Here is a 56,270-nt window from a genome sequence, read left to right on the forward strand (position 1 = left end):
ATTTACGATCTTGATAATTTGTTGACCGGGGTTTAACGCCTTCGATACTTCCGCGCCGACAGCACGTTCGCGCACTTTGGCGATGAATGTTTTTACAACGCTGAAATGCACATCGGCTTCGAGCAGCGCAAGGCGCACTTCACGCATGGCGGCATCCACGTCCGCTTCGGAGAGTTTGCCGCGGCGGCGGAGTTGGTCAAAGACTTGGTTGAGTCGTCCAGTGAGGGTTTCAAACATGGGATTATTTTATGTCATTGCGAGGAGGGTGCTCTTCCCGACGAAGCAATCCCAGATTTGATTGCGAGATTGCTTCGGACGAAGAACAAGAGCGCCCTCGCAACGACATGTTAGTAGATTCCTTTTCAGTGTAGGAGGAGCATTTTAGCGCGTAGCAGGTTGAGGGTCAAGAAAGAAGCGGGGATTAATCGCTATTTCCACGCAGGCCGCGAGTGATCAATATCCACTGCCCTAAAAATCCAATTGCAAGGATCAAATATGCGGCAAGGTAGGTTGAATCTATAAAAAGTGTGAGGGTGTTACTGTTTTCAACAGACCACGCATAGAGGCCTGCTTTATCAGCCCAGGCATAGAGCAGGTCTGATACGCCAAAAACCATCAGACCAAACCAGGGACGCATCAGCGCGCCGCCTCTAAAAACAAACACGAGTGCAAGCCCTGCCAGGCCGACAGTGAGATCGGCCAGGGGATAATATAGGTCAATATAAGATGGGATGCTGAACGAATTAAGCAGGATGAGTATGATAACCGGAATAAGCAACACTACCAGCCATAAGCCAATGGCGTAGGTGCGAATACTGTCTTTTCGCGCAGGGCTGATGAGCAAGTATTGATGATATAGGGCGAAGGTGAAAAACACGAAACCAATGACCCAGCCAATATCGGCAATGCTGGGATTGGGAACTTCCTCAAAAATGAAGGCATATATCTGCCAGGCCACTTCGCCAAAAAACCATGACCAACCAGCAAGCATGATGTTCTTCCATATTTTGCGCGGAGAGTCATCCTCATGGTAATGTAGGAATATGGCGGTAGCGATGCCGGCACCTGCAAGTGCCGCAATGGATGTGATGGAGTTGAGTACAAGATTATTGAATGGCCCTTCGAGCGGGGCGTATTGATAAAAAATAACGTAGCCGGCCAACAATAGCAGAGAGATTGTATAAGAGAAAGTAAGCACAGGGAATGGCCCTGTTTTTTTGGAATCGTAGGGTGTGTTATTCATAAAAATATCCTCCCGGCAAAAGACCGTAAGTTCGTATCATTCCCTGTTCGTATTGGGTCAGCTTTCTGACGATTTCCCGCAAAGTAGATGCAAGCAAACGCGGGCCGATCACTACAGAACAATGCCCAAACATTTCGTTCAAATACAGTCTGTAATTTTGCGCGGCGGATTGTGGTGAGGTGAAGACCTCCCTATCTACTAACTTACGGGATGATATTGCAATATCGAGGTTTTGTTCTGAGGCAAAAACGGTCATCAGGCGCATTAGTGATTCCACCAGGGCCCGCCCGGTCAGTGCCTCAAACCGCTCAAGCATGGGCCCGGAAACATCTGCAAAGAGACGCCGCAGGCCATATTCCTGCCAGGCATCCACAGAAGAGTCCGGGGAGAAGGTGGAGACGGAGCACTGCGATCCGTTCAATTCATGCGCGGTCTTAGTAATTCTCGGTTCGTCAAGAACGGAGCCTTGCGAAACATAAACAGAGTGCGGGGTACCACGATTGCCTGGGAAGAATACAACGCCGGCGGCATGTTGCCAATTCACATGAACGAGGGAAGGTTCTTTTTCTCTGGTCTTAAGTTCAAAATATTCGGTTAATTGTTTTGGTTTGGAAAACACTTCGGTTTTTGCGCCCTGCGCCTGTAATAATAATCTGGACAAAAACACTCCAAAAGGAGTGAGCGAGATGAATTTTGAATACACATCTCCCCGAGAATTCATTTTTTCGTACCACTGCTCCTGTGTAAGTGCCCGTTCATTCCCCGAATTGACCAACGAATAGGTTAGGGCTTTCCCGCGTTTGAAAAACAGATAAAGATGTTCATCAGAAGAATACGCCAGCCTGATCAGCCCCGTCCGCTGGCGTTCGCGGCAAGAGTCGATCAACGTTTGAATTCCTGTTACTGGTATTTTTAGTTCGTCGGGATAGACTATATTGTAAATTGTTGCCATGTTCGCCATATGATAGCACTTCCTGAATATAGCGACAACATACAGTTTCTTTACAATGATACCGAAACTACTTATACTGGCCTGTGTTCTTGCTTTCATCCTGTTCAAATGTCACGGAGGAGTTATGACAACTGAGAAGCCAATGGTAAATGATAGAAAAGAGATTTTCGGATGGGCAATGTACGATTGGGCGAACTCGGCCTTTAGCACCACAATTGGAACGGTTTTTCTTGGGCCGTATGTGGCCTCTCTGGCGCGTAGTGCGGCAGAAGCAGCGGGGACAGCCACAGTTTCATTTTTTGGAATCCCTGTTGCGCCTGATTCATTCCTGCCCTACTGCATTTCATTCTCCGTGGGAATGCAGGTTTTGTTTCTGCCGATCCTTGGTGCAATTGCGGATTATTCGCACCTGAGAAAACGCATGATGCAGATCTTTGCGACCATTGGCGCGGTTGCAACGATCCTGATGTTCCTCGTCACCGGGGGATTATGGTGGCTGGGCGGCCTGCTGTTTATTGTTGCCAACCTCGCTTTTGGTGCGGCCATCGTTTTTTACAATGCCTACCTGCCCGATATTGCCAGTGAAGATGAAAGGGACCGGGTCTCATCCTACGGCTGGGCGATGGGATATTTGGGCGGTGGTGTTTTGCTGGCACTAAACCTGGCCTTCTTTACCTTTAGCGAAGACCTTGGTGTGCCGGGCGAGTTAGCTGTCCGCATCAACCTAGCATCAGCAGGCATTTGGTGGCTTGGGTTTTCTTTTCTCACATGGAAGAGGCTGCGCCCACGTCATGCAGCTCGTCAACTCCCTGCCGGGGATACCTATGTAAGTATTGGCTTCAAACAACTGCGCAAGACCTTTAGCGAAGTGAAGCATTTTCCCGAGACCTTGAAATTCCTGCTCGCTTACTTTTTATATAACGATGGAATTCAGACTGTCATTGCTGTCGCTTCAACCTTTGCCGCCGCGCCTCTGATTCAGGGTGGGCTGGAACTTGAACAACAGACCTTAATCGCCGTTATATTGATGATCCAATTCGTAGCTTTCTTTGGGGCCTTGTTCTGGGGCAGGCTTGCAGGCTGGATTGGCGCAAAGCAATCAGTGGTTGTCAGCTTGGTGATCTGGTCCGCTGTGGTGATCTATGCCTACGGTGGACTAAAGGGCGAGAATGCGACCTTGGAGTTCTTTATCCTCGGCATTTTCATTGCTATGGTGATGGGTGGTTCGCAGGCTATCAGCCGCAGTCTGTTTGCGCAGATGATCCCCAATGGCAAAGAAGCGGAGTTCTTCTCATTCTACGAGATCAGTGAACGCGGAACTTCATGGATTGGGCCATTGGTATTTGGCCTTGCAAACCAGATGTTCGGGAATTTGCGCTATGCCATTCTTTCGTTGATCTTCTTCTTCATTATGGGCTTGATCCTGTTGCCCTTTGTGAATGTAAACAAGGCCATCACTGACGCTAAGAAATACAACGGAAATCAGTAACATAATTTCTAACGTAAATAAAAACAGCGCAGACAAGTTATCTGCGCTGTTTTTTTCATTTAATTCTTCCTTTTCTTCTTCAAGAATAAAGGCGGCATTTTAAATTTCGGCGCACGGTCACTGGACCAGGGCGCTTGCGGAGCCATCACCAAAGCACATAAAACCAGCAATACGCGGTCATAGTTAACCCGCCAGCCTGCGAAATCTATCCATGCTTTTTCACGGTCTGGTTTGATCGGCAGCCCCGCCTGCTCCAATTTGCGGATCAATTCATCATATTCTTCACGAGTGACACTGATGGGTGTAGCTGGAAACGTTGGGTTTTGAGGACGGGTAATATCAAAATAATCTGCAATACGTGTTAGAGCGATATAGCCCGCTCGAATACACAAAGCAGCAGACATTTCAGTGGGAATATCAATGGAAGATAAGGTAATTGCAGCAGTATCCAACACTGCGCCTGCTGATGTAACCCACGAATTCTCGGCGCGTGGGGAACGAAAAAAGACAATGGCAGGCAAAGTGGTATGGCTTTCTTCGACATCGGCAAACCAGGTCTCCCAATTTCGCCAAAGCTCGGCGAGTTGATCCAATCCATGAATGCGATGAAAGCGCGACAGCATATCAAATGGATTCGGCGGATTGCCGGCACGTATTTCAAGCATGTTGACAGCTTGTTCACGGCGCGAAAAAGCAGAATACATGGTTGGCAAATATGCGATCAACAGGGCCACCATGATGAGTCCCAGCATGGCTTCAGAAAAGGCCAGGGCGGTTACAAAATATCCCTCAGGGTTTGCAAACCCCAGCGTAAGCAAGGATGATCCGCTTAATCGAAAATCGAAAAAATAATCGCCAGCGCCTAATGCCCAGTACATCAAAGAGTATCCGATGGAAATCAGAACATACCAGACTGGCAGCAGGAGCATCAATGAGAATGGCCCATAATAGGCCATGATCGCATCGCGTTGTTTGTAAGACCTGGTAAATCGCATGAGAAATTCAAAAATGTGACGCATTACCCCGAAAACCAACCGGTTGAGCTGGCTGCGAGCACTGCGCGGCAATACAAATGTTGAGACAGCTGAAAAAACTGTAGTAGATGCAATCACCAGCCCTAAAATAAAAACGAAGATGTGAAGGAAGGAATCCATGGACGAAATTATATAGTAGCTTCCGTTAAATCAACAACCTGCCGTTTGGGGCAGGTTGTTCTTGTTGTTACTGCAAATTTGCATCAAACAAACTTCTAAATTCATCTTCCGAGGCATAGCCGATAAGTTTCTCGATCAAACCTCCGTCTCCGTTCAGGAAGTAGAACTCGGGCTGGTAATAAAAGCCGAGGGTCTGTTGGAAAATGTCGGTACGGGGGTCGTCTGCATCAAGATAGGAAAACTTGACTTTGCCATAATACTCTGCTTCGAGCCCATGAACCATGGGCGCCATGGATCGGCAGGTGCCTCAGGTGAAGCGGAAGAATTCCACCAGTTGCAATTGACCAGAAGCCAAAACAACGGTAGTTGGATCTGTAGCTTCGAGGGTAGGTCCACGTGAAGTGGGGGCAACTTGAACACTTACAGTTTGCGTGGGCGCAAGAGTCGCTGGGGGTGCGGAGGTGGGGTCAACTGGTGCGGCGGTGGCAGGGACAGACTCCACTGTCGGCAAGGCGGCGGGGACGCTGGTTTCGGCTGAGGCGCAGGCAGAGGCCGCTAGTACAGCGACCAGGCTCAGTGTCCACAAAAAGAGGCGGGGTTTCATCAATATTCTCCTGTTCATAATAGTTATGATAGCCCGCTTTCACTCCGTCTTACAAAATCTCATGAAACACTAACGGATTTGTAGGGGCACAGCGAAACGCTTTATGGTCGAAATCTTAAATCAACGTGCTGTGCCTCTACGTTTCAAACAATTTCTAAGCGGGAAATACGTCATATCGAAAAACAGTCGCTTTACTTTGACGGTTGTGAAATCCTACGCTATACTAAGTTTAGTTAGGTAGTTAGTTAGTTTGATAGTTAAGTGGCTTTTCGGTTTGTGGTCTAACTACCCAACTACAAAACTACTCAACTATTCAACTAATTGGAGGTACTGCAATGGCAGATTTTAAACTCACTTATGCAACCATGTTCAACCCGCCCGACGAGTTGCACACCGGCTTCGATAAAGCGGTTGAAAAACTCAAGAAAAATATGGGGCAGGAATATGGCATGTTGATCAACGGCAAGGAAGTAAAAGCCGATGAGAAGTTCGACGACCACTCCCCCGTCAACACCGATTGGGTGCTGGCAAAGATGCAGAAAGGCAATGCCAAGCACGCACAGGAAGCGTTGGCAGCGGCGCGCGCGGCATTCCCCATGTGGAGCCATACTCCCTGGCAGAAGCGCGTGGAATTGCTTCGCAAAGCCGCATCATTAATTGAAGAGCGCATTTTTGATCTCGGCGCGGCAATGGCACTTGAGGTCGGCAAGAATCGCATGGAGTCTTTGGGCGACGTGCAGGAGACAGCCGACCTTATTTATTATTCCTGCTATCAAATGGAAAAGAACGATGGTTACATCGTTGAGATGGGCAAAGACCCGCTCGTAGGATATGAAGCAAAGAATGTTTCTGTGCTTCGACCTTATGGTGTGTGGCTGGTGGTTTCTCCTTTCAACTTCCCACATGCATTGACAGGTGGGCCTTCAGGCGCAGCGCTGGTTACCGGTAATACCCTTGTGATCAAGCCTGCCACTGATACCGCATGGATCGTACGCTTGCTGGTGGATTGCTTCCGCGATGCGGGACTTCCTGATGGCGTCGTTAATTTCGTTACGGGCCCCGGCTCCACACTTGGGCAGGCTCTCGTGGATAGCCACGAAGTGGATGGCCTAACCTTCACAGGCTCCTTCGATGTGGGCATGAAGATGTTCCAGGATTTCGGCAAGCGCAATTACGTGCGCCCAACCATTTTGGAACTCGGCGGAAAGAATCCTGTCATCGTTTCCAAGAATGCGGATTTGGAACGCGCCACCATTGGGATTGTCCGCTCGGCATTTGGCTTGCAGGGGCAGAAATGCTCTGCCGCTTCTCGCGTGCTGGTAGAGGATTCTATTTACAATGACCTGGTTGCCCGCCTGAAAGATACCACTGACAAACTTGTCATCGGTGACCCCACAGAGAAAAATACATACAATGGCCCCGTGGTCAATCAATCGTCCTACAATGATTTCAAGAACTTCACCGAAGAGATCAACCAGGGCGGCGGCAAATTCCTGACTGGCGGCAATGTGAAAAGCGGCGGCATGTTCGATAAGGGTTACTACTGTGAATCCACCTTTGTCACCGACCTGCCTTACGAGCATCGTTTATGGAAACATGAGATGTTCCTGCCCATTGCCACGATTGGCAAGGTTAAGAATCTCGATGAAGCCATGAAGATCGCCAATGACGTGAACTATGGCCTGACCGCCGGCTTCTATGGCTCCAGCGAAGAAACCGAATGGTTCTTCGATAAAATTGAAGCAGGCGTGACCTATGCGAATCGTCCGCAAGGCGCAACCACCGGTGCATGGCCTGGCTTCCAACCCTTTGGCGGATGGAAGGGTTCAGGCTCAAGCGGCAAGAATGCAGGCGGTCACTATTACCTCCCGCTTTACATGCACGAACAGATACGCACGCTGATTAAGTAAAGTAGACAGGTAGACACGTAGACAGGCGAACATACAAGTGCCCTGTCTACGTGTTTCGTTTGTACCTGTTTACTTCTTTCCGTGTTTACTTCTTTCCTTGTTTACTCGTCCACTCCCCACAGGTAAAATAAAGTCATGGAAAATGACGATCCCTTAATCGTTCGTGTGGGAACATTCTTTATAATCATGGGTGGAGCAGCCTTCATCCTCTTTGTGATGTCGGATATCGCTGACAAGGTGGATTTTGACTACCTCTTCGTAGCCATGCTGTTGATTTTCATCGGCTGGGCCTTCCGCCGTAAAAAAGCGCCGCCCCCGCCTGCGGGACGATTTTCATACGTAAGAAAATGGCGTGAGAACTCAAGAAACAAAAAAGCTGGAAAATCCAAAGAAAAAAAATAATATGTCCAAACTCATTACACTAAAGAAAGCAATTTCAGAATTTGTAAATGACGGCGATATCGTTTACGCGGCGGGGTTTACCCATCTCATCCCCTTTGCGGCGGGACATGAGATCATCCGTCAGGGCAAAAAGAATCTCACGCTGGCACGCGCCACTCCCGATTTGATCTATGACCAAATGGTGGCAGCAGGCTGTGCGAAAAAGGTCATCTTTTCCTATATGGGGAATCCCGGCGTCGGGTCGCTTCGTATCGTCCGCTCTGCGATTGAAAAGGGCGAATTGGAGTGGGAGGAATATTCCCACTTCGGTATGATCACTCGTTTGCAAGCGGGCGCATCTGGCTTGCCCTTCCTGCCGATGAATCAAACAGGGGCGACGAGTCTTGAACAAGTCAATCCGCTCATCAAACGTATTCCTGACCCATACGGCGGCAAGGATGTAATCGTTGTGCCTGCCTTGAATCCTGATGTAGCAATTGTCCACGTGCAGCGGGCGGATAAGAACGGCAACGCTCACTTGTGGGGTATCATCGGCGAACAAAAGGAAGCCGCCTTCGCCTCAAAAAAAGTCATCCTGACAGCAGAAGAAATCGTAGACGAATCAGTGATCAGGTCCGACCCGAACCGAACGATGATCCCTGGGATTGTCGTCAGCGCTGTGTGTCATGTTCCATTCGCAAGTCACCCATCCTATTCACAGGGATATTATGACCGTGACAATGAGTTCTATCTTGCATGGGATAAGATTAGCGAGTCGCAGGAAAACGTGAAAAAATATCTGAACGAATGGGTCTATGGCGTAAAAGACCGCAACGCCTATTGGAAGAAACTCGGCGAGAAAGCTCAGAAGCGTTTAAAAGTAAAAGCGCGATATAGCGAAAAGATCAATTATGGAAGTTATTAATAAAGTAACCAGGTAAACAAGTAGACACGTGAAAAACATTCCACAATTTGATTATGGCGGTAATGGCGTACCGCTCCATTTTCTTCACGCCAACGGCTACCCGCCTGAATGTTATAAACCACTCTTTGAACATTTACAAAAACAATATCACGTCTTCGGGATGAAACTCCGCCCGTTATGGGATGAAGCCAGCATGGATGATTTGGATGACTGGCATCCGTTGTCAGATGACCTGCTTAGGTTCCTCTCGGACTATGATTTTCGTTCTGAGCGGAGCTCCGAAGGGGCACAGTCGAAGGATGACCCCGTGATCGGAGTCGGTCATTCCATCGGAGGCATTGTCACCCTGCGCGCGGCAATGCGCGACCCAAAGAAATTTCGCGCCATCATCCTGCTAGACCCTGTGCTTTTTGTGCCGCCATTTTTAGTGATGTGGAACTTCATTCGGATGATAGGGTTAGGGCACAGACTCCACCCCCTCATTCCCGCCGCACAAAAAAGGCGCAGGTCATTCGATGATATCGAAACGGTATTTCAAAGCTATCGCACAAAGTCAATATTCAGGTACATGAGCGATGAAAGCCTGCATATTTATATCGAAGGGATCACCAAACCAAAAGCAGATGGCGGCTATGAACTGGTTTACACTCCCGAATGGGAGACCCATATCTATCTGACCGGGCTTCGCGATTTCGATCTCTGGCGCAAACTTCCCAGACTCGAAGTGCCAACGCTCATCATCCGTGGTGCAGAGACCGATACATTTTTGAAAAAAGCGGAAAAGCTTGTAAGAAAGAAAAATCCAAAAATACAAATTGAAACCATGCAAAACGCCACACACATTCTGCCGCTGGAACATCCACGGGAAGTGGCTGAAATCATCAATGATTTTTTGTATACTTCATAAGACCTGACAGGTCTCCTCAATAGATTGATTAATCGAGTTCTATTTTCATACAGTCTTTTGTGAATGCAATAAACAAGATAAGACCTGTCAGGTCTCTTACAAGGAGACCTCATGCCCGAAATAAAATATTCCTCCGCCGAGTTGATGATTGTCAACGCCGCGCGCCTACTCAAAGATGGTGACGTGGTTTTCGTCGGCGTGGGGCAGCCTAATTTGGCCTGTAACCTTGCGAAGCGAACACACGCACCAAACCTGGTGATGATCTATGAAGCAGGTGTGATCGGCGCGGAACCTGAACGCCTACCCCTCTCCATCGGTGACCCGACCCTCGTCAGCGGTGCGCTTTCAGTGGTGAGTATGTATGATATCTTCGCCAACTATCTACAGCGTGGCAACGTGGATGTGGGCTTCATGGGCGGCGCACAAATTGACAAGTATGGGAACATCAACGCCACTGTAATTGGCGGATACGATCATCCCAAAGTCCGCTTGCCGGGTTCGGGTGGTTCGCAGGAAATTGCAGCCTGGGCAAATCGCTGCTACATCATGACCCCGCATCAAAAGCGCCGCTTCCCTGAAAAAGTGGAGTTCATGACCTCCGCTGGGGCCATTGGCGGCAAAGGTGATCGTGAAAATGCAGGCTTGCGAGGCAGAGGTATGGTTGGCGTGGTGACCGACATTGGCATGATGGAACCTGATGAAACAGGTGAGATGATCCTCACTGCTTTACATCCCGGGAAGACCGCTGAAGAAGCCAAAGCCAACACAGGTTGGGATTTGAAAGTCGCAACGCAGGTGAAGGTCACCGAGCTTGTTACAAAAAAAGAATTGAAAATTTTGCGCGAAGAACTCGACCCTACTGGAATCTATCTTAAAAGTGCCGCCTGACATTCACATTGGCATCCCACAAACTTCCCCTTTACGCAGAACGGCAGGCGGGGTATACCAAAACTGATGAACGCCATTCCCATTCGCCATATTCTTTTTGATCTGGGCGGCACCTTGATGTATGCCAGCAAAGATTGGTCTCCAATCCTGCAACGTGCCGATCAGGCGCTTGGCGAAAAATTACTTGAACACAATATCAAGCTTGAATTGAATATCTTTCGAGCGCGCCTGCATGAATATTACGAACAACGCGATAAGGATTTTCAGGAAACCACCTATCACTTCGTTTTACGTGAACTGCTCAAAGAGTTGGGGTATGCCGAAGTCGCTGAACCAGTTCTCAGGTCCGCGTTGGATGCGATGTACTCCGTCACACAAACCAACTGGCAGCTTGAAAATGATACAGTCGCCAACCTTCAAAAATTAAGATCTCAAAATTATAAGCTTGGCATTTTTTCCAACGCAGGCGATGACAAAGATGTGCAGGAACTCATCGAAAATTTTGGCATTCGTTCATACTTTGATTTTGTGCTCACCTCCGCCAAATGTTTTTATCGCAAGCCGCATCCGCGCGCATTTGAGATCGCACTGGCACAATGGAACATCTCACCCAATGAAGCTGTGATGATCGGCGACAGCCTTGAGGCGGATATTTATGGCGCGAAAAATTTGGGGATGCAAACGATCTGGATCACGCGCCGCGCGCAATTCAAGGATGAGGACATGCGTCGCTTCAAACCCGACTTCAGCCTGCGCAACCTCAATGAGCTTTTACCCACCCTTGAAAGAATCTCCATCATCCGCCTCTGACAGTTGATCTGCATCAATGTCAGGGTAAAATCCCTGCATGACCCAAAACCGATTATTTTCATACATCGCCCTCGCGATAGGCATTATCGCGCTGAGTCTTTCCGCCATGTTCGTGCGCTGGGCAGATGCACCCGGGCCCATGACCGGCTTCTACCGCCTGCTGATCTCCACATTTTTACTCACCCCATTTTTCCTCAAACAACAAAAACAACTTGCGCCTATTGACCGTAAATATTTGTTGTTTCCATTGATAGCAGGTCTATTCACTGCCTTCGATTTTGCATTTTGGAATTCGTCACTGAAATATACAACAGCAGCCAACGCCACCTTGCTCGGCAATACTGCGCCATTATGGGTTGCATTGGCCGCACTCCTGATATTTCGTGAAAAATTAAAAGGCATATTTTGGGCTGGGCTATTACTGGCTCTGACAGGCGCCGCACTTGTGATGGGTTCTGACTTTCTGCTTCATCCCACGCTCGGCTTGGGTGACTTAATGGCAAGCACAGCCGCCATCTTTTATGCATCCTACCAACTCATCACCCAGCGCGGACGCATACACGTTGACCCCTTTCGATATACCTGGCTGGTGGGAGTCAGCGCAACCATCGGAATGTTAATTATGAATATCGTGCTGGGAAATTCCTTTACCGGGTATTCGGCGCAAACGTGGGTCATTTTCTTTGCTACTGCAATTGTGTCGCAAATGATCGGCTATCTTGCCATTACCTATGCACTTGGGCATTTACCCGCATCCATTGTTGCGCCCACACTGATCGGGCAACCCATTCTGACTGCTGTTTTGGCGATTCCGCTACTGGGTGAAATTCCCACGACCATTCAATGGATCGGCGGCGGAATTGCCCTGGCAGGTATTTATATTGTGAACCAATCTCACCGGCAGAGCCAGCAGGAAACACCGAATGCTTAACTCTTTTGGACACGGATGAGTCTTCTGAAAAAACTCTTCTTAACACGAAGGGCACACACCTGCCTTGGTACGGCTTAAGCCGCACGGTGCCAGGGAAGTACATAAGGAATTCTTAAGGCTTCTCGAAAATTTGAGCTTTTGCGCGAACACCCTTTAAGATTCCTCGCGACCTTTGCGCGCTTCGCGGTAAATTGGCCTTTTTGCAGTACAGTCACGGAAAAAACCGTAGCAAAAAAACTCTTTTCCGTGTTTTCCGATAAACTTGTACTGAGCCTGTCGAAGTGTCCGTGTACAAATTAAATTCATCCGAGGAGCCCATGGAAATCAACATTACAACTGAACAGGCGCGCGTTCCGATAAGCGTGATGCGCGTAAAAGGAAGTATCGACTCCGCCACGCATCAGGCTTTTCAAGCAAAAGCCGAGGAAGTCATCGACAACGGCGCGCTGTACTTGCTAATAGACTTTGCAAATGTCTCATTTATCAGCAGCGCGGGACTGCGTTCAATCCATAACATCTTTAATAAGTTACGTTCTTTGCATAAAGATGTAAACGACGATGAACTTCGCAGAAAAATGAGCGCGGGCATGTATAAATCTCCATACATCAAAGTGACCAACCTTTCTCCACACATTAAAGAAATATTTGAACTAAGTGGATTCGAAACCTACATTGAAATACATGAAAACATCGCAAGCGCGGTCAAATCCTTCTAATTCTTCCAAATAAAAAATCCTTCCTGCTATAATCTCAATATGTCTCAAGATCTCTTTGACCACGCCATGCAGGAACGCATGAAAAGCGAAGCGCCGCTTGCGGCTCGCATGCGTCCACGAACATTGGATGAATACATCGGGCAGGAACACATCGTGGGTGAAGGCAAACTTCTGCGCCGTGCCATCGAAGCCGACCGATTATTTTCGTCCATCATCTTGTGGGGGCCTCCAGGTACGGGCAAGACCACTCTCGCTCAAGTCATCGCCAATACCACCCAGAGTCACTTCGTTACCATCTCTGCCATTTTGGCGGGCAAGGCTGACTTGCGCGTGGTGATCGATGAAGCGCTCGAACGACGCAGGCTTCACAACATGCGCACCATCCTTTTTGTGGATGAAGTCCATCGTTGGAACAAAGCCCAGCAGGATGCGCTTCTCCCACATGTTGAAAACGGCACCTTTACCCTCATTGGCGCAACAACAGAGAATCCATATTTTGAAGTCATCAAAGCATTAATTTCGCGATCACGTGTTTTTCAATTAAGGAATCTAAATCAAGAGGAGACAGGTATTCTGATTGATCGCGCCCTGGCAGACAAAGTTCGCGGCTATGGAAACAAACGCATCAAGCTTGACCGTGAGGCCCGCTCCCACTTAATTGAAGTCTCCTCAGGCGACGCACGAAACGCACTAAATGCCATTGAGCTTGCAGTGGAATCAACGTCTCCTGATGTTAACGGCGTCATTCATATCACCCTGGATGTCGCACAGGAATCCATCCAACGCCGCGCCGTTTTATACGATAAAGACGGTGACGCACATTACGACACGATTTCTGCGTTTATCAAATCCGTCCGCGGATCGGACCCTGACGCGGCTTTATACTGGCTCGCCAAAATGATATACGCGGGTGAAGACCCTAAATTCATCATCCGCCGATTAATCATTCTGGCTGGCGAAGATATCGGCCTCGCTGACCCCATGGGACTCGTTGTCGCATCCTCTGCAATGCAGGCTTTTGAATTCATTGGCCTACCAGAAGGGATCTATCCCATCGTCGAAGCTACGCTGTATCTCGCTACTGCTCCAAAATCCAATAGCGCGGGCGCATACTTCAAAGCCATGAAGAAGATCGAAGATGAAGGCCAAGTCTCTGTGCCGCGACACTTACAAGACGGAAACCGCGATGCCGAAGCGATGGGACATGGTAAAGATTATGTTTATCCACATGATAGCGAAGGTCATTTTGCGCCACAGCAATATTTACCGAAGCGACTACTCGGAACATATTTTTACTCTCCAACACAAGAGGGATATGAGTCACAAGTCACTGCGCGGCTTGAGATGTGGCGTGAAGCTCAACGTAAAGCATTGAACATCGAACGCAGGGAAGACATCCCTGATATGAGCGAAGAAGAAATAAAAGAAATGAAGAGAAAAATAAAATAATGCCCATCTTATTATTGATCCGTCACGGCGAAAATGAATTTGTCAAGTCTGGGAAAATGGCAGGACGAATTCCCGGCGTACATCTTAACGAAAAGGGGCAGAAGCAGGCGCAGGCGTTGGCAGAGGCGTTGAAGGAAGTACCGATCAAAGCCATTTATTCGAGTCCGCTTGAAAGGGCGATGGAGACTGCAAATCCGATTGCGGTATTACATAAGCTGAAGATCATTCAAGAACCCGACTTGATGGACACCAACATCGGCAAATGGCAGGGACGTTCCTGGAGAGTTTTGGGACTCACTAAAGTCTGGAAGATCGTACAACATGCGCCCTCGAGATTTCGATTCCCCGATGGAGAGTCTTTTCCTGAAACACAGTTACGAATTACAAATGTCCTTGAGCGTATAGTACAAACCTATAAAAAGCGACAGGATATTATTATGGTCGTCTTTCATGCAGACCCGATAAAACTCGCTGTATCGCATTTCCTCGGTATGCCGCTTGATCATTTTCAAAGGCTGAGTTGCGACACTGGTTCCCTCACTGCATTGCACGTCGGCGAAATGGGAGCAAATTTGCTCAAGTTAAACCAGCGCCCGCCATTTGATTTTCTATCCAGGAAAAAATAATGGCAAAGCTGAAACTTGATTTGCATGAAATTTACAACCGCGGCGATAAAATTGACACCGAGTTAAACCGCATTGTGGAAGAGGCGATTGATAAGAAGATCAACCTGGTTGAGATCATCCCAGGCAAAGGCAGCGGACAGCTCAAGAAGAAAGTTTTGAGATTCTTAAATCAAAGCCATATCAAAAAACTTTATCATCGCGTGGAGAAGGATGATAAGAACTTCGGAAGGATATTCATTCACTTCAAGTTTTAAGAAAAATAAACGACTTTATTAAGCAGGTAGTGTTCTTATCGGTAATTGCATATGAATAACCTCCCCTCAGGCATAGTTACATTTTTATTTACTGACATCGAAGGAAGCACCAAACTCGCACAAGAGCAGCCCAATGCCATGCCTGCCCTGCTCGCACGGCACAACGAAATTCTGAATCAGGCGATTCAAGCACATAACGGTTTTGTGATACAGATCGCTGGCGATTCTTTTTCTGCCTCATTTCACGATGCCAGCGACGCCTTGAATGCCGCGTTGGATGCACAACGCTTATTGTATAACGAGGCATGGTCACCTGCGCCGATCAGGGTACGAATGGGGATACATACAGGCCTGGCGCATTTGGAAAGCGACGCAAAAGGGGTTCATTATTCAGGCTATACCACATTGGCAGTAACCCAGCGCATCATGTCTGCCGGGCATGGCGGGCAAATTCTGCTTTCGCAAAGCACATTTGATTTAATCACAGATAAATTACCAGAGCAGGCGCAACTTGTAGATATGGGTGGGCAGCGGTTGAAGGATGTTCTGCGTATAGTACATCTCTATCAATTATCGGTTCCAGACCTGCCCTCAGAGTTCCCAACACTTAACACACTTGAATTATTCAGCCATAATCTTCCTTCCCAGCTCACGTCTTTCGTGGGCCGTGAAAAAGAGATGGATGAAATAAAAAACCTGATTGCAGCAAATCGAATCGTCACCCTCACAGGTTCGGGCGGGGCTGGCAAATCGCGCCTTAGTTTGCAAGTGGGTGTGCAATGTTTGAATCAATTTTCAGACGGTGTATGGCTTGCGGAACTTGCATCCATCAACGATCCCGCCCTCGTGCCACAGACATTGCATTCCATTTTCAGATTGCGAGAAGACAGGCATCGCAGCCCATTGGAAGTACTGATCGATTATCTGCGCGCAAAAACCCTCCTGCTCGTGCTTGATAACTGTGAGCATCTCATTGAAGCCTGTGCACAGATCAGCGAGTCGCTCTTGCAGGCCTGCCCCAAATTGCGCATCCTTGCGACCAGCCGCGAGGCGTTGGGCATCGCCGGCGAAGCCGCCTACCACGTGCCATCTTTAGGCACACCCAATCCTGAACAATTACCTTCATTGCACCAACTGGAAAAGGTGGATTCGATTCGACTCTTCATCGAACGTGCGGCAACTGCCAAAGCAGGCTTTACGTTGACCAAAGACAACGCCTCGTCCATCGCGATGATCTGCTACCGTTTAGACGGCATTCCCCTGGCGATCGAGTTGGCCGCTTCGCGCGTGAAAGCCTTATCTCCCGAACAAATCGCAGCGCGGCTCGATGACCGCTTCCGCTTGTTGACGGGCGGTTCGCGTACTGCATTGCCGCGTCAACAGACCCTCCGAGCCATGATTGACTGGAGCTACAGCCTGCTTTCAGAAGAGGAGCAGACTCTGTTTCGCAGGCTGGCGGTTTTTGTCGGCGGGTGGACTCTAGAAGCAGCAGAGTCAGTTTGCGGCGAAGAAAGAGGCGGGTTTGACATCCTGAATTTGCTCACCAGATTAGTGGATAAATCCCTCGTTTTCACTGAAGAATCCATGGATGAGATTCGATATCACCGTTTGGAGACCATTCGTCAATACTCGCGTGAAAAATTTTTTGAGACCGACGAAGTGGAAGCAGTCAGAGAACGTCATCTTGATTTTTTTGTGGGGTTTGCCGAACTGGTAGATGAAAATCTTAAAGGTGCGGATCAGCAGGTCTGGCAGAATCGCATGACGGAAGAGCTTGATAATCTACGTGCGGCGCTGGAGTGGGGATTGAGTAGAAACCCTGACAAAGCACTACGCATCGCCGGGGCTGCCAACCTCTTTTGGACAGCAGGTGGATATTCTGCTGAAGGCTTTCGCTGGACGCAAAAAGCATTGGAGCAGGTCGAGAAAATTCCAGTTCCAAAAGATGTAACCACAGAGCAACGGCTGCTTGCACGTGCCAAAGCCCTGCGCGGACTTACGAGGTTGTACCTTTCATTGGGAGATAACGCAAATGCGAAGCGTGTGGCTGAAGAAAGCGTGGCTCTATACCGCAGGAGCGAGGATCGACGAGGATTGGCGTTTGCCCTGGTCGTGCTTGCCTATCCACTTGAATTTTTGGGTGAACGCGAACAGGCCGAAGCAGCGCTACAGGAAAGCTACACAATCGCCCGCGCCGAGGGAGATGTTTATGCAATCTGTCGGTCGTTGAACATGTGGGCGCGCGTGATGCTTGATCTTCATCATGATCTCGACCTGTCGCAGCACTATATAGAAGAGTCGCTCCGCCTGGCAAGAGAAGCTGGTCTCCGCTCGCAAGAGGCCCAGGCATTCGAGATAATGGCCACCATTGCAATACACAGAGGTGACCATAATGAAGCTCGCAAATACTTTGAAGAGTCTGTTAGGATCTATGAGGAAATAGGAGCCAGGTTCAATGTTATCGTTGAAAAGAGCAACCTCGCACATCTGGAACGTCGGCAGGGTAACCTTGCTCGTGCACTAGAATATTACCGCGAGACCATCATGGCCTTCCGCGATATCGCACAACTCGGCGCAGTTTCTCACCAATTGGAATGTTTCGGGTTTATTGCCCTCGAAAAGAATCAAGACGAACGCGCTGTGCAATTGTTCGCTGCTGCAAATGTGTTCCGCGAAAAACACAATACACCTATGACGCCTGACGAGCAGCTCTATTTTGAGGAGCAACTGACAAGCCTGAGTGAGAAGATGGCTGAGAATCAATTTGATTCGGCATGGTCAAAGGGTCATATCATGACGATGGAACAAGCAATAGAGTTTGCTTTAAATTAGCCCCACCATTTTAGAATTCACAAAGGAATTTCATCAATGACTGAACCACATACTTTCATCCTCGAAACAAAAAGGTTACTTCTCAGGCGTCTTATCATGGATGACTTGGATGAACTATTCGCGTTGTATAGCGACCTCGAAATTCGGCAGTATTTTCCCGAAGGCGTTTTGAATTATGAAGATACAAAAGAAGAGCTGGAATGGCATATGAATGGGCATCCGCGCCACCCCGAATTGGGATTGTGGGCAACCATTCACAAGGAAACGGGAAAATTCATTGGCCGCTGTGGCTTGCTGCCATGGGAAATTGACGGCAAATTGGAAGTCGAAATCGCCTACTTGCTCGATAAGTCATTTTGGCATCAGGGGTTGGCAACCGAAGCCGCGCAAGGCATCCTCGAATATGGTTTTCAAAAATTGCATCTAGCGCGCCTGATCTGCCTTATTGATCCTGAGAATATCGCATCTCAAAGAGTTGCTGAACGAACCGGAATGACGCTTGAAAGAAAAGTGGATGGAATTGACGGAGACAATTATCCAACGCTGATTTATTCTATAAACAAGTAAGTCACACTTCCTCCTTGCGGGGACTTCGCAAGCGTGACCACGATTTATTTCCACAACTTTGCTAGTTCATTCAGCGATTTGTAATAAGGCTCGATACTTGGAATGTAATGCCGCTCATCCTTTGCATGAGGGCCAATGCCGGACTGACCCCATACGACAGCCTGACCACCTGGAGCGAATCTTGCGCTGGTACCAGGGAGTTTCTTTCCGATCCTCGCTCCTACTCCGCCCGAAGCCTGTTTGACCGCTTTGATCAGCGCTTTCAACGCTGGGTTGTTCGTGTCGCATGCCACGCCGTTTTCCATCACCGTAAAGCGAACTTCAAGTTCGCTTGCTGCACAATACGCCTCAACCTTCGACCTTAGACCTTCGACATCATCCTGTGGAATGGGACGAATCTCAACACCGAGAATCCCCTCCGCTGCGGTGATGTTATACACGCCAGGCGTGCCGACATTGATGAATGGGAATTTTGCTTGCGATTGCCACCCATCAGATGACTTCAACGTAAGATGTTTTGCAAAGATTTCATTCAAGTCTGCGCGGGCATTGATCAGTCTTTCACTCAAATCACCTGTGCCTGCAACTCCCGAGTGACCTTTTGCGCCATGTGCAATCACATCAAAGCGCATCACGCCGCGATTTTCCACGCAGATTTCACCAAATAGTTCATCTCCCTTTTCGCCTGTCCGCTCGCCTGCAATGAATAGCGCTGGTTTCAGACTTCCGAAGTCTTTGGTGTCTTCGGAAGTCTCAGCGAGGGCTTTTAATACATGCGGCGTGCCCCATGCTTCGGCTTCGCCATTCTCTTCGTTGCCGACTAACAACAAAGCAATATTGGGATAGGGACGCAGCGGCGCTGCACCCTTACGAGCGGACATCATATCTTTCATCCAGACTAAATACGTTGCAACGACAGTCTTCATGTCTGCCGCGCCGCGTCCCCAGAGATAATCACCTTCGATGCGTGGGATGAATTGCGAGTCGTCGGATTCAGGTTCGACAACATCGAAATGACCCGTTAACAGAATAGGAGATTGGAGATTAGAGATTGGTAATTGGGAATTGGTAATTGGGAAGGCAGCGTAAATGGCGGGGTATTTTCCGTCAAAGAATTTAACTTCAAGCCCAGCGTTTCGCAAATAATCATCGATCAATGAGCCTGCGCGATGGACTTCGTCGAGGCGTTCGTTTGGAGAAGCCGTTACAGAGGGAATGCGGATCAATTGTTGAGCGAGGTCGAGGATTTCACTCGTTTTATCAGGATACGAAATTTCAACCACAGCCTGCGCACGCGGACGGAATTGCATGGGCGCTTGCGGAGTTTGACGCGCGGCATCGCGTCCGCGCTGGAGATACTCAGCGATCTTGGAGGCATCATCGCCAAGCGAAGTGTATTCAGATGCAATGCGTTCCACATCACCTTTGACTTGGGTCTCACGTTCAAAATGTAATTCTTTCAAAACATCAAAAGGCACTTCTTTGTTGTCGCCCAATTCATTTTGTAAACGAGTGCGCATTTTCTCGGCTGTGTTACGTCCGCCTTCAGATATTTCAACAAGCGGAGTCAAATCATTCCATACGTTCAATGCTTCGGCGAGAGGCTTGACTTCATTGAGAGTCCACTTGAGGAATTCGCGCATGGCAATCGGTTTACCTGTCAATGGGTTTTCTATCTCGGCCCGCATACTGAATTTCGCGGCGAGGTTTTCATTGGTACGGGCACGTGTGATATCTTCGCGATCATATCGGAAGCCGCGTGCGAATTGTGGATCAGAATAGATACGCAGAAGCAAAAGATGTTTGAGGGTCAGGTTTGCGATGTCAATATCGAGGCTGTGCCCGCCATCATCCACGCGGACTTCGACACGTCCCATCGGCAAATTAATTCGCGCCATAAGATTCTGCTTTTCGATTTGTTGAGCCATCTCATCGGGAGGAGTCGCCTGACCCACAGCAAACAGGCCACGGGTGTAAAGAGCCGTTAATTCATCGCTTGTGGTGGAGATCAATCGCTCAACAGGTTCGGCAAACGAGCGCGCACGCACGGGAGTCCAATTGTTATTTCCAAAACGGACGCCGCGGCGCACGAGGTCATAAGAATTTTGAAGATAATCATTGTATGAACGATACAGGTCGGGAAGATCAAGTTCGCGCGGATTCGGAAAAGTTAGATTGCGAATCGAATCATGCTCGGTGAGGACGACAACCGCACGTCCATCCTTGACCTGAGCCTGCATCGGCGTGGACGCAGCAGCGGCGATAAAGAGTGACGCGAAGGCGCGCAAGAGTCGCGTTGCGGTGATATAGAATTCTGATTTGAAATCATCGAGATGCTTGTCGCCGCGTTCATTTGAGGGGAGGTGCATAAAGTCCCACGAGAAGAGCGGATCAGGCAAAGAGAGATTGCTGTGAATGCCCGCAGTCGCAAGTGTATCGCCGTAGAGATCGATACATTTTTCAAGATAACGGCGCTTGGCAATGCTCCAATTTCCAGGCAAGGAATCGTGACCGATATCGGTGAGGAATAAAAGATTGCCGTGCCAGTGATGCAGACGCTCGCCAAAGTTAACACCCGCGCGATGAAGCGCATTGATGAGCGAAGCTTCCATGAGGCGCGCTTCGTAGATCGTTCCGCGCGGAGTGTAATACGGGCGCGTGGCCCACTCGATCATCCAGTGAAAGACTTCAAGCTGACTGAATTGCGCCTGCCAGGGTGGAATGCATTCAGCGCGCAGGTAATCTACAAAAGATTGCTGGCTGGGCCCCGCACCCACAGTGAGCAAGGGGCGCAGTTCTTCATCAAGAAGATTCCATTCCTGCTCGAAGCCGTTGAGTCCGCCTTGCGGTTTTTCCTTGGCGGCTTGTTCTACAGCGAGATGATATTTTTCAGGAAATTTTTGTGATGGCATAAGTTTTCAACCATGATGAACAGAGATGAACGGGGATAAGAGCAATAAACCGCGAAGAGCACGAAGGTCGCTAAGATTTTTTCTTGGGCTTTCTCTTCGCGTTCTTGCGTGCTTAGCGGTTAAGATTTAAGGGAATTCAAACCTTCCACCAACCTCTTGAACGCGCCTTCGGTTCGTTCGGCGGGAGTAGCATATGAGAAGCGGACCCAGTCATTGCCGAAGGGGGAGAAGAAAGCTCCAGGGACTATGGCAATGCCATGATTTTCGGCGAGGTATCCTCCGAGTGGTTCGCTATCTGCGAGATCCTTGGCCTTGATAAATTCAGCGACATTGATAAAAGCATAATAGCCTTTGCCGATGATGTGTTGGAAACCTTGTTCTGCTAATAATTTCTTCAAGACCGCGCGACTGGCATTGGTCGGCTCGATGATGGTTTGGGCGGCTGTGTCAAATCCCATTTCGTAAGCGGCTATGGCGACTGCCAAAGAAAAGAAGGAAGGGATAACGCCATGTGAAGCGCGGGCGGCAATGAATTTGATGACGGCTTCATCCGCAATCAAATGGCAGTTGCGGATGTTGGAACCGCCAAGTGATTTGGTGATGCCATCCAGGAACATGATCCGCTTGCGTTCTTCGGGGGTGAAGAATTTGAGGAAGGAGTTCAAGTCCATTGGGGATTCGTCAGTGACGTAGTGATACATCCAATCGAAGAGGACGAATGCCACGCCAGCTTCCAATGCAGCTTTAGCAAGTGAGACTTGCTTCTCAACGGCGATGGTCATGCCTGTTGGATTATCGGGATTGGTGATAACAAGGCCCGCGATCTTTCGTCCCTTTGATTCGGCAAACTTCACGCTTTCACGAATCGCATCTTCGGAATATGCCCAGCCTTGTGCGGGGTCACCTGGCGCCCAAAGGACATTGGCACCGACTCCATATGGTCCCCAATTATAGGAAATCCACGGGACTCGCGAAACCATGATGAGGTCGCCTTGTCGTCCATATCCCAATGCTAGCATGGCTTGATAGGCCTTGATTAATGCATCACGTCCGCCGGCGGTGCCAAGCACATTGGCGGGTCCCCAGCCAGAAGATGAGTCTAATTTCCAATATTGCTCGATGACGGCCTTGCGATAGGCGTCGGTGCCGAATGGCATATCGTAAGCCGTACCATGTTCCAGTTGAAGTCGAAGCGCGCGTTCTAAAATCGCCTTTGGAGTTCCAGGCAGGGATGCACCGCCGTCGCCCTGTGATGCATCAAATATTTTTGCGCCAGGATTCTTTTCCACATACACCTTCAACGACTTGTTGATAAGAAACATGCGTGAGGGCGGAATATCCGCCATTTGCTTGAGATGATCGCTGACGGGGATTAGGTTCTTCTCTTCAACGGCGAGGACGGGTGTGGTGTTGGAAATCATGATTAGCTCCTTAAGACCCCCTTCCCGTCCTTCCCCCATTTTCGCCGAAGTTCAGGCGAAAATGGGGGAAGGTGCCGAAGGGCGGATGGGGGTAAAAATAATGCCCCGAAATTCGGGGCATTTGGTGTACTTAGTAAGTATGAACTTGTTGCTGTTCACCCGACAACCACCAATGCCCCATCACTGAATTAGTGAGAGTGGAATTGGTATTGGTATCAATCATGAACAGGCTGAACATTGCGCGCAAGGATACCACTGGGATATAGTTGCGTCAAGCAGGTTATGGAAATCGATCTCCCCGCATCGAACAATTACGATCTTACATCAACTCCATGCCCGCCAACTGCTCTTAACTCCGCCCCACCCGGTGCACATGCCAGCAAAGGTTTCGCATTTGCGATCAAAGCACGGACTTGTTCATTGCCCAAAGAGGCATCATGCGATTCTCGATCATCCCATAATTCATAGACCCATACATGCGTTTCATTGGAAAGATCTTCATTAACAAGATAAAGATGGCATTCGGGGATTTCGCCTACAAGTTCTGCCGCCCTATTCAAGATATCAACCAACTCGGCGCGCCTGCCATTTTGAGCTACAAGGTTTCCTGTCATTGCGTACATTGCATTTTTTCTCATATCTACCATTAAACTCCGACGTTCAACTCGATCAACTGGGGTTTGGATTTTGGTACGCGGCGGAGCTCGCCGCGTACCTCCATGTCCAACTTCACAGTTGTGTAATACCACATCACCGACCCGTCAAAATCATTTTGCAACTGATCTTCCAAAAGGTCACCCAGTTGCGTAAACGTCATTGGACCATAGGCACGCAAATTCTCAAGGATGGCCTCACGCACAAGGTCATATTTGGCCTTCTCGATGCGAACACCATGTTTCGTTGGGTCGGGGTTGACGGTTAGTACATATTCATTCGTAGCCATACCATCACCAAAATTATTTGGGATTCATGCTTGTATATAAGGCAAGCACATTCCCTGTGGGATCCTTGAACAGACCAAACCAACCAGTGCCAGGAATCTCTTCCTTAGGGCGCACCACTGTGCCGCCAAGAGCCACCACTTTTTTCAGGTCGGCCTCAATATCATCGCTGTCGATATAAACCAGCACCTGACCTACAGGGTATTCATCAGACGCCTTGTTGAAACCGCCGCCCGATCCACTGCCATCCTCCCACATGGTGTAGTCGAAGTCAGGCATATGCTGCATCTTCCACCCAAACAGGGACTCATAAAACTTGGAGGCAGATTTGACATCGGCAGCTGGGATTTCAACATGAACAACATTTCGCTTGGACATAACATTCTCCTTTTGGTGAAATAAAAAAGACGATATACAATTTTAGAACACACGTTCTAAATCGTCAAGCACCAGATATGGGATGTTTTTCCAGGCCGCCGCCAGATACACCGAAGGAAATCCACCGCTTCATTGCGGGATCGTTCAACTGCTCTGCCAACTCAGGCGTGATCTGCCCTATGGCGGGTTGCTACAATGCAAAAGGCCAATCGATTAATGCGAAGGCGCAAAGTCGCCAGGATTTTAATAACGAAACTTTTCGGAAAATATTGATATTTAATCCAAGTGTTCTACCTTGTGGAATTTTCGTAAGTTTTAAAGCACACATGCTTCATAGTGCGAAGCAGTGCCGAAGAGACGCGGAGTCGCAAGGGAAACATTGCACCTTGGCGACTTCCCTGGCACCGCCCGCCAGGGCAGGTGTGCGTTAAGAATCTCAATTAAAAGCAGCTCAGGAATTAAAGGTGGCAACTTGCGATATGTAAAACAGAAACCCTGCAAACTATGCAGGGTTTCGTAAACTTCTCACTATTTTTACGAACCGAACTTCTCAAGAATACGCAGGAATATCTCTTTATCTTCAGGCATGATCTCGATGATCTGAAAGCCCACACGGTACAGATTCGGCTGGATGTCGTCAATTTTGCACCACTTCGAACGGGCAATAAAAACAATATACGGCATGTTGCCCAGGTCAGGGGTCAACTCGAGGCGCAGATAATAATCCTTATTGATCGGCAGGGCCCCCACTGTTTCCAGCCTTAATCCAATCGCGCTCACTTCTATCATATGTCCCAGAATCTGCTGGGTGTCATCATCCAGAACACGCATGTAAACGGAAAACTTTTTACGCGGTACAGTTCGCTTTTCAGCCATATGACCTCTGCTTTCGCAAGTTTCCAACAAGCTTTACTCAATTATACATACATAATAAAAAAACCTTCGTGCCAATTTCATACACATCTCATTAACGAAAAAATGGCTGGATTGGTTCCAGCCATTTTCGTGTAATTCACATTAAATATCAAACAGATCGCGTTTGCGTTTGAAGCCATCCTCCACAGGTGGATAGGCGCGCATATAGTCTTCCCTCTCACCGAACATCTTGGTAATAAAGCCCATCAGACCGCGCCGCATTTGCATCCCACCTTGAGAAGCGTGTTGCTCGCTTGCCTTGCTTTTCGCATCCGCAGCCGGGCGGACGTTCACACGCACATGTATAGGGAAACTCACCTCTGCAAGTTCCTTAATATTGATATCGCCGTTGCGCCCAAATTTTGTGGGATCCTTGCCAAAGAGCGGCATCAAACGAACTGCTGCTTTCAGCAAGCCTTTTGGAAAAACCTGAAAGTACAGAGCCTGCGGTTTGAAAGGGTCACCAGCTTCGGGATAGAAAGAAGCGTTATCCGCATTTGCAAAGGCAAACACTGTCGCCTTATGAATGTGAATGTGGTCGGGGTGTTTGTATCCGCCAATTGGGTCAAATGTTAAAACAATATCGGGCTTCAATTTGCGGATGTATTTCACAACACGTCCTGCCACCTCTTCAATGGGATGATTGATCTGCGCATCTGGATGGTTGTTCGGCTCCGTACCGGGCATACCCGAATCGCGGTAACCCAAAAAGAAAACTTCCTTCAGGCCCAAATGTTTCGCTGCCCGCATCAACTCATCGGTGCGCATCTCAGCCGTATCTTTAAAGCCATGCAAATGTTCATCGTCCACCGTGCCAGCTTCGCCGCGCGTGGCGCAAACATAATAGGTTTCAACGCCGCGCTGTGCATACAAAGCCAGCGTACCACCCAGGCCAAAAGACTCATCATCAGGATGTGCAAGAACTGCTAATATTTTTTTTGTCATCGTTTCCTCGAAAAATAGACGCTCATCGGATGCACAAGTTTACCCCAGCATGTTATAATGCCGCCATCAAAACAGGAGCAACTGACATGGAGATAATTCTGTAAACCGCCACACTTTTGGGTAAACCCGCTGTGACTATTTAACAGCCGAGGGCTTGCCCTCGGTTTTTTGTTTTAACTTACAGGAGTCTTCATGCTTAGCATCCATAACCTCAATAAAAATTACGGCATTCAGCCGATCTTACAAAATATAAATTTCAACATCAGTGCAGGTGAACGCATTGGTCTTATCGGCGCAAACGGTTCAGGTAAAACCACACTCATAAAAATTCTGGCGGGGCTTGAACTTCCCGACTCTGGGAATGTCGCTTCGACGCATCTTAATTTGCGAATTGGATATCTCGCCCAGGGAGCAGAATTCTCCCCCGAAGAAACGCTTCGCACCGCGCTCAAGCCTGTATCAACACCCCAGGCAGATCCCGCCGCTGAAATAGAGTCACTGGCTCAAGCTTTGACCCAATCCCCAAACGACTCAACCCTTCAGCAACAGTACGACGAAGCCCTCGCCCGACTTTCGACATTAGACCTTCAACCCAAACCGATCCTCGAACCACTCGGCCTCTCAAACATTCCACTGGATACCCCTATCACCCATCTCAGCGGCGGACAGAAGACTCGCCTCATGCTCGCGCGTGTTTTGCTCGAAGACCCACAGCTCTTGTTATTGGACGAACCCACCAATCATCTCGATATCGAAATGTTGGAATGGCTGGAAGATTGGCTAAATCATTTTCGCGGCGCGGCGCTCATCGTTTCGCATGACCGCGTGTTTTTAGATAATACTGTCAACTCGATTCTTGAATTAGATTCGGTAACGCATAGCATCCGTTCATATCCTGGAAATTACACAAACTTCCTTGAAACAAAACAAAAGGAAGAAGAGAAGCAATGGTCTGTGTACCGTGATCAGGAAGTTGAAATTCAGCGCATGAAAGCTGATATCAATCGAACAAAACAACAAGCCCTGCATGTGGAAATGACCACAACTCCACGCACACCGGGCGTGCGAAGAATCGCAAAGAAAGTTGCGGTGAAGGCAAAGTCAAGAGAAAAGAAATTGAATCGCTATCTGAAGTCAAATGAACGAGTAGATAGACCGATGAAGGGCTGGCATATAAAACTTGACCTTGGCACACCCGATCATCAATCCAAAGATGTCGTAGTAATGGAATCTCTCTCAATTGGCTACACGCTAGAAAACCCATTACTCACAGATATAAACCTTTTCATTCGCGCGGGGCAACGGATCGTATTGACAGGCCCAAATGGGGCCGGGAAAACATCCTTCATCCGAACTATCGTTGGCAAGATTCCCCCGCTCGCAGGCACATTCCGTTTAGGTGGCGCGACGAAGCTTGGCTATATAGCGCAGGAGCAGGAATTACTTGATCCAAATCTGAACGCAGTAGAAAGCATACAAAGCATCTCCGCCATGAACGAAACAGACACGCGCAACTTCCTGCATTACTTCCTCTTCAAAGGAGATGACGCACTTCGGCTTTCACACGATCTATCATTTGGTGAACGCGCCCGTCTGCAACTTGCCATGCTTGTGGCACAAGGTTGTACCTTCCTCATATTAGATGAACCCATCAACCATCTTGACATTCCCTCACGCGAACGTTTTGAGGAAGCACTCGAAAATTTCAACGGCACAATCCTGGCAGTCGTACATGACCGCAGTTTCATCGAACGCCTTGCCTCAGATGTGTGGATCGCAAAAGATGGAAGAATATCGAAATAGGTATATCATGTCAGACCAACCTTTCACACCCTACCACAATGTAAATCAAGTATTGAACTTACTGCTCAACAAGGCAAAGGCAGTTCTGGAGGATCAATTTGTTGGCATGTATCTCTACGGCTCGCTCTCCAGTGGTGACTTTCACCCACACGCCAGCGATATTGACTTTCTCATCGTGACATGCGATACGATTTCAGAAGAAATCATTTTGAAACTCGAAAATATACACCATGAAATTTGGGAGAGCGGACCGCATTGGGCCGCAAAACTGGAGGGTTCCTATATCCCGCAAGAACCACTGCGACGTTATGCACCATCAACAGAAGCATATCCGACAATCAATGAAAAGAAATTCTACGTTGCCCCACATGGAAGCGACTGGATCATCCAACGTCATATTATTCGTGAATATGGAAAGGCCCTAGAAGGGCCAGACCCCAAGTCATTAATCGACCCTGTCACCCCAATTGAAATTCGAGCAGCCATACTTGGAATTCTTAATGAATGGTGGTTCCCCATGCTGGAAAATCCCTCGTGGCTGCAAGATCATGACAGTCATTATCATTCCTTCACCATCCTCACCATGTGCCGTGTACTTCATGCGCTTGAACATGGAACTGTCGTATCCAAACTTGTTGCTGCAAAATGGGCACAAGATAAATTTGGAGAAACATGGAAGCAGATCATAGAACAAGCATTAGATCAAAGGATCGATAAAGGGCATTACGAACTCTATGATGCCTCTCTGAGGTTTATTCGATTCACAAAAGACTGGGTTTCCAAAACTATGCAGCCATATGAGATATTTTAGTCACTCACTTTACGCAGTGTCGTTCTGCCTGCACCGTGCACAGGCACGCGTGAACGAAGCGACACTTGCACCGAATGCCAGTGTGGTGAGAATCTCTGATTTCAGAGGTAGAGACCCTCACCTCACCGCACTGCATCCGCAATGTGGTGAGGTGAGGGTCCGCTCACATCGTCCCGATGTCCTTCGGGAGGGAATCACGGCTGGATGTATAGGGTGAGTAACTGATCAAAATATCGCTTAGTATGCAATACAGAGCACGGCGATTGCCTGATCACAAGCTGCTACAAAACCATCCATCCACGTTGAATCAACCGGGCTTCTAAGGCCCTCATTACCACCTACGAAATTATTATTACTCGTCCATTCAGTACAATCTGCAGTAATGCCATCCAAGTGGCTTCCATCTGCGTTTTCTGCACCTGACCACCAATTATTGCTGGGGCTCACACCCGCGGAATCAAGCGCTACTGCGATACTTCCATCCATCAAGTCAGCCCAATCATTGGCAATAACCGTATTCGTAACAGACTGTATTGGAAGATTTATTGATATGCCATAATTTGACGGCATGTTTGCAATGCTATCGGATGCGCTGTAACCAATGAAGGCATGATAATTGCTGAATCCGGCTGGCAGGTTGGCCACGCAAAGTGCGTCTGCGGAGCTGCGCGGCCCAATATTACCGGCGGAAGTGCCCCCGAAATAGAGCACCAAGTACCCCGGAATAAGGGTAGGCGTATTTGTTGGTATTTCAGTGGCAACCGGCTCTTCCGGCTCAAAGGTTGGCGTTGGCGGGAAATAGACGGGCGGGAAGTACAACACAGGAGTGGCGGATTCCGTCACTGTTGGCGGGAGTACTGTCGCTGTGGGTAATGGGATGGCAGTTTGTGTTTGAGCTTGCACGAGCATTGGTACAGCACGCAAGGTCTCTATAGAAGCGATCTGGGTCTGTGTACTCTGAAGAGCCTCCCTCGTCGCCTTAATTACATAAGGCTCATTGATTATTGTGGCTTCGGGCGTTCTCGCAAACATAGCCAATAGGATGCCAACAGGGTCAAGGGGCGAGTCTTCGTCAGAACCAGAATTAGGCCCGGGCAGAATTTGAGGCGCAGATATTTTATCCATGAACCAGTTGAAAGGATTCAACAATTCAGCGGGAAAAGATTCGCCAATCACTTGCTGAAAGGTTGCGCTTAAAGAATTTTGAGGCAAGGAACCAAAACCGTTGGTGGCGATCATGGTAATCGTCAACGCAAAGATGAAGAAGAAACGAAAAGCAGACCTGCGCTGCCTGCGAAGTGGTGCGGACTGGGGAACCGTCATAACGATCTTATTTAGAGTGCCAGAGAAAGCTCAGCGTTTTTTATGGCATTGGAAGCCAGCAGGAACAGACGAGTCTTTTCGGGGCCATAATCCAGCCGCTCAGTCACGTAAGCGCGGACTTCAATCGTGATATATCCAAAAGCAGCAGCCTCAACCACGATGGTCGGTTGATAGGTTGATTGCTTAAATTCAGGGGAAAAATCCTGAACGGCCTTCTCAATAGCGGATACTGCAAGGTTGAGATCCTGTGTGACGGGCAAAGGCACTTTTACAGATACAAGATGGCCAGGTTGGACGGAGTAATTGATGATCGTTCCATTGGTCACCTCGGAGTTGCGGATGAATATGCGGTCGCCATGTACGCTTTCCAAGGTTGTCATCATCAACGATATCGCAAAGACCTTTCCCTCATGCCCTGCGATAAAAACGACATCGCCAATTGCATAAGTCCTGGCAATGAACAGGCTGATGCCTGAAACCAAATCCCCGGCAATTCGTTCGGAGCCAATTGCGAAGGCGCCGGTTACAGCGGTGACAAGCACAACTACCAGCCCCGCTGCGCCGGTTGAGTCCAGGATCAATTTGATAGTCCATATCCCAATCCCAAGTGCAACCAGGCTGGCCACAAACTTGCTCCAACCCTTGCCCATCGGACGAGCCAACAAGCGATTCACGATCTGCGAAAGGAGGAATGCCAATAAGAATCCTCCAAAGCCGATCAATAATGCATTCAATAACGGTTTTAATATTGTTTCAAATCCTGCCCACATCCTTGTGCCTCCATGAAAATTTTTATGATTATACGCGCAGTGTTGTGGCGGAAGGTTTGCAACCAGTTTTCAACTTGGCGGCGTATTTTCATTGCTCAAAAAACATTCCTCCTGTATGATTTCGATCATGAATACCATCAAAGGAGATCGAATGAAATTTGAGACACTCGCAATCCACGCAGGGCAGGAACCTGACCCCAACAACGGCGCGGTGATGACGCCCGTCTATCTCACATCCACTTATATGCAGGATGGGATCGGCAGGCCGCGGCAGGGATATGAATATTCAAGAACTTTAAATCCGACGCGTAAGGCGCTTCAGGATTGTTTGGCGGAGTTGGAAAGTGGAAAGTGGGGCCTGGCTTTTGCTTCTGGCATGGCGGCAACCGATACGGTTTTGCGAATGCTTGCGCAAGGCGACCACGTTGTTGCAGGAAATGACGTGTATGGCGGAACTTTTCGCCTCTTTGATAAAGTGCTGCGCCGCTTCGGTCTGGACTTTACATTTGCCGACACAACCGATCCAGAGAATCTAGCTGAGGCCTTAACCCCGTCCACACGAATTGTATGGCTGGAGACTCCCACGAATCCATTATTGGCAATCACGGATATTCGCGCAGTTGCAGAGATGATAAAAAATCACTCGAGCAAACCATTGTTGGTAGTGGATAATACTTTTGCTACCCCTTATCTTCAACGCCCACTGGAACTGGGCGCGGATTTGGTCGTCCACTCGATGACCAAATATCTCGGCGGACACTCGGATGTAGTCGGCGGCGCAATTGTGGGCAAGGACAAAGAACTTGGCGAGAAACTGGCTTATTTACAAAATGCCATCGGCGGGATTCAAGGGCCAATGGACTCATTCCTCGTCTTGCGTGGAATCAAGACTCTCCCCATCCGCATGGATCGTCACGCGCAAAACGCGGAGAAGATCGTAGCTTTTCTCGAGAAGCAGAAAAATGTCAAACGGCTGATCTACCCATTTCACGAGAGCCATCCTCAGGTCCAGATAGCGAAGCGGCAGATGAAAAATGGCGGAGGTATGATCTCGTTTGTGATGAAGGACGGGAAGGATGCGGCTATCAAAGTGGCTGAGTCTACAAAAATATTTACGCTGGCAGAGTCACTAGGTGGAGTCGAATCTTTGATCGAAGTCCCTGCCGCAATGACGCATCTCTCGACCCAGGGCTCAAAACTGGAAGTTGACCCCGGACTTGTGAGGCTTTCGGTTGGCATCGAAAATGTGGATGATTTGATAGCCGATATTGAACAGGCTTTGAAATAAATAATATGGCTCACCCTGAAACTAATCTTTCGTGGGTGAGTTTGTTTTTAAGAGCAAAAGGGACGCGGATCAACGCAGAAAACGCGGATTCTTTTTTGAATCCGCGTTAATCCGCGCTCGTCCGCGTCCCACATTAAATTTGGGGGTAATTATGTTTCCAATCAACCTAATTGATCTGAGATTTCATTACTCGCAATGTAGAGGCATCACTTGCGGCGGCCACTGCAACGAGAGTCACATCATCATCCTGTTTGGAGCCGTCTTGATACGTTATTAATGTCTCAAGCAGGTTATCACAAACTTGTTGAGCGTTCATATTTGCAAAACCACTCAAGACATTTTTGATGCGTTCCAAACCAAATGGTTCACCCTTGGGGTCGCGGCAATCTGTCATACCATCTGTGTAGAGCAGAAGGGTTTCACCGGGGTTCAGTTGAACTGTCCGCTCGTCCAGTTTGATCGCATCCCAGAGGCCGAGCGCCATACCAGAGCTATGCGGTATCCGCTCCACGCTGCCATCTGTATGTAAGATCAGAGGCGGCTCGTGCCCAGCGCGGGCAAAGGAAAACACGCGAGTCTTTAGATCCAGTATCCCATACAACACAGTAACGAATTGAGTTGATTTTTGCAGCCGTGTAACATGCTTATTTACAAGCCTAAGCACCTCACCGGCAATCAAGCCATTATCAGCTTCGGCCATGATCAAGGCATGAGCGCGCGCCATGAACAAAGCAGACGGCACACCTTTGTCGGCCACATCACCAATCAAGACACCAACGCGGCCATCTTTAAGGGAAAAGACATCATAAAAATCACCGCCCACCTGACGGGCAGGCAGAATGCGGGCACCAAAACCAAATTCGTCAAAATCAGGCAGGTCATCGGGCAGAATGCTTAATTGAATATCTGCAGCAACTTGCAGTTCACGCTCGAGGCGTTCCTTTTCGATCAACTGCGCCTGCGCGGCTTTCAATTCATCGAATGCAATTTGCAATTGACGATTCTTCTCAGTCAGGTCGCGGAAAGTGGCGGTGTTGGTCGCATCCAATCGTTGGCTTAATACGCGCACCATCGAAATCGCAAGCTCGGGATGTTTTTTCGTAATATCAAGGAATTGGTCGCGGCTCATTGAAAGCAATGTGGATTGCCCTCTTGCGCGCACACTCGCGGTACGATGACCGCCGGGTACGATCAGGCTCATCTCGCCGAGATACTCCCCTTCATGCAGTACATTGAGCAGAAGTTCTTCCGGGGAATCTTCCGCCATGAGTACTTCCAACACACCTTTCAATACAACAAAAAGATGCTCGCCGGGGTCTCCCTCACGGAATAGGATCTCGTGGTCTTCCAATTCCCTTACATCCAATGTAGCAACCAAGGCATCCAATTCATGGGGAGGCAGGCCTGCAAATAAGGGGATTTTGGAAAGAAGGTTAAGGCTCATATCCAAACTACTTTTGGGTTAAATCCACTGTTTCTTTCCCGGCAAGTTTATCCTGAATTCGCTGCGTTACTAGGTCCAGGTCGCTGGAGCGGTTCACAAAATCAAGGTCATTGGTCTGGATGGTCAGAACAGGACAAAGGTCGAACGAGCCGAGCCACTCATCATAAAAGGAATCAAGCTGGGAAAGGTACTCAGGTGTAATCCCAGTTTCCATATTGCGTGCACGCCTGCGGATGCGATCCATCAATATCGTCACGGGCGCTTTGAGATAGATCAAAAGGTCAGGGCGAGGCAATCCATTTACGACCACATCAAATAGCCTGCGGTATGCGAGATAATCACGCTCACCCAAATTGCCCATGTGATGCAGTGCCCGCGCGAAGATGTGCGCATCTTCATAAATGCTTCGGTCAAGAATGGCGGAGCGGGCATCGCGGGCGGCTTCAAGGTATTGATCTGCACGATGACCTAAAAAGAATATCTGTAAATGGAAGGACCAGGCATGCATATCGCCGTAAAAATCTGAAAGATATGGGTTATCGGCCACAGACTCATAGCCCGTCCACCAGCCAAGGCGTGCGCCGATACGCTCGGTGAGAGTTGTCTTTCCCGCGCCGATATTCCCTGCCACCAATACCAAATGTTTCGCCATAATGATGAGTATTTTATCATGTATAATTTCAAGACAGGAGTTCCCCATCAATGAAGACATTGCACATCCATGACACCTCCGGCTGGACTATTTTCATCTTCGGTATCCTTGCGTTCCTGTTTGGGATCGTCGGATTGATCCGTCCTGAAATACTTTTATCCATCCTTGGCTTTGAAGTCATCGAACGGGCGCAGCGCGCCGCAAGTGATTACACCATTGTTTTTATGACAGCCTCTTCCATGGCTTCGTTTAACATTGGTATTTACTACATGCTTGCGGCCTTGAATGATGTTAAGATCTTCTACCGCTGGACGGTTCCCTTCCGCACAGTTACATTTATTGTCTTCACCACACTTGTGCTTACAAGCGTTGCTCCTCAAAATTTTTTGGGCGTGGGCATTTGGGAACTTGCCGGTGCCATCTCCACAGGCGTTGCGCTTTACATGGAAGCCCGCAAAAAACAAGTAGAGCCTGCAAAAGCCGCACTCACAAAGAAAAAGAAATAAGAGAGTCTCATGAAATCCAAGTGGATCGAATTTAACGGCAAGAAGATTTTCTATCAGGATTTTTCCAACAACTTCTTTAATGAAAAGGCTGTTATGGATGAGCTAAAAGAAGTACAGGTCGTTGTGCTCAGCCAGCCCGAAGATTCGGTATTGGTGCTTTCAAATTTTATCAACACTGAGATCACCATGAATCTCATGCCCCTGCTGAATGAAGCCTCAAGCAAAACCAAATCACACGTTCATAAAACAGCCGTGCTTGGCGTCACCGGTATCAAGCGCGCACTGGGTGACCTGCTCTCAAGAATTACAGGTCAGCCGCTCATGCATTTCAATAGTGAGACCGAGGCAAAAGCATGGCTGACAGAGGAGTAAAACCCGGTTAAATTAAAAGTTATGAAAACCAAAATCCTATCCATTGTTATGATCCTAATCCTGGGGGTAGTGCTTTTTTCATGCCGAATCAATAAGGCTGACCAAACCGACACAGTTGACATAAATGCAGTCCGCACGGAAGCAGTATCCACCTACGCCTCCTCCCTGACCGAGACCCTGTCAGCCATTCCCTCAGCCTCCCCTACGCGGACAGTTGTAACAGCCACCAACGACCCACTGATCACCGTCACAGTCGAGCCATCCGCCACATCTAATCCGTGCTACAACCTTTTGTGGATCGAGGATGTCACTATTCCAGATGGCACCCAAATGAAAGCAGGTGAAGTATTCACGAAGACCTGGCTTGTGCAAAACATCGGCGGATGCGCATGGAGGGCAGGTTTCACATTCCAACACGTAGGCGGTGAGCTTATGCGCGGAGAGACTGTCACGCTTACCGAAGCAATCCCGACCGGTGCAAAACGCGAAATATCTGTTCAACTGGTTGTCCCCAGTGGCATCAACGGACTCATCCAAAGCTCATGGCGCATGGCCGATGAGAACGGATATTTCTTCGGTGATACACTTTCTGTCAATATACTGGTTGGCAGTGTTCTCACTCCTTCGACAACTGCATCTCCATAACATAAGAATACGAAAATTTACTTCCTGCTCTTTCGGGGGCTAAGCCCCCCGAAAAGCCAAAGAAAAAACTCACCCTGAGGATATCCTCAGGGTGAGTTTTTGTATTAAATTATCAGTGCTGTTCTAAATCCCTGCATTGCTCAAGATTGCCATCATCTCCGAAAGCGCCATGGTTAGATTGGGATATTCAACCTTGAAATGGTCAATCGAATCCTGCAAGCGCTCGAGGAAAGAGTCGTCGGGCTGTGCGCCAGAATTTTCCAAAAGATTATTAATGTCTGTCGTAATGTCATCCAGCAGGTTACGTCCTTTCTCATCCAAAGTCCCAACGTGTCTCAGCTCATCCTGCAGTTGTTTAAGGAGTTCGCGAATCTTCTTGTCTTTCATAAGGAAACACTCCTTTCCACGTTCTGTAGTATCACTTTCTCACCTCTATTTTACATCGTTTTGATTTCTCCTGCACCGCGCGTTCTTGATGGGAAATGTTCTTCAAAGAGGCAAAAAATCCTTAGTTGAAATTAAGGATTTTTTATTAAAGTATGATGATAGTATGAATGTTGTAGGTTTTATATGGAGGATGGCTGGTAGAATGCAGCCTTATTAATTTTTTACTCTATGCGTATTTTAATAACTCGCCTTACGCAGTGTCATTCTGAGCGGAGCGAAGAATCTCGGATTTCAGAAGTAGAGACCCTTCGCTGTCGCTCAGGGAATCACTGCTAGGTGCGCAAGGTTACTTAATAAAAGAAAGGAAATCAAATGAAACTTAAAACCACTGTCTTGATAACAGCCTTGACGATCGCCGGGCTACTTGTAAGCGCGTGCGGTGGCGGTGAACCCGAGGCAACGCCGACATTGCCCCCGGACCAAATTCAAACCCTGGCCGTTGAAACTTTCGCAAGTGTGTTGACTCAGACCGCCCTTGCTATACCGACAAATACTCCTACGCTAGCTAATACGGCCACCCCGCTGGTAATTAACACACTGCCAGCGGTCACGCCATTTGGCGCAACCGTTGCCGCCGCAAACCCAGTCTCAGCCTGTTACACAATGACATTCCTGGCTGACATAGGTATTCAAGACGACGCAGTCATGGCGCCTGGAGAGACTTTTACAAAGACCTGGAAAGTAAAAAATACTGGAACCTGCGCATGGGATGCGGGCTTTAAGTTCGCGTTTACCACTGGAGACGCGATGAGCGGCGAAACTTATGTACTACCGCAAAGTGTACCGGTTAATTCAGAGATCGAGATCTCCGTAGATATGACCGCTCCAAACAAAAACGGCACCATCACCGGAAACTGGGATATGTCTACTGCTGGGGGGCAATTCTTTAATGACTCTGTTTATGTTCGGATCGTCGTGGGCGGGGCGGCGGCCACAAGTGAACCTTCTGCAACTCCGACTGAAACACCGGTTCCTTAATTCGCTAATTGGAAAAATTCAAAAAGTGAACGAGTACTCGTTCACTTTTTGATTCCATGAATTGAGAAATTTATCCTGAAGAAATATTCTCACTTCAATATTTCTTCATCAGCCTGATTAATTTCAGCGTAGATCTTTTTCACTTCTTCCTTCATTTCGGCTGTTGCGGTGGGAGTCATGGAAATGAATTTGACCATATCTTTTGCCTGCCGCAAAATATCTTTGATGGCGGCTATGTAGGAGAAATCGCGTTTGCCCATTCCTTCAGGGACGGATAAATCTCGGGCTTTTTGGATCAATTGTCGGGCGCGGATGATGCGTTCTGCGGCGGGGATGAGTTTTGCCATGTGATACTCCTTGTGAAGTGATTCTACTGTATTGCATCTGTAGTGCATCCAAAAATTGCGTATTGAATCTTGAAGTTAAGAGTTATACAATGATCTTGTACGGGCGGACAGGCAATTCATTTATTGGTTCAATTACTGGTGGTTCTTCAAATTTAATATGAAAGGAGATGGTAATCAATATTATTTTTGATCTGTCGTGTTTTTCTTCATTAATCCAAAGGAGGAACAAATGAAACCGATTAATCTTATGGTTTGTTTGGTGTTGATCCTTACTGTTATTATGCCGGCGTCTGTTGCAGGGGCCGATAATGGAGTGGATGATCTACGCGGACGGTGGGACGTGGAGTGGTCTTTCCTCGAATCGGGGGATTCTATGCCAGCTTTGATTCTGTATGTAAATGACATGCGCGCCAGTGTGACTTCTTCAAATACTTACTATGCAGCCGGGTGTATGCGCTCGCCCGACACCGATGCTTTTATGCCACTTTCATTGAAGGCGATCTACAACCTGGATCATTCCTATGAAGTCACCATTTACAGCACAGTTGTCCCAATGGAAGGAGATGGATGGCCATACTTGATCCGCCTTAAGGGCACAGTGATGGTCGGTGGGGAAAGCGTAAAGGACGATCAGGCGAATGGAACATTGGTAACTCAATTTGCAACAGGAGAATGGAGCGGCCTGCATCATGATCGCCGACAGACGAAATGTCCAAGTGTTCAGGATGCCGGGCTAGGCTTTGACGGGGGGTTGTATGCACATCGCGATCTAAATCCCAGCATGATGCGAGGTTGGACGCTTTACGAAGGCTACACGGTGATCGTCTCGTCTGGAATGTTGGTGGAGACTCCCGATGGTTCCCAGGTTGTCATACAGGAATATACGGATATCTTCAGCCCGGATGTTGATTTTGAAGGCCGCTTCCGCTATTTGAGTGATATTGATGGTCTGCCGCTAGCTGGTGGTACCTACCGATTCTCCTTGTTGGATATCTTTGGAGACCCAATACCCGGTACCGAATCTACTGATGTGTGGTATGGATGCAACCAAGGAGCGCCGGCCAACATCAGCAGCACATATACTTTCGAGGATAATATCCTTCTGAGTTGGGACTCTGTTTCGGATGTCCCCGGCGAATTTGAGCCAGGCAGTACACCGCAGGTCGGCTTTTATCAGATCGGCATTTCACCGTTCAATTGGCCGGGTGGAAGCGACTACGGTGCGAACGGCATTGCGAGTGTCAATCATGTGGTTCCATGGAACGCATTTGAGCCCGGCGCAGCGGGAATACCAGACGGATTTGATTTTGGCACAGCCCTCGGCCAATTACCAGATGGCGTATACCAAGTCAGCTTGTATGCATTTAGCGAAGCAAATCCACAGAGCCTGGGTTCAGGGCTTGAGTGTATGACCTTCGATTCATCTGAAAACGTGCGCATGACCAAGCAGGGAAGTGATCTTAATTTCCAGCATATTGGAACAGTTTCAGGCTTTGTGTACGATACCGAAGGCAATCCCCTTGGCGGCATTGGTGTGGATACGGAGCAAGGCGGCTACGGCACCTGCACAGACGGGAATGGATATTATGTTCTTCAAAGCATCCCGGAAGGACAAGTTAACATTGTTGCGGGTCGAGAATTTTGCGGAGAGCATCCATTTGAGGAACAGACCATTCCTGATGTTCAAGTGGGAGCGACGGAGGTAAATTTCCATCTAAATATTGAGATACCTCCACCAGAGTTCACGATCATTGCCCAACCAGACCATGAGTGGGTTTTCAGTTTCGGCTGGACAATTGACGATGAGATCACGATGTATCTTGATACGAATGCCGATCCTTTGGATGGATACGATGTGATGATGACCCAGTTCGCCATTCCAACCGAGTGGAACCCAAACATCGGGAAAGTCTGGTTTGATAATTGGGCACCATTCGATCTTGCTCAGGGCATGTATGTGATCGTTACAGATGGTTTGAACTCTGAGACCTTGCTCATTGAAGGACTCTCGGTTGATCAATTTGATGGGGACGCTGATACAGTATCAGGCACTGCACCTGCCGGGCGTGATGTGGGTGTTGGGGTACACCAACCCGGTGGAGATTTTTGGCTGGTGGTCACCACCGATACCAATGGATACTGGTTGGCCGATTTTGCAGGCCAGGGTGTGGATGGTTTGACTGTGTTTGATATCCATGCCATGATCTGGGATGAGGATGGTGATGCAACGCAAGCAAACTACAATTTTCCATAGGGTGCAAAATCCCTGATAAATTACAACAACTAAGAAGAGGGCCCGGCCATGATGGCCGGGCCCTAAGTTTTTATGTCCTTGCGAGGAGGGCGTATATTTTGCTTATTGAATATTGAGGTCGACAGTTATACAATGGAATTGACCGGGCGGGATTGAGATTCTTTTAGTGGTTGGAATGCCAGGCCGTTTTTCACTTTGAGCATGAAAGGAGGTGAAAAATCATGGCGAAACTTCACAAGATAATCAAGATCCACTCCCCTATTCGTAAAGTATTTGCCTTTATGAACGAGCCCCTTAACTTACCAGAGATTTGGCCCAGCATGATTGATGTAAAAAATGTGAAACCGAACCCGATCGGCGGCTACAATTTCGACTGGGTGTATAAAATGGGCGGTATGCGTTTTGACGGCGCATCTGAGACAACCGAACACGTGGAAAATAAACGCATAGTCACCAAAAGCATCAAAGGCATTGAAAGCAAATTCGAATGGGATTTTGAAGCTGTAAGCGATGAGACCCAATTAACATTGGAGATTGAGTATAAGGTTCCAGTTCCATTGGTTGGGAAAATCGCCGAAGCGATCCTGACAAAACAGAACGAACGCGAAGCGGATATCCTGCTTGAGAATTTGAAGAATAGAATGGAGATGGAGACGCCTATTGCTATATAACCCTTGCCCCGCCTGGCAAAAGTGACTGTCATTTTGAAAGTGACAGTCACTTTGCTTTGCAACACCGGCGTAGGAATATAATGATTGTATGAGCGGCGCGTATTTTTTATTTCATGGCAGATTAAAAGATTTCCTGCCTCAGTTTCAAAGAGAGCAGGAGATCATCGTTAATTTTCAAGGTCGGCAATCACTCAAGCATTTGGCTGAGTCGCTTGGAGTGCCGCACCCGGAGATCGGAAGGATTCAGGTCAACGGTCGGGATGAAGTGTTGGGCAGGATCACACAGGATGGAGATCGAGTCGATGTTTATCCTGTTGAAAATGGATGTCCCGTTGAGCCGCGCTTCCTGCTTGACTGTCACCTGGGGCGCCTGACCGCGCATTTGCGTATGCTGGGGTTTGACTGCATTTATCAAAACCATTTTGACGACTCGCTCATGGCTGAGATTGTTCAGCGCGAGGGGCGCATCCTGCTGACTCGCGACCGCCGATTGTTGATGCGAAAGATCATTTTGCATGGCTACTGCCTGCGCTCGCTCATGCCGCTTGAGCAAGTTGCTGAAGTGATTCAACGCTTTGATTTAAAAAATAAGGTTCGGCCCTTTCATCGCTGCCTGCGATGCAATCATCAGCTTGAGTCTGTTGAGAAAAAAGTGATCATTGAGCGCCTCCAGCCATTGACCAAAAAGTATTTTGACCAATTCCATATCTGCCCCGCCTGCAGACAAATCTACTGGAAAGGTTCGCATTACGAAAGGATGCAAAGTTTGATCGAGCAGATTGCAAAAAGCGGGCCGAGGTAAGCGGCCCGCTCAAAAACACCGTGTCGCTCTGAGGGAGCGTTCTTCGTGACCGACACTTGCGCCGCACGCCAGTGCAGGTGAGAGTCTCGTACTTTCGAGAGGCGAGACCCTCACCGCACTGCATCCGCAACGCGGTGCATGTGTCGCTGCCGCTCAGGGTGACACAATTGAGATGAGTACTAGGTGTTATTTCTATCTTGAAAAAAAGCGCCCAATTAAAAACCCGATGCCCGTGGTAATGCCCCAGATCACGGCGCTAAAGAGCACAACACCAATTGGCCCCAACAATCCGCCTCCGATCATCCCAAACATGGCGAATGGTGTTGCCAACAAGAAGGCTATCACTACGATCCATTTCATTACATTGGTCTTACTGCCCCGCAACAAGGCAACCAGGATCAAACCACCCACTGCCCCTGCCAGGAAGAATACAATGTAATCGAGAAGGGAACTTTCCTGGTTGAATCTTCCAAACCTAAAATAGAAGATGGCTACCTGCAAAACGGGCATGAGCAAGCCGATCAATGCTGCCCACCAATAAGAAGTCTTTTTATTTTCCATAATTTGCTCCTATAAGATATTCTGGCATTATACCGATAAGCAAAAACTTGGGCAATTTTCCAAAGCCAATCAATTAATTCAATGCAGAAATGACCGCAGGGGATTTCGTCCATACCCACATCAGGTGTTCACCAACTATGGAAATTCGGTCAAACATAATAGCATCTTCCAGGTGAAGCGCCTGACGCCATTGGTCTTCCAGATAACCAGCATCACAGCCTGCAAAATATACAAATTGAAGTTGATCTCCAACGAGATTTTGCGGCACGTCGGTGGGCCCATATTCACGGTAAGGCATCATGGAAAAAGTTAAATTGCCAGGTGATCTTCCACCATGCGATGCAATGAAGATAAATCGTCCGTTTTGGATGGCATTATTGAAATTAGCATCGGTAAGAGGCAAAACACTCACACCTTCATCTCCGTATTTATTCATACCTGCCAGAACCAAAGGATAGAATGCCATTGTGACAGCCCAACTCGGCGGAGTATACGCCTCATACAAACCTTGCACTGGAATATAACCGCCGACTGTATAAAGGATATACACGTCAGCTTCTTCGGGTTGGGTTCTGGTAATTTGCGCAGAGTGAATACCAATCCCAATCGTTATCACGAAAGCCAAATAAGAGGCAAGGGATGAATACACAGTAATGGTGACTGCCGATTTCATGGAGGCGATATTCGAGACCAAAGGCAACCGCCACGTGCGTCCCATTAATGCCCCGAACAAGCTTACAAACCAGCCAATATTCCATACTGAATTGACAATCAACAGTACAATGGTCAGCAAGACCGACCATACAAAAAACCAATTTATTGTCATCCCCGCTTGGGATGAAGTTTGCAAGCCTGCGCCAAAAATCTTGTACAAAATAATTTCTGCCACAATTTGGGTCACAATAACACAGATCGCGATAAAAGTGAGAGCAAGGCTGTACAACAAATGATGATTGAGCAGGCGGTCCTTCCTATAGACTGCGCCGAAGAACCAGATGAGAGGGGCAAGCCCAAAATAACAGGCCGCGCTCAGGAGGCGACTTTTTATCTCTTGTGCACCCGTTCCAGGTGTTGGCTGAAGCGATTCATTGGCAGATGATGAATATTTCATGTACATTTTCCCTTTTGCAAGTCTTTAGTTCAATCCGCGAATAACTCCAGCTGATTTGAACCATACCCAAAGCATGTGTTCATCCACATAAGACAGACGGTTAAACATCACCACATTATCGAGGCCGAGCGCCTGCCGCCATTCGGATTCGAGGTCACCTGTCCAACAGCCTGCAAAGTAGGCAAATTGAAGCTGCTCCCCTACAAGGCTTTGCTTAACATCTGAAGGTTTGTATTCCCTGTATGGCATACCCGAGATCGTAAAGGCTCCAGATGACATGCCCCCATGAGAAGCCACAAAGATAAAACGTCCATTTTGAATCGCTTCGTTGAATGACTCTTCAGAGAGCGGCAAAACGCTTACACCTTGATCTCCAAATTTATCCATGCCTGCTTTTATAAGCGGATAAAAAGCCAAGGTCACTGACCAGCGCGGGGGCGTAAACGTTTCATAAAGACCGGGAGCAGGGATATATCCCCCGACTGTATAGAGAACGTACACATCTGCCTTCTCCGGCATTGCCTGTGTAATGTACGCTGAATGGATGCCAAGGCCGACCAAAAATAGAACCGCGCCTTCGACAAGCAGGGACCAGTAAACCGCAAGCCTCAATGCATGAAATTTGGTAGCGATCAACGAAATGATCGCAATCTGCGGAGTGCGCCCGCGCCATGCACCCAGTACGCTTTTTGCCCATGTAACCCCCCACAACAAGATAATAAGAAAGGATCCTAAAGTACAAACCAAACTCAGAATCGCCATGAACAGTATCTGCGAATCATATTCTGCCATCGTCGGATTCCAAAGGCCCACCACGATCCAATATTGAATGCGAGTGGTAACCAAATCAAATATTAGGGCGCAAAATACTGTAAACGAAAATGCCAGGCTGTATAGGAGATGATGATTCAGCAGGCGGTTTTGCTGGCGGATAACGCCGGAAAACCACAGGAATGGGGCCAGGCCAAAATAACAAGCTACGCTCAGGATTCTATTTTTTCTTTCCAATCCTTTAATATGTGAAAGCGGATGTGTATCGAACTTAACACTATGGGCTATGGACGAAGTCTGCGATGCGGAACTTGCGTTTGCGGTGTACTTCATGGGTTCTCCCTTCTTCATAACAAGCATACTGGATTCTCGATTTTCATGCAATCTACTTTCAACCTACAGATACCCAACAATTCCAACTGGTTTAAACCAAATATGGATCTCAAATCAGGCGATAACCACGTGATTTCGCCCCTCGTTCTTGGCGCGATAAAGGGCAGTGTCTGCCCGCTTCAATACTTGATTCAATTCATTATCCGTGATCATACAAGCGGAAACACCGATGGACACCTTCATATGCAAAGGCCCTTCCTCCAGGAAGACCGGGGTTCGGTCGATCACCCTACGGATGCGGTCTGCGATCATAAACGCCTGATTCTGATCCACGTTCAACAGCATGATAAAAAACTCATCCCCACCGAAGCGGGCCACCAGATCCAGGGAGCGAAGTTGTTCCTTAAATATTATTGCAAGATGAAGCAGCACAGCATCCCCCACATCGTGTCCGTTCTTATCATTGATGGTCTTGAAATCATCAATATCCACCACGAGAAACGAGAGATTGTGACCAAATCGTTTCGCACGCTCGATCTCAACCTCGGCGCATTCAAGGAAATGGCGGCGATTGGAGGCGCCAGTAAGAGGATCGGTATTGGCAATCCACGTCAGTTCCTGCCGCGCATCTTCAAGTTCCAGCTCGAGGCGAGTGCTGTTGAGAAAGAAGGCGAAATGAGCCCAGGCAATGACGGTAACCAAAAAGACCAATGCATACCAAAAAAGATATTGATCGGCAAAGATATCCAGCGGTTGGGCCATCCCAATGGTATGAACCCCGCGCAGAAATGAGCCCAATAGAGATACCATGAATACAGCAGCGGCACTTCTAGCCGTGTTACGCAAACGCAGCGGCGCGTGCCTCCACAGAACAAGAACACAACGCAGATTGAAATACACAGAGGCCGTTGAAGCAAGGATGATACGCGCGTTCGTATCAGGGGAAAGATAGGTGTAACAGACCTGCAAAACAACGTACAGGCCAAAAGCTGCGTAACTCCATATATCAAGATGGTTGCGCTCAAAAAATAACTGGAGGCCCTCGTAAATCAACACCAGGCTGTAGATAATAAGGATGTTGCCTATGACAATGGAGAGAAAATCTGGGATGAACCCCCGCAGGTCAATCAACAAGAAGCCAGTGCCCAGGAGGATATTCGATGCCACCCAACGCGCAAAGTCAGGATAGACCCGCCTGGCAGCCCAATAGGCAGCCATGACCACACCCAAAGCCATGGGAATCACCGCAGAGATCAACCCCATAGTGCGCATGTCAAACATTCCTTTAACCTCTAAAAAAGAACGAAGGTGGGCGATGACAGATTTTCTTCAAATAAGCTCCCTGAACTGTCAGATTTGATTTTGCCGATTATAACCTCTAAGTTTGTATCAATCACATTGAATACGCGGATAGAAGCGAAAGTCCTGATATATTTAATTGAAGCCCGCACCGTCTCCAATCACTTGGTGTTATCGCTTTCATTATGTTTGTCTTCACATTTGAAATTCATAAAAGGATGATGTCATGATCTCACCGCTATCCCGTACCTTAATTCGTATTCTTGCTGTTTTATATGCCGTGCTCGGTGTAATTCTCTTCGTAGCACCAACCTGGTCGGCAGCCAATTTCTCATGGAAGATATCTCCCTTCGTGGCAATGACCATGGGAGGTTGGAGTCTGGGCAATGCCTTCACAGCCTGGGAGACAGGCCGCATAGGTCGCTGGTCACTGGTCTATGCCAACGTGGTCTATTTATCGATGTTTGGTGCGTTGGAAGCGGCAGTGCTTATCTTATTTCGAGATAAACTGATATTAAATGTCCCAATGGCCTGGCCCTATTTGCTGGCGCTGGCTTTGAACGTACTCGTCGTTGTTTTATTAACAATCGAATGGCTACGCACAAAGCCTGAGATTTCCAAAGAAGGCTCCGAGGTCCCGGCATGGACGCGCTGGCTGATGGGCCTGTTCGTTTTGTTCGTCGGCTTCCTCGCAATCTATGGCTGGGTCTCCGGCGCAGATGGTCATGGAACCGATGCCAGCATTTTTCCTGAAGTTCTTTCCATGTTCACCTTGCGCGCGTTTGCTTCATTCTATGCAGCACTCGCATCAGCCGTCGTCCCGTTGATTTGGGCTAAAGGAAGTTCTGCCGTAGTCACCCTCGGACGTGCTGGCATGTCATTCATCATCGTAATTACCATTGCCGCGCTGGTTAACTTGAATAAGTTTAACTTCCTAGAACATCCCGGACAATTAGTTTATTTGGGCGCATACGTGAGCGCCTTCTTTGTTTTGAGTGGGCTATTTTTATATCAACGTCGTCAGAGCAATACTACGGCTTGAAATGTGGAATCAGGAAAACCAATGAATGAAACTTCGTTATCCAAAGGCATGAAATTGCTCTGGGGTCTGATGATCTTCCAGGCTCTCGGCGTTGTCATCTCCCTGCTGCTCTTTCCCGCACAGACAGAATCGTTTTTCTTCTGGAAGATCTCGCCGCCCATCAATGCCATGTTATTGGGCGTACTGTATTCATCTACGGTGATCTTTGGCGCCCAAGCTGTGCTGCGCGGGCGTTGGGAAACAGCCCGTTACCTCGTGCCCATGCTAACATATTCATCCACCATGTTGACCATCGTCACATTGGTGCACATCGACAAATTCGTCCCGGGCATCAAACTTAATTCGTGGCTCGCATCCTATATCCTCGCACCCATTGCACTGAATTGGTTTTATTGGCGCAATCAAAAAAACGGAGGAATATGGGAAGTGACAGGGACGACTGTATTGCCTGCCACGCGCCTGCTAGCGTTGACTCTCGGCGGGCTGATGCTGACCCTGAGCCTGACCGCGCTTCTTTTCCCTGACCTGTTTACTGCCTCTGCACCCTGGCCTATGTCTCCGTTGATAGTGCGCGCCTTCGCATCGATATGGGGCGCATTCAGCATGGGGCCATTATGGTTCGCCCGTGAAAAGGATTGGAATCGCCTCTACCCTATCGCAGACATGTTGACATTGATGCCAATATTCTGGCTATTGATCATTGCCTTCTATCCACATGACCCAGCAATTACTATTTCAGGTGCATGGCCTATGCTAACCTTTCTGGGAACTGTGCTCATCGGCGGCCTAGCCTTACGCGGATTACAAATAAAAAGATAGCTTTACGATTAATTTCCGTCATGGAGGAGAAATTACCAGCCACCAGCCTGACCCGCCGGGGTCATCATTATTTTGCCAGGCATTCCAAAGCCCGGTATCGCCGTCCCAATCTGCTGATTCAAATGTCCCTGTGAGTGGATCGTTATAGTGGACGACAATTGCATTTTCCCTGTTTGGGTCAACTGAGATGCCCGTCACCACCACAAAATGAGCCTCCGATTGAGAGTCATTAAAATTGGAAAAGACGTCGATAACGACAGGTTCTCCCCTCCGCAATTTTTGGGTCAGGAGAGTCAATCCCTGGCCAGAAGTGATCGCAACTCCTGTTGAAACATCATCTGCATAATACTTTGCGATCTTTACCATATCTGCTGGACTAGTGAAAGGCGGAAGGTCTTCGGTGTAATATCCATTAGACGCAGCGTAATCGATCACTGCCTGTTCACTAATTGGTGTTTGTGGGTATGCATAGTTATAGACCATCGTAATAACCGCTTCACCGCAAGAGGTGCTCTTTGATTGACGAACCATGTCAACCTGTAAAATCAAAGGCTCCTGCTGAAGCTGCGAGACAGAGTATGACGAAGACATTTGACTAAAGCCTATATAAACAAGACTTCCAGCAAAGATCAAACTGAAAATTCTCCAACTACCTGCGACTGATTTATTATTTGTTTTCATGAGTTTCACTATGCTATTTTGACACGTCGGTGCATGGCTGCCTTACGTAATTCATCTCAACTTACCCAGCCAGATCAATAAATTTATGATGAGAGTCTCTTTAGACTTGGGTTAATTAAATCGCAGGGTTTATAAAAACACACATCAGGTGAACAGATTTGGACGTACAATATGGACATGAAAACTGGCTGGATACATATTGATGAATGGAGAATCCTATGAGACCCATAAAATCCACATCTCGTTTTACACATTTCGCAAAATGGACTTCGCGCATTACAGGCCGCCCAATCACCTTTGTAGCCGCTTTTTTGATCATTGTGATCTGGGCACTGACGGGGCCGATCTTTAATTACAGCGATACCTGGCAGCTTGTGATCAATACCAGCACCACCATCGTCACTTTTTTGATGGTCTTCCTGATCCAGAATACGCAGAATCGCGATTCAGAAGCGATCCATATCAAACTGGATGAATTGATCCGCTCGATTGAGGGGGCGCATAATGCACTTCTCGACCTGGAAGAACTCGAACAGGATGACCTGGACCGCATCCGCGATGGCTATGAACTGCTGGCCGAACGCGCGCGCCAGGAATTGCGAAATAAAAAACTGAATATGGGCACTCCTGAATTAATAGGTGAAAAGAAACCCAGCAAGAGAGTTGGAAAACGCAGGGTCAATAAATGAAAGTTATAATCAATTCAATTGTCGGCTTATGGTGATCGTTGATTAAACATATCCTTCACCAATTGTTGAGCCGAATATCTAAAGGAGAAATCGAATGGGACTTTTTGGCTTTGGCAAGAAACCTGATAAGAACGTGCCTGTACTTTCAGTGGATGAAGTGAGACAGCGTTTGCTCATGCTAAACCGTGAAACCGCCCCCTATCAGATCATCGATGGCGCATCCGAAAAAGTGGACTTGATCGCCGAGTGGAAGATCGTGGATGCTAAATGGTATGAGATCTTCGCGAAGGCGAATCTGACAAAGGTCTTCCGCATTTACATGAAATTTGATGCAGCAAAGCATGAGGTGCGCGGCAAGGATGAGGAATTTACTGTTGAATGGCGCGCAGGCGTGCCGTCGCTTTCGTTCTCCGCTTCAAAATTCCAGGGACAAATGACCTCGGTCGAGTTTGGCGCGGCATACGCCTTTACTGAAGAGTTGAAGCCCGGGCAGGTCTACAACTATCGCTTTAGTACCAATGAGATCAAAAAGCCAATCCAGGATGCGGTGGCCGCTTGCGGATGGGGTTATAAAGGTGTGGCCTTCGGAAAACTCTAAACTGTCACTGTTCAGCAAACTTCCCCAGTTGATTCCACGGTTGTCTTCAACATTTTCTCCACCACTTCGAAGTCAATTTTCTCTGGCTTGGAATAACGGATAGCACCCTTGCCGATGCTCACGCCTTTTACCTTCAGCAAATCTTTATGAGCATTCATCACACCTGTGCGCAGGATGTAGAGGCCGATGAAATTCTTCTGGCTGGCAAAACCGCGGTGAGGCATAGCTTGCGCAATTGTACAAGTGCTGCCTTCCACTCGGCTGGAACCTGCTCCAGATAAGCTGTTACATCTTTAGCCTGGCTTTGCATGGAAATTTGCCTCTTATCTTCGTCAATCTTAATTCAAGAGCGCAGACGTAATATCAGGGATGCCAGAATGGCGTTGATGGAAACTATCACCGCAAACATTATGACCCCGGACATATCCCCGAAAAAGTAAGTCGCATCGCCATAATGCGAACCCATATAAGCGATTAGATTGATAATATGCAGGATCACAACGATGGCGAACGCAATCCAACCATCAATGATCCATAAGAAGGCGGCACCCAATGTAATGACTGGAATGATAATTGTGGTGTTGAACTGGGAAATGTTTTCGAAAGTATTCGTTAGCAAGACAGATGAAAGTACGAGCCAAAACAAACCGACCACTGCCAGCACAGCCCAAGCTTGATTATGCTTTGGGTTAGATTTCAAGGCCTTGGATGACGTTGCCCGTGTTTTTGCGGGTTTGCGATTAATGAGAACAACAAGAACAGTTGCAACGGCGCTTATCAGGGCGGCAATAATTGTTTCCATTGGCTTCTCCTCAAATCATCGTTCAATTCATGGCAGGAATAATGAAGGATGATAACTATATCACTTCCTAACATTTGGTTCCGCTTTGCGTGAGAACAATCCATAAAGCCCGATCAGGAATATGGACAGGCCGATCCCAAAGAGGATAAGGATGCTTCTATATTTGGACCAAAAATTGTTCATCTGGGCCCACTCAACATCCAGCGGATCGTAAAGCACCTCGACCTGCTGACCAATTTCAAAGGCGGGGGCTGAAGCGCACACATCCCCGTAATACAAAACAGTCTGGCCATCCATTCTGGTGAATACAAAGATCGGACAATAAGATTCTCTGTCGCCGTTCCTGCGTACCTGATAATCGGTGACGATGCCTGTTGTTGATACGGCGCGGCTGAGAAAATCCATTTCGCGCATATAGGAATAAACTGCCAGGGCCAAAAGGACTGCGCCGATACCAGTGACTATGAATAAGAAGCGTCTCATGGGAGTTCCTTGTAATTGGAGTGTACCAAATAATACACCCCCACCGCCCTTGCGGGCACCTACCCTAAAGGGTACGATGTCCCCCAAATGCGACGAACTTCAGTCGCATTTGGGGGAGGACGGGGAATTACATATTGCAATCAACGAAAGTTTTTGTATACTGATTAAAGTGTGCCCTATTCGCCAAAGGAGGATCGCATGTATCTGGAAGAACTACTTGAAGTTGCAATCGGTTTGATCTTTGTCTGGCTGGTCATTAGCATGGCAACCATGCAGGCGCAGGAGGTGATTGCCAGCTTTAGCAAGAAACGCGCCAAGGACCTGACCATATCCATTCGCAATATGATCGAGAGCAAGGCCCTCTTTGACAGCTTCTATGATCACCCCCTGATAAGGAACCTAAAGGAGCCAGCTACGGGATGGTGGGATCGGCTATTACGCAAGCTTGGATTCGATATCCCGCTTTTCGACAACCCTCCCTACATTCCATCAGAGACCTTTGCGACGGTGCTTTTCGATGTTGTCACCAATGCAGGGACACCAACCTCTTCCCTCAAAGGTAAATTTTCTGCTTTGCGCAGGGAAGTTGCGAAACTCAGCGCCGATGAGCAGGAGAAAGCAAGGGTACATCTTGTTCATATTGGCAATTTAGCCCAGGCATTGGCAGGGGCCACACTGGCAGAATCCAAGACTCAAATAAGCGCAGAGATCAATTCTCGGTTATCAGAACTGGGAAAAATTTCATCGAATAAGGAAACCCCATTGGCGGCCCTCGCCACGGAGCTGGTTGAGGCTCTCAGTAAAGATACAGAAAAGGTTGCCGATCTTTTATCTGGTGTAGAACCATTTCTGGAGCAAATCAGAAAAGGGGCCATCAACAGTGGGACAACCGGGCTTGCCAATGCGATCAACAGCTTACTAGCAGGTGCGGAAGAATATGCTACCGATGCGGATAAGGCGCTGGCTATCGGACGCAAAAATGTTGAAGCCTGGTTCGATAACAGCATGGACCGATTGAGCAGTTGGTACAAGCGTTGGGCCCAGGCCTGGACCTTCTTTATTGGGCTTGTGCTTGCCTGTACATTGAACGTTGATTCAATCGGGCTGGCAAACCACTTATGGCGCGAGCCAGCAGTCAGACAGGTGCTGGCAGCGAACGCCACTAAATTTGTTTCCGTGAATCCAAATGTCTCCACAGATGGTGAAACGACTTTGCCAGATGTTGTAAAGGACTTGCAGGAAAAATTCGTCACCCTGGGTTTGCCAGTTGGATGGATCTATGAAACTCACCCCATACTAACTGATGATAGTAGCGGGGAATTCAAGATAGACCCCACCAGCGGACTGCGGCTCTGCCCGCACCCTGAGACTTTTGAAACTTACGTCAGCGAGGGCAACCAGCCCTATAGAATAGTGGGCAAAGACTGCGTTCTGTATAGCAACCTTCCAACCACAACGGGAGAATGGACATTAAAGCTATTGGGCATTTTTCTGACTGCGATAGCCGCCATGCAGGGAGCGCCGATCTGGTTTGATCTATTAAAGAAATTGATCAACGTGCGGAACACGGGCATCAACCCAGCGGACAAGCCGAAGGCGGGTAGTGATAAGGAAAGATAAAGTAAATGAAGCAAGACTCCTGAGAGTTGATTGGGGGTCTTGCTTTTTCAACCACCGGGGGCTTGTCTATTATTCCGCCAGCGGTAAAACAGATACACATTCACACCAATCGCAGCGAGGAGTGTAAATATCGTAAGTATGATCGTTTCGTTCCAAAGATCCCACCACGAATTGATCTCTGCAGTTTCAGGGTTGGCGGGGTGATAACGCATCTCTACTTGTTTGCCGACAGGGAAGCGGAGATATCGATCCCACCAGCGATAACGATTCTGGCTTTGGACGGTATAAGTCTGGCCGTCTACTTGAAATTCCACAACGGGAATAAAATCAGAGTCGGCAGAGACTTGATCCTCCAGCAAACGGACTACAGTACCTGTGGTGACTTCGCCGTTTACGCTCAAGGTATAACTCCGCCAGCCCAGCCAGGCCGCGAGCGCAGCCAGCAGAAGCCACGCCAGATTCAAAGCGAGGAACCATCCCAACCAATTAAGCTTTCCAGATGTACCATTATTTTCTGACATAAAAATATCCTCTAAAGTAATTTTTAACCATTCTACATTTCCACCCTAACTTCACAATCCCCCAAGTGGACTCTCACCCTCATCCCGCCGAAGGTTCCACCATTTGAAGAGCAAAATGGGGGAAGGAGAATGTGCTGTGTTTCTGAAAACTATAATTTTTGCCCAACGTTAAGTTATTTCTTTCCTATTGTCGCTCTTAGTTTTTGACAATAGGAAAGGCACGATGAGAGCATTCAGAAATAGGACGAATCACGACGGCAAAAAAGGATAAATAGTACTCCCAGGAGAAAGGGACAAAAGCTACAATGCAATCGTTGAGTCAAGTCCTTTCTGAGGTAAACGGATGCATATAGAGTCAGATTCCAGTACGATCCTGGTTGTCGCAGATGAACCTGCCAAAGCCGCCCGCCTGACGCCAGCACTATCCGCTGAGGGATATCGAATTGAGACCGTTCTTTCTTTCTCACTTCCCCTGCCGCACCTGGATGTTAAACCAGACCTGGGCATTATTTGGTTTCCGTATGCATCTCCCGCGGCGCTCCCAGAGTTGGAGAGCATCATTCAGGCCATTCAGGCATTGGGTCGGGCAGATCCGTTGCCCGTGCTATTGATCATCGATCAGGACGGAACGCGTTGGGTCGAGCCAAGTTTTCGATTAGGCATCACCGATATATTGACCCGCCCAATACATCCATTGGTATTACGCCAGCGTGTGCGGCTTTTGCTCAAGGCCCGCCAGACAGAGGAGCTTAACGAACAACTGAAGCGCAGGGTGGAAAATCAGGAACGTCAACGGATGATCAACGCTCTAGATTCAGCTTTGCAAATGTTCCGAACGGATATGCCGCCTGCATCTGATGCGAGGGTTACCGACATATCCAATACATTCTCTCCCTTTTCGATTCATCCGCACCTTCAATTTGACCCTGAACAACATTGCCTGATCTCCAGCTTGGGGGGTTCAGCAGATTGCAGGAAAATAGAATTGACGGCTGATCAATCCTCCATTTTGCTCTATATGGTCTGCCATCCGTATCGAGCCTTGAGCAACCGCGAGATCGCCCGTGCTGCGCTTGGATATGAACACCTGGACGAAATTCAATCACGAGGTATCGTGCGCCCGCACATCCTGCGCCTGAGGCGTAAGCTGGAGGCTGATTCAAGCCAGCCATCATTCCTGCGCACAATACGCGGTGCAGGCTATCTCTTTTCCCCCCACTAAATGTTGACTATTGCAATCGAACTGCCGAGGAGTTGAAATCTCGTTCATCCCTCCAACAGATATGATAGGGATGTTCGTAATCCTTTCTTTTCGGAGGCAAGTATGTTCGATACTGGCAACACCGGTTTTATGTTGGTCGCGACCAGCCTGGTGATGTTAATGACACCCGGGTTGGCTTTTTTCTATGGCGGTTTGGTGGGACGAAAAAACGTTCTCTCCATCATGATCCAGAGTTTTGTATCCATGGGCTGGACCACCCTGCTGTGGTGGCTGGTTGGCTATTCATTGGTCTTCAGCGGTGGAGCTGGCAGCGTCATTGGCAACCTTGACCATGCCTTCCTACGTGGTATCTCGCCCACTGATGCGCTTTCAGCCAACAACAATATTCCACTGTTGGTCTTCATCGCCTACCAAATGATGTTTGCCATCATCACCCCGGCCTTGATCACGGGTGCATTCGCCAACCGCGTGCGCTTCGTCCCCTATATGATTTTCCTGACGCTGTGGATGTTGTTCGTTTATTTCCCCATCGCCCACATGGTTTGGGGTGGCGGATTGTTTGCAACCTGGGGGGTGCTCGACTTCGCCGGTGGGACAGCCGTGCACACCACAGCCGGTTTCGCAGCTCTGGCTTCAGTCTTATTTGTTGGAAAACGCAAAGTGATGGATCGTGGTCCGCACAGCATCCCACTAGTTGCGCTTGGCACAGGCTTGCTCTGGTTTGGCTGGTACGGTTTCAATGCTGGCTCACAACTGCGCGTTGACGAAATTACAGCTACGGCATTCCTAAATACCGATATTGCCGCTTCCATCGCCGGGCTTACCTGGCTATTCATCGCATGGTTTATAGAAAAGAAACCCAAGTTTGTCGGCCTATTGACCGGGGCTGTTGCCGGCCTGGTCGCCATCACCCCGGCGGCAGGGTACGTCAGCCTTTCGGGAGCCATTATCATTGGCATTATGGCTGGTGGTGTTTGTTACCTGGCTGTCACGCTCAAGAACCGTATGCACCTTGATGACGCTTTGGATGTGTGGGGTGTTCACGGAGTCGGCGGAGTGCTGGGCTGTATTGCTACCGGTCTTTTGGCTACAAAAGTATGGAATCCAGCCGGCGCAGACGGCTTGTTCTTCGGAGGCACAACCTTCTTCCTGGTTGAAACGCTCAGTGTGATCATTACCGCTGCATACGCTTTTAGTTTCAGCTATGCCGCGCTATGGCTGATCGACAAAGCTATCAAAGTTAAAGTGACAGAAGCTGAGGAACTGGAAGGTCTTGACGAAGCCCTGCACGGTGAAACCGCTTATGAAATGATTTAATATTTGCAGTACTAGTATTAAACATCCCGTCCGTTCTCACTAGCGGACGGGATGTTTCTTGTTATATGATTTCACCCCCATCCCGGCCTTCCCCCATTTGAAGAGCAAAATGGGGGAAGGGGAATGTACTGTCCATATGAGAATTTTAATTTCTACCCATCGCCACGTTATTCCTCCCCCAAAATTGGTTTTTGATTTTGGGGGAGGTGTCCGAAGGACGGGGGTCGCCTTGAATCAATTCGCACGCGCATAACGGTACGTATCCTTAATATGGGCATCCAAATATTTGCCATGTGACCTGGCTTCCATCAGCGCGATATACTCGCCTTTAGGTACATCAAAATACTGATAGATTGACCCGTCTTTGAACTCGACTTCCAATAGCATTTGAGAGGCGCTGTATCCAATTGAGATGATGTGACTGGAACGTACAGATTGTCTTTGCATGTTTTTATCCCTTGGTATGTTGAAGAAATTTCTAGAGACTGCTAGAAAGGAATGATGTTGAAGAGCAGCAACAGCGCGACCACGATCAGTCCCCCAACCGTCAGCCAGAAACGCACGGGGCTTTTCTTACGGTCCACCACGAACGTGTTGTTGTAGTCGTCACCCGAGGTGACGCGGCCCCGATAAATCAAGAAGCCTGAATACAACAAGAGGACGACTCCCAGAATGGTTTGCCAGGTAAACATGATTTGCACTCCTTTTCTAAAGCGGGGGGACTCACGACCTTACAAATTTTACACCTTTTCGCCGAACCAGATTCGGGCCTTAACCGATTACGGAAACTAAGCCTTCGATTTGACCAAAATTTCCCGTGGCGCATTTGCCCGCAGGATGCATCGCAAACATGACTGTCACCTGGCTCTCCCGTGTTATATTCAGGCACGATAAAAGTCACTCATAAAAATACAAAGGATGATATGGGATGCGATACAGATTTCGATTTATTACCAATGACGAAGAAATTGCAGAGTTTGAAACCGATGCCAATCCGCCAGGCATCGGCGATGAAGTGGTGATCGGCCCAAAGATGATCGCTGCAGACAAGGTCGCCTTAAGTCATAATACATTTGTGGTCAATAATCTTTTACATGTATTCAATGAGCAGACATCGACGCTGGTTGAAATTTCGCTT

The 56,270-nt window shown here is 48.3% G+C and carries 61 protein-coding genes and 1 pseudogene (1 of these 62 running past the window's edge); 32 read left to right on the forward strand and 30 right to left on the reverse strand.

Annotated features, from left to right (window positions below; genetic code table 11):
- The 3 genes from AC14M5_RS19295 to AC14M5_RS19305 all read right to left on the reverse strand — a co-directional run.
- A partial coding sequence (locus AC14M5_RS19295; protein ID WP_484031343.1) for a signal recognition particle receptor subunit alpha occupies positions 1-237 on the reverse strand: 237 nt, incomplete at its 3' end.
- A gap of 184 nt (positions 238-421) precedes the next feature.
- Positions 422-1,243, reverse strand: a complete 822-nt coding sequence (locus tag AC14M5_RS19300; protein ID WP_484031344.1) for a hypothetical protein — start codon at positions 1,241-1,243, stop codon at positions 422-424.
- The gene (locus AC14M5_RS19305) at positions 1,236-2,204 is read right to left on the reverse strand and encodes a hypothetical protein (RefSeq protein WP_484031345.1); all 969 of its coding nucleotides are present in this window, start codon (positions 2,202-2,204) and stop codon (positions 1,236-1,238) included. Before AC14M5_RS19305 ends, AC14M5_RS19300 begins: the two co-directional genes overlap by 8 nt.
- Before the next feature lie 115 nt (positions 2,205-2,319).
- Here AC14M5_RS19305 and AC14M5_RS19310 point away from each other — a divergent pair, with 115 nt between their 5' ends.
- On the forward strand, positions 2,320-3,684 hold the full coding sequence (locus tag AC14M5_RS19310; protein WP_484031346.1) for an MFS transporter: 1,365 nt from the start codon (positions 2,320-2,322) through the stop codon (positions 3,682-3,684).
- A 59-nt stretch (positions 3,685-3,743) separates the two neighbouring features.
- Here AC14M5_RS19310 and AC14M5_RS19315 read toward each other — a convergent pair whose 3' ends face one another.
- From AC14M5_RS19315 to AC14M5_RS19325, 3 genes and pseudogenes are all read right to left on the reverse strand, one after another.
- Complete coding sequence (locus tag AC14M5_RS19315) at positions 3,744-4,838, reverse strand: hypothetical protein (RefSeq protein ID WP_484031347.1); 1,095 nt, start codon at positions 4,836-4,838, stop codon at positions 3,744-3,746.
- A 67-nt stretch (positions 4,839-4,905) separates the two neighbouring features.
- A pseudogene (locus AC14M5_RS19320) lies at positions 4,906-5,133 on the reverse strand (YbbN family protein); the annotation flags it as partial.
- 12 nt (positions 5,134-5,145) lie between these two features.
- Complete coding sequence (locus AC14M5_RS19325) at positions 5,146-5,442, reverse strand: hypothetical protein (protein ID WP_484031348.1); 297 nt, start codon at positions 5,440-5,442, stop codon at positions 5,146-5,148.
- A 335-nt stretch (positions 5,443-5,777) separates the two neighbouring features.
- Here AC14M5_RS19325 and AC14M5_RS19330 point away from each other — a divergent pair, with 335 nt between their 5' ends.
- The 13 genes from AC14M5_RS19330 (at position 5,778) to AC14M5_RS19390 (ending at position 18,638) form a co-directional block, all read left to right on the forward strand.
- Complete coding sequence (locus tag AC14M5_RS19330; RefSeq protein ID WP_484031349.1) at positions 5,778-7,352, forward strand: aldehyde dehydrogenase family protein; 1,575 nt, start codon at positions 5,778-5,780, stop codon at positions 7,350-7,352.
- A gap of 135 nt (positions 7,353-7,487) precedes the next feature.
- Positions 7,488-7,754, forward strand: a complete 267-nt coding sequence (locus AC14M5_RS19335; RefSeq protein WP_484031350.1) for a hypothetical protein — start codon at positions 7,488-7,490, stop codon at positions 7,752-7,754.
- A gap of 1 nt (position 7,755) precedes the next feature.
- Positions 7,756-8,658 (forward strand): CoA transferase subunit A, encoded by a 903-nt coding sequence (locus tag AC14M5_RS19340; protein WP_484031351.1) that lies wholly within the window; start codon positions 7,756-7,758, stop codon positions 8,656-8,658.
- A 28-nt stretch (positions 8,659-8,686) separates the two neighbouring features.
- Positions 8,687-9,565 carry an alpha/beta fold hydrolase gene (locus AC14M5_RS19345; protein WP_484031352.1) on the forward strand — a complete coding sequence of 293 codons (879 nt, stop codon included), beginning with the start codon at positions 8,687-8,689 and terminating at the stop codon, positions 9,563-9,565.
- Between the two features lie 111 nt (positions 9,566-9,676).
- Positions 9,677-10,453, forward strand: coding sequence for a CoA-transferase subunit beta (locus tag AC14M5_RS19350; RefSeq protein WP_484031353.1), 777 nt, complete (start codon positions 9,677-9,679; stop codon positions 10,451-10,453).
- Between the two features lie 66 nt (positions 10,454-10,519).
- Positions 10,520-11,263: an HAD family hydrolase gene (locus AC14M5_RS19355; protein ID WP_484031354.1), complete on the forward strand. Its 744-nt coding sequence runs from the start codon at positions 10,520-10,522 to the stop codon at positions 11,261-11,263.
- A 37-nt stretch (positions 11,264-11,300) separates the two neighbouring features.
- Positions 11,301-12,194, forward strand: coding sequence for a DMT family transporter (locus AC14M5_RS19360; protein WP_484031355.1), 894 nt, complete (start codon positions 11,301-11,303; stop codon positions 12,192-12,194).
- Between the two features lie 317 nt (positions 12,195-12,511).
- Positions 12,512-12,910, forward strand: coding sequence for an STAS domain-containing protein (locus tag AC14M5_RS19365; RefSeq protein ID WP_484031356.1), 399 nt, complete (start codon positions 12,512-12,514; stop codon positions 12,908-12,910).
- Positions 12,911-12,949: 39 nt separating this feature from the next.
- Positions 12,950-14,359 (forward strand): AAA family ATPase, encoded by a 1,410-nt coding sequence (locus tag AC14M5_RS19370; RefSeq protein WP_484031357.1) that lies wholly within the window; start codon positions 12,950-12,952, stop codon positions 14,357-14,359.
- Positions 14,359-14,985: a histidine phosphatase family protein gene (locus AC14M5_RS19375; protein ID WP_484031358.1), complete on the forward strand. Its 627-nt coding sequence runs from the start codon at positions 14,359-14,361 to the stop codon at positions 14,983-14,985. Before AC14M5_RS19370 ends, AC14M5_RS19375 begins: the two co-directional genes overlap by 1 nt.
- Entirely contained in the window at positions 14,985-15,239 is a 255-nt protein-coding gene (locus AC14M5_RS19380) for a Smr/MutS family protein (protein WP_484031359.1), read from the forward strand. The genes AC14M5_RS19375 and AC14M5_RS19380 overlap by 1 nt, the downstream gene beginning before the upstream one ends.
- A 51-nt stretch (positions 15,240-15,290) precedes the next feature.
- A complete protein-coding gene (locus tag AC14M5_RS19385; protein WP_484031360.1) occupies positions 15,291-18,071 on the forward strand; it encodes an adenylate/guanylate cyclase domain-containing protein in 2,781 nt (926 codons plus the stop codon).
- Between the two features lie 36 nt (positions 18,072-18,107).
- The gene (locus tag AC14M5_RS19390; RefSeq protein ID WP_484031361.1) at positions 18,108-18,638 is read left to right on the forward strand and encodes a GNAT family N-acetyltransferase; all 531 of its coding nucleotides are present in this window, start codon (positions 18,108-18,110) and stop codon (positions 18,636-18,638) included.
- Between the two features lie 44 nt (positions 18,639-18,682).
- Here AC14M5_RS19390 and AC14M5_RS19395 read toward each other — a convergent pair whose 3' ends face one another.
- From AC14M5_RS19395 to AC14M5_RS19425, 7 genes are all read right to left on the reverse strand, one after another.
- Entirely contained in the window at positions 18,683-21,550 is a 2,868-nt protein-coding gene (locus AC14M5_RS19395; protein WP_484031362.1) for a M20 family metallopeptidase, read from the reverse strand.
- A 119-nt stretch (positions 21,551-21,669) separates the two neighbouring features.
- Positions 21,670-22,971, reverse strand: coding sequence for an aminotransferase class I/II-fold pyridoxal phosphate-dependent enzyme (locus tag AC14M5_RS19400; protein WP_484031363.1), 1,302 nt, complete (start codon positions 22,969-22,971; stop codon positions 21,670-21,672).
- A 311-nt stretch (positions 22,972-23,282) separates the two neighbouring features.
- A complete protein-coding gene (locus tag AC14M5_RS19405) occupies positions 23,283-23,609 on the reverse strand; it encodes a putative quinol monooxygenase (protein WP_484031364.1) in 327 nt (108 codons plus the stop codon).
- Between the two features lie 8 nt (positions 23,610-23,617).
- Positions 23,618-23,914 carry a DUF6958 family protein gene (locus AC14M5_RS19410; RefSeq protein ID WP_484031365.1) on the reverse strand — a complete coding sequence of 99 codons (297 nt, stop codon included), beginning with the start codon at positions 23,912-23,914 and terminating at the stop codon, positions 23,618-23,620.
- A gap of 13 nt (positions 23,915-23,927) precedes the next feature.
- Entirely contained in the window at positions 23,928-24,290 is a 363-nt protein-coding gene (locus AC14M5_RS19415) for a VOC family protein (protein WP_484031366.1), read from the reverse strand.
- Positions 24,291-24,824: 534 nt separating this feature from the next.
- Complete coding sequence (locus tag AC14M5_RS19420) at positions 24,825-25,166, reverse strand: PilZ domain-containing protein (RefSeq protein ID WP_484031367.1); 342 nt, start codon at positions 25,164-25,166, stop codon at positions 24,825-24,827.
- A 141-nt stretch (positions 25,167-25,307) separates the two neighbouring features.
- Positions 25,308-26,150 (reverse strand): PIG-L deacetylase family protein, encoded by an 843-nt coding sequence (locus AC14M5_RS19425; protein WP_484031368.1) that lies wholly within the window; start codon positions 26,148-26,150, stop codon positions 25,308-25,310.
- 192 nt (positions 26,151-26,342) lie between these two features.
- Here AC14M5_RS19425 and abc-f point away from each other — a divergent pair, with 192 nt between their 5' ends.
- Together abc-f and AC14M5_RS19435 are read left to right on the forward strand one after the other, a co-directional pair.
- Complete coding sequence (abc-f, locus tag AC14M5_RS19430; RefSeq protein ID WP_484031369.1) at positions 26,343-27,953, forward strand: ribosomal protection-like ABC-F family protein; 1,611 nt, start codon at positions 26,343-26,345, stop codon at positions 27,951-27,953.
- A gap of 7 nt (positions 27,954-27,960) precedes the next feature.
- On the forward strand, positions 27,961-28,764 hold the full coding sequence (locus AC14M5_RS19435; RefSeq protein WP_484031370.1) for an aminoglycoside adenylyltransferase domain-containing protein: 804 nt from the start codon (positions 27,961-27,963) through the stop codon (positions 28,762-28,764).
- A gap of 237 nt (positions 28,765-29,001) precedes the next feature.
- On the opposite strand, the gene AC14M5_RS19440 is transcribed toward AC14M5_RS19435, so the two are convergent.
- Positions 29,002-30,087 carry a hypothetical protein gene (locus AC14M5_RS19440; RefSeq protein WP_484031371.1) on the reverse strand — a complete coding sequence of 362 codons (1,086 nt, stop codon included), beginning with the start codon at positions 30,085-30,087 and terminating at the stop codon, positions 29,002-29,004.
- 11 nt (positions 30,088-30,098) lie between these two features.
- Positions 30,099-30,857: a mechanosensitive ion channel family protein gene (locus AC14M5_RS19445; protein WP_484031372.1), complete on the reverse strand. Its 759-nt coding sequence runs from the start codon at positions 30,855-30,857 to the stop codon at positions 30,099-30,101.
- Between the two features lie 151 nt (positions 30,858-31,008).
- Between AC14M5_RS19445 and AC14M5_RS19450 the strand changes: the two genes are divergently transcribed.
- Positions 31,009-32,145, forward strand: coding sequence for a cystathionine gamma-synthase (locus tag AC14M5_RS19450; protein ID WP_484031373.1), 1,137 nt, complete (start codon positions 31,009-31,011; stop codon positions 32,143-32,145).
- A gap of 166 nt (positions 32,146-32,311) precedes the next feature.
- Here the strand turns inward: AC14M5_RS19450 and AC14M5_RS19455 are convergent, their stop codons facing one another.
- Entirely contained in the window at positions 32,312-33,589 is a 1,278-nt protein-coding gene (locus AC14M5_RS19455) for a PP2C family protein-serine/threonine phosphatase (RefSeq protein WP_484031374.1), read from the reverse strand.
- Between the two features lie 7 nt (positions 33,590-33,596).
- Positions 33,597-34,241: a deoxynucleoside kinase gene (locus AC14M5_RS19460; RefSeq protein WP_484031375.1), complete on the reverse strand. Its 645-nt coding sequence runs from the start codon at positions 34,239-34,241 to the stop codon at positions 33,597-33,599.
- A 50-nt stretch (positions 34,242-34,291) separates the two neighbouring features.
- Between AC14M5_RS19460 and AC14M5_RS19465 the strand changes: the two genes are divergently transcribed.
- Genes AC14M5_RS19465 through AC14M5_RS19475 form a run of 3 tightly spaced genes read left to right on the forward strand, consistent with a single transcriptional unit; the run spans position 34,292 to position 35,764 of the window.
- On the forward strand, positions 34,292-34,747 hold the full coding sequence (locus AC14M5_RS19465) for a hypothetical protein (RefSeq protein ID WP_484031376.1): 456 nt from the start codon (positions 34,292-34,294) through the stop codon (positions 34,745-34,747).
- Between the two features lie 9 nt (positions 34,748-34,756).
- The gene (locus AC14M5_RS19470; protein WP_484031377.1) at positions 34,757-35,119 is read left to right on the forward strand and encodes a hypothetical protein; all 363 of its coding nucleotides are present in this window, start codon (positions 34,757-34,759) and stop codon (positions 35,117-35,119) included.
- Between the two features lie 21 nt (positions 35,120-35,140).
- On the forward strand, positions 35,141-35,764 hold the full coding sequence (locus AC14M5_RS19475; RefSeq protein WP_484031378.1) for an NBR1-Ig-like domain-containing protein: 624 nt from the start codon (positions 35,141-35,143) through the stop codon (positions 35,762-35,764).
- 123 nt (positions 35,765-35,887) lie between these two features.
- Here AC14M5_RS19475 and AC14M5_RS19480 read toward each other — a convergent pair whose 3' ends face one another.
- The gene (locus AC14M5_RS19480; RefSeq protein ID WP_484031379.1) at positions 35,888-36,151 is read right to left on the reverse strand and encodes a DUF4404 family protein; all 264 of its coding nucleotides are present in this window, start codon (positions 36,149-36,151) and stop codon (positions 35,888-35,890) included.
- A gap of 372 nt (positions 36,152-36,523) precedes the next feature.
- Here AC14M5_RS19480 and AC14M5_RS19485 point away from each other — a divergent pair, with 372 nt between their 5' ends.
- Positions 36,524-37,189 carry an NBR1-Ig-like domain-containing protein gene (locus tag AC14M5_RS19485; RefSeq protein WP_484031380.1) on the forward strand — a complete coding sequence of 222 codons (666 nt, stop codon included), beginning with the start codon at positions 36,524-36,526 and terminating at the stop codon, positions 37,187-37,189.
- A gap of 89 nt (positions 37,190-37,278) precedes the next feature.
- Here AC14M5_RS19485 and AC14M5_RS19490 read toward each other — a convergent pair whose 3' ends face one another.
- Complete coding sequence (locus AC14M5_RS19490) at positions 37,279-37,536, reverse strand: hypothetical protein (RefSeq protein ID WP_484031381.1); 258 nt, start codon at positions 37,534-37,536, stop codon at positions 37,279-37,281.
- A 229-nt stretch (positions 37,537-37,765) separates the two neighbouring features.
- On the opposite strand from AC14M5_RS19490, the gene AC14M5_RS19495 reads away from it, so the two are divergent.
- From AC14M5_RS19495 to AC14M5_RS19505, 3 genes are all read left to right on the forward strand, one after another.
- A complete protein-coding gene (locus AC14M5_RS19495; protein ID WP_484031382.1) occupies positions 37,766-39,790 on the forward strand; it encodes a carboxypeptidase-like regulatory domain-containing protein in 2,025 nt (674 codons plus the stop codon).
- A 221-nt stretch (positions 39,791-40,011) separates the two neighbouring features.
- The gene (locus AC14M5_RS19500) at positions 40,012-40,461 is read left to right on the forward strand and encodes an SRPBCC family protein (protein ID WP_484031383.1); all 450 of its coding nucleotides are present in this window, start codon (positions 40,012-40,014) and stop codon (positions 40,459-40,461) included.
- Positions 40,462-40,549: 88 nt separating this feature from the next.
- Positions 40,550-41,263, forward strand: a complete 714-nt coding sequence (locus AC14M5_RS19505; RefSeq protein WP_484031384.1) for a Mut7-C RNAse domain-containing protein — start codon at positions 40,550-40,552, stop codon at positions 41,261-41,263.
- A 192-nt stretch (positions 41,264-41,455) separates the two neighbouring features.
- On the opposite strand, the gene AC14M5_RS19510 is transcribed toward AC14M5_RS19505, so the two are convergent.
- The 4 genes from AC14M5_RS19510 to AC14M5_RS19525 form a co-directional block, all read right to left on the reverse strand.
- Entirely contained in the window at positions 41,456-41,824 is a 369-nt protein-coding gene (locus tag AC14M5_RS19510; RefSeq protein ID WP_484031385.1) for a hypothetical protein, read from the reverse strand.
- A gap of 73 nt (positions 41,825-41,897) precedes the next feature.
- Complete coding sequence (locus AC14M5_RS19515) at positions 41,898-42,935, reverse strand: hypothetical protein (protein ID WP_484031386.1); 1,038 nt, start codon at positions 42,933-42,935, stop codon at positions 41,898-41,900.
- A gap of 24 nt (positions 42,936-42,959) precedes the next feature.
- Entirely contained in the window at positions 42,960-44,039 is a 1,080-nt protein-coding gene (locus tag AC14M5_RS19520; RefSeq protein WP_484031387.1) for a hypothetical protein, read from the reverse strand.
- Positions 44,040-44,153: 114 nt separating this feature from the next.
- Positions 44,154-45,320, reverse strand: a complete 1,167-nt coding sequence (locus AC14M5_RS19525; protein WP_484031388.1) for a GGDEF domain-containing protein — start codon at positions 45,318-45,320, stop codon at positions 44,154-44,156.
- A gap of 244 nt (positions 45,321-45,564) precedes the next feature.
- Between AC14M5_RS19525 and AC14M5_RS19530 the strand changes: the two genes are divergently transcribed.
- Together AC14M5_RS19530 and AC14M5_RS19535 are read left to right on the forward strand one after the other, a co-directional pair.
- Positions 45,565-46,380, forward strand: a complete 816-nt coding sequence (locus tag AC14M5_RS19530; RefSeq protein WP_484031389.1) for a hypothetical protein — start codon at positions 45,565-45,567, stop codon at positions 46,378-46,380.
- 21 nt (positions 46,381-46,401) lie between these two features.
- A complete protein-coding gene (locus AC14M5_RS19535; RefSeq protein ID WP_484031390.1) occupies positions 46,402-47,199 on the forward strand; it encodes a hypothetical protein in 798 nt (265 codons plus the stop codon).
- 18 nt (positions 47,200-47,217) lie between these two features.
- On the opposite strand, the gene AC14M5_RS19540 is transcribed toward AC14M5_RS19535, so the two are convergent.
- Complete coding sequence (locus AC14M5_RS19540; RefSeq protein WP_484031391.1) at positions 47,218-47,880, reverse strand: C39 family peptidase; 663 nt, start codon at positions 47,878-47,880, stop codon at positions 47,218-47,220.
- 218 nt (positions 47,881-48,098) lie between these two features.
- Between AC14M5_RS19540 and AC14M5_RS19545 the strand changes: the two genes are divergently transcribed.
- Both AC14M5_RS19545 and AC14M5_RS19550 read left to right on the forward strand, forming a co-directional pair.
- The gene (locus tag AC14M5_RS19545; RefSeq protein ID WP_484031392.1) at positions 48,099-48,569 is read left to right on the forward strand and encodes a low affinity iron permease family protein; all 471 of its coding nucleotides are present in this window, start codon (positions 48,099-48,101) and stop codon (positions 48,567-48,569) included.
- A gap of 94 nt (positions 48,570-48,663) precedes the next feature.
- Positions 48,664-49,167: a hypothetical protein gene (locus AC14M5_RS19550; RefSeq protein WP_484031393.1), complete on the forward strand. Its 504-nt coding sequence runs from the start codon at positions 48,664-48,666 to the stop codon at positions 49,165-49,167.
- Positions 49,168-49,178: 11 nt separating this feature from the next.
- Here the strand turns inward: AC14M5_RS19550 and AC14M5_RS19555 are convergent, their stop codons facing one another.
- From AC14M5_RS19555 to AC14M5_RS19565, 3 genes are all read right to left on the reverse strand, one after another.
- The gene (locus AC14M5_RS19555; RefSeq protein WP_484031394.1) at positions 49,179-49,391 is read right to left on the reverse strand and encodes a DUF1801 domain-containing protein; all 213 of its coding nucleotides are present in this window, start codon (positions 49,389-49,391) and stop codon (positions 49,179-49,181) included.
- Between the two features lie 119 nt (positions 49,392-49,510).
- Entirely contained in the window at positions 49,511-49,969 is a 459-nt protein-coding gene (locus AC14M5_RS19560) for a hypothetical protein (protein ID WP_484031395.1), read from the reverse strand.
- 60 nt (positions 49,970-50,029) lie between these two features.
- The gene (locus AC14M5_RS19565; protein WP_484031396.1) at positions 50,030-50,452 is read right to left on the reverse strand and encodes a DUF3592 domain-containing protein; all 423 of its coding nucleotides are present in this window, start codon (positions 50,450-50,452) and stop codon (positions 50,030-50,032) included.
- Positions 50,453-50,650: 198 nt separating this feature from the next.
- On the opposite strand from AC14M5_RS19565, the gene AC14M5_RS19570 reads away from it, so the two are divergent.
- Entirely contained in the window at positions 50,651-52,072 is a 1,422-nt protein-coding gene (locus AC14M5_RS19570) for a hypothetical protein (RefSeq protein WP_484031397.1), read from the forward strand.
- 47 nt (positions 52,073-52,119) lie between these two features.
- Here AC14M5_RS19570 and AC14M5_RS19575 read toward each other — a convergent pair whose 3' ends face one another.
- Positions 52,120-52,593: a DUF3592 domain-containing protein gene (locus AC14M5_RS19575; RefSeq protein WP_484031398.1), complete on the reverse strand. Its 474-nt coding sequence runs from the start codon at positions 52,591-52,593 to the stop codon at positions 52,120-52,122.
- Positions 52,594-52,936: 343 nt separating this feature from the next.
- On the opposite strand from AC14M5_RS19575, the gene AC14M5_RS19580 reads away from it, so the two are divergent.
- Complete coding sequence (locus AC14M5_RS19580; RefSeq protein ID WP_484031399.1) at positions 52,937-53,815, forward strand: winged helix-turn-helix domain-containing protein; 879 nt, start codon at positions 52,937-52,939, stop codon at positions 53,813-53,815.
- Positions 53,816-53,917: 102 nt separating this feature from the next.
- Positions 53,918-55,132 carry an ammonium transporter gene (locus AC14M5_RS19585; RefSeq protein ID WP_484031400.1) on the forward strand — a complete coding sequence of 405 codons (1,215 nt, stop codon included), beginning with the start codon at positions 53,918-53,920 and terminating at the stop codon, positions 55,130-55,132.
- A gap of 234 nt (positions 55,133-55,366) precedes the next feature.
- Here AC14M5_RS19585 and AC14M5_RS19590 read toward each other — a convergent pair whose 3' ends face one another.
- Both AC14M5_RS19590 and AC14M5_RS19595 read right to left on the reverse strand, forming a co-directional pair.
- On the reverse strand, positions 55,367-55,579 hold the full coding sequence (locus AC14M5_RS19590) for a KTSC domain-containing protein (RefSeq protein ID WP_484031401.1): 213 nt from the start codon (positions 55,577-55,579) through the stop codon (positions 55,367-55,369).
- A 41-nt stretch (positions 55,580-55,620) separates the two neighbouring features.
- Positions 55,621-55,824, reverse strand: coding sequence for a hypothetical protein (locus AC14M5_RS19595; RefSeq protein ID WP_484031402.1), 204 nt, complete (start codon positions 55,822-55,824; stop codon positions 55,621-55,623).
- 236 nt (positions 55,825-56,060) lie between these two features.
- Between AC14M5_RS19595 and AC14M5_RS19600 the strand changes: the two genes are divergently transcribed.
- Positions 56,061-56,270: the 5' portion of a hypothetical protein gene (locus AC14M5_RS19600; RefSeq protein ID WP_484031403.1), read on the forward strand. It continues 15 nt past the right edge of the window; only the first 210 of its 225 coding nucleotides appear in the window; it begins with the start codon at positions 56,061-56,063; its stop codon lies off the right edge, out of view.

It is taken from the genome of Candidatus Villigracilis sp. (assembly GCF_057083605.1).

Coding starts and splice junctions, on each gene's coding strand:
- AC14M5_RS19300 (WP_484031344.1), bottom strand. CDS start 1,243: ATGAATAACACACCCTACGATTCCAAAAAAACAGGGCCATTCCCTGTG.
- AC14M5_RS19305 (WP_484031345.1), bottom strand. CDS start 2,204: ATGGCGAACATGGCAACAATTTACAATATAGTCTATCCCGACGAACTA.
- AC14M5_RS19310 (WP_484031346.1), top strand. CDS start 2,320: ATGACAACTGAGAAGCCAATGGTAAATGATAGAAAAGAGATTTTCGGA.
- AC14M5_RS19315 (WP_484031347.1), bottom strand. CDS start 4,838: ATGGATTCCTTCCTTCACATCTTCGTTTTTATTTTAGGGCTGGTGATT.
- AC14M5_RS19325 (WP_484031348.1), bottom strand. CDS start 5,442: ATGAAACCCCGCCTCTTTTTGTGGACACTGAGCCTGGTCGCTGTACTA.
- AC14M5_RS19330 (WP_484031349.1), top strand. CDS start 5,778: ATGGCAGATTTTAAACTCACTTATGCAACCATGTTCAACCCGCCCGAC.
- AC14M5_RS19335 (WP_484031350.1), top strand. CDS start 7,488: ATGGAAAATGACGATCCCTTAATCGTTCGTGTGGGAACATTCTTTATA.
- AC14M5_RS19340 (WP_484031351.1), top strand. CDS start 7,756: ATGTCCAAACTCATTACACTAAAGAAAGCAATTTCAGAATTTGTAAAT.
- AC14M5_RS19350 (WP_484031353.1), top strand. CDS start 9,677: ATGCCCGAAATAAAATATTCCTCCGCCGAGTTGATGATTGTCAACGCC.
- AC14M5_RS19355 (WP_484031354.1), top strand. CDS start 10,520: ATGAACGCCATTCCCATTCGCCATATTCTTTTTGATCTGGGCGGCACC.
- AC14M5_RS19360 (WP_484031355.1), top strand. CDS start 11,301: ATGACCCAAAACCGATTATTTTCATACATCGCCCTCGCGATAGGCATT.
- AC14M5_RS19365 (WP_484031356.1), top strand. CDS start 12,512: ATGGAAATCAACATTACAACTGAACAGGCGCGCGTTCCGATAAGCGTG.
- AC14M5_RS19370 (WP_484031357.1), top strand. CDS start 12,950: ATGTCTCAAGATCTCTTTGACCACGCCATGCAGGAACGCATGAAAAGC.
- AC14M5_RS19375 (WP_484031358.1), top strand. CDS start 14,359: ATGCCCATCTTATTATTGATCCGTCACGGCGAAAATGAATTTGTCAAG.
- AC14M5_RS19380 (WP_484031359.1), top strand. CDS start 14,985: ATGGCAAAGCTGAAACTTGATTTGCATGAAATTTACAACCGCGGCGAT.
- AC14M5_RS19385 (WP_484031360.1), top strand. CDS start 15,291: ATGAATAACCTCCCCTCAGGCATAGTTACATTTTTATTTACTGACATC.
- AC14M5_RS19390 (WP_484031361.1), top strand. CDS start 18,108: ATGACTGAACCACATACTTTCATCCTCGAAACAAAAAGGTTACTTCTC.
- AC14M5_RS19395 (WP_484031362.1), bottom strand. CDS start 21,550: ATGCCATCACAAAAATTTCCTGAAAAATATCATCTCGCTGTAGAACAA.
- AC14M5_RS19400 (WP_484031363.1), bottom strand. CDS start 22,971: ATGATTTCCAACACCACACCCGTCCTCGCCGTTGAAGAGAAGAACCTA.
- AC14M5_RS19405 (WP_484031364.1), bottom strand. CDS start 23,609: ATGAGAAAAAATGCAATGTACGCAATGACAGGAAACCTTGTAGCTCAA.
- AC14M5_RS19410 (WP_484031365.1), bottom strand. CDS start 23,914: ATGGCTACGAATGAATATGTACTAACCGTCAACCCCGACCCAACGAAA.
- AC14M5_RS19415 (WP_484031366.1), bottom strand. CDS start 24,290: ATGTCCAAGCGAAATGTTGTTCATGTTGAAATCCCAGCTGCCGATGTC.
- AC14M5_RS19420 (WP_484031367.1), bottom strand. CDS start 25,166: ATGGCTGAAAAGCGAACTGTACCGCGTAAAAAGTTTTCCGTTTACATG.
- AC14M5_RS19425 (WP_484031368.1), bottom strand. CDS start 26,150: ATGACAAAAAAAATATTAGCAGTTCTTGCACATCCTGATGATGAGTCT.
- abc-f (WP_484031369.1), top strand. CDS start 26,343: ATGCTTAGCATCCATAACCTCAATAAAAATTACGGCATTCAGCCGATC.
- AC14M5_RS19435 (WP_484031370.1), top strand. CDS start 27,961: ATGTCAGACCAACCTTTCACACCCTACCACAATGTAAATCAAGTATTG.
- AC14M5_RS19440 (WP_484031371.1), bottom strand. CDS start 30,087: ATGACGGTTCCCCAGTCCGCACCACTTCGCAGGCAGCGCAGGTCTGCT.
- AC14M5_RS19445 (WP_484031372.1), bottom strand. CDS start 30,857: ATGTGGGCAGGATTTGAAACAATATTAAAACCGTTATTGAATGCATTA.
- AC14M5_RS19450 (WP_484031373.1), top strand. CDS start 31,009: ATGAAATTTGAGACACTCGCAATCCACGCAGGGCAGGAACCTGACCCC.
- AC14M5_RS19455 (WP_484031374.1), bottom strand. CDS start 33,589: ATGAGCCTTAACCTTCTTTCCAAAATCCCCTTATTTGCAGGCCTGCCT.
- AC14M5_RS19460 (WP_484031375.1), bottom strand. CDS start 34,241: ATGGCGAAACATTTGGTATTGGTGGCAGGGAATATCGGCGCGGGAAAG.
- AC14M5_RS19465 (WP_484031376.1), top strand. CDS start 34,292: ATGAAGACATTGCACATCCATGACACCTCCGGCTGGACTATTTTCATC.
- AC14M5_RS19470 (WP_484031377.1), top strand. CDS start 34,757: ATGAAATCCAAGTGGATCGAATTTAACGGCAAGAAGATTTTCTATCAG.
- AC14M5_RS19475 (WP_484031378.1), top strand. CDS start 35,141: ATGAAAACCAAAATCCTATCCATTGTTATGATCCTAATCCTGGGGGTA.
- AC14M5_RS19480 (WP_484031379.1), bottom strand. CDS start 36,151: ATGAAAGACAAGAAGATTCGCGAACTCCTTAAACAACTGCAGGATGAG.
- AC14M5_RS19485 (WP_484031380.1), top strand. CDS start 36,524: ATGAAACTTAAAACCACTGTCTTGATAACAGCCTTGACGATCGCCGGG.
- AC14M5_RS19490 (WP_484031381.1), bottom strand. CDS start 37,536: ATGGCAAAACTCATCCCCGCCGCAGAACGCATCATCCGCGCCCGACAA.
- AC14M5_RS19495 (WP_484031382.1), top strand. CDS start 37,766: ATGAAACCGATTAATCTTATGGTTTGTTTGGTGTTGATCCTTACTGTT.
- AC14M5_RS19500 (WP_484031383.1), top strand. CDS start 40,012: ATGGCGAAACTTCACAAGATAATCAAGATCCACTCCCCTATTCGTAAA.
- AC14M5_RS19505 (WP_484031384.1), top strand. CDS start 40,550: ATGAGCGGCGCGTATTTTTTATTTCATGGCAGATTAAAAGATTTCCTG.
- AC14M5_RS19510 (WP_484031385.1), bottom strand. CDS start 41,824: ATGGAAAATAAAAAGACTTCTTATTGGTGGGCAGCATTGATCGGCTTG.
- AC14M5_RS19515 (WP_484031386.1), bottom strand. CDS start 42,935: ATGAAATATTCATCATCTGCCAATGAATCGCTTCAGCCAACACCTGGA.
- AC14M5_RS19520 (WP_484031387.1), bottom strand. CDS start 44,039: ATGAAGTACACCGCAAACGCAAGTTCCGCATCGCAGACTTCGTCCATA.
- AC14M5_RS19525 (WP_484031388.1), bottom strand. CDS start 45,320: ATGTTTGACATGCGCACTATGGGGTTGATCTCTGCGGTGATTCCCATG.
- AC14M5_RS19530 (WP_484031389.1), top strand. CDS start 45,565: ATGATCTCACCGCTATCCCGTACCTTAATTCGTATTCTTGCTGTTTTA.
- AC14M5_RS19535 (WP_484031390.1), top strand. CDS start 46,402: ATGAATGAAACTTCGTTATCCAAAGGCATGAAATTGCTCTGGGGTCTG.
- AC14M5_RS19540 (WP_484031391.1), bottom strand. CDS start 47,880: ATGAAAACAAATAATAAATCAGTCGCAGGTAGTTGGAGAATTTTCAGT.
- AC14M5_RS19545 (WP_484031392.1), top strand. CDS start 48,099: ATGAGACCCATAAAATCCACATCTCGTTTTACACATTTCGCAAAATGG.
- AC14M5_RS19550 (WP_484031393.1), top strand. CDS start 48,664: ATGGGACTTTTTGGCTTTGGCAAGAAACCTGATAAGAACGTGCCTGTA.
- AC14M5_RS19555 (WP_484031394.1), bottom strand. CDS start 49,391: ATGCCTCACCGCGGTTTTGCCAGCCAGAAGAATTTCATCGGCCTCTAC.
- AC14M5_RS19560 (WP_484031395.1), bottom strand. CDS start 49,969: ATGGAAACAATTATTGCCGCCCTGATAAGCGCCGTTGCAACTGTTCTT.
- AC14M5_RS19565 (WP_484031396.1), bottom strand. CDS start 50,452: ATGAGACGCTTCTTATTCATAGTCACTGGTATCGGCGCAGTCCTTTTG.
- AC14M5_RS19570 (WP_484031397.1), top strand. CDS start 50,651: ATGTATCTGGAAGAACTACTTGAAGTTGCAATCGGTTTGATCTTTGTC.
- AC14M5_RS19575 (WP_484031398.1), bottom strand. CDS start 52,593: ATGTCAGAAAATAATGGTACATCTGGAAAGCTTAATTGGTTGGGATGG.
- AC14M5_RS19580 (WP_484031399.1), top strand. CDS start 52,937: ATGCATATAGAGTCAGATTCCAGTACGATCCTGGTTGTCGCAGATGAA.
- AC14M5_RS19585 (WP_484031400.1), top strand. CDS start 53,918: ATGTTCGATACTGGCAACACCGGTTTTATGTTGGTCGCGACCAGCCTG.
- AC14M5_RS19590 (WP_484031401.1), bottom strand. CDS start 55,579: ATGCAAAGACAATCTGTACGTTCCAGTCACATCATCTCAATTGGATAC.
- AC14M5_RS19595 (WP_484031402.1), bottom strand. CDS start 55,824: ATGTTTACCTGGCAAACCATTCTGGGAGTCGTCCTCTTGTTGTATTCA.